Source organism: Flavobacterium psychraquaticum (genome assembly GCF_034497725.1).
Taxonomy (GTDB): domain Bacteria; phylum Bacteroidota; class Bacteroidia; order Flavobacteriales; family Flavobacteriaceae; genus Flavobacterium; species Flavobacterium psychraquaticum.
Map to the genome: position 1 here is coordinate 1 of NZ_JAXKVR010000019.1, position 55,728 is coordinate 55,728.

At 34.1% G+C, this 55,728-nt stretch carries 56 protein-coding genes and 1 tRNA gene; 27 read left to right on the forward strand and 30 right to left on the reverse strand.

Annotated elements, in window-relative coordinates:
• Positions 1-324, forward strand: a 324-nt coding sequence (locus T1L09_RS00990; RefSeq protein ID WP_322548914.1) for an integrase core domain-containing protein, incomplete at its 5' end; no start/stop codon positions are given.
• 28 nt (positions 325-352) lie between these two features.
• On the opposite strand, the gene T1L09_RS00995 is transcribed toward T1L09_RS00990, so the two are convergent.
• From T1L09_RS00995 to T1L09_RS01005, 3 genes are all read right to left on the reverse strand, one after another.
• Complete coding sequence (locus tag T1L09_RS00995) at positions 353-817, reverse strand: hypothetical protein (RefSeq protein ID WP_322549075.1); 465 nt, start codon at positions 815-817, stop codon at positions 353-355.
• A gap of 306 nt (positions 818-1,123) precedes the next feature.
• The gene (locus T1L09_RS01000) at positions 1,124-2,212 is read right to left on the reverse strand and encodes a Fic family protein (RefSeq protein ID WP_322549076.1); all 1,089 of its coding nucleotides are present in this window, start codon (positions 2,210-2,212) and stop codon (positions 1,124-1,126) included.
• A gap of 174 nt (positions 2,213-2,386) precedes the next feature.
• A complete protein-coding gene (locus T1L09_RS01005) occupies positions 2,387-2,605 on the reverse strand; it encodes a tyrosine-type recombinase/integrase (RefSeq protein ID WP_322549077.1) in 219 nt (72 codons plus the stop codon).
• A 347-nt stretch (positions 2,606-2,952) separates the two neighbouring features.
• On the opposite strand from T1L09_RS01005, the gene T1L09_RS01010 reads away from it, so the two are divergent.
• Positions 2,953-3,288: a 7(1) septoil knot domain-containing protein gene (locus T1L09_RS01010; protein WP_322549078.1), complete on the forward strand. Its 336-nt coding sequence runs from the start codon at positions 2,953-2,955 to the stop codon at positions 3,286-3,288.
• 76 nt (positions 3,289-3,364) lie between these two features.
• On the opposite strand, the gene T1L09_RS01015 is transcribed toward T1L09_RS01010, so the two are convergent.
• Positions 3,365-4,801 carry a leucyl aminopeptidase family protein gene (locus T1L09_RS01015; protein WP_322549079.1) on the reverse strand — a complete coding sequence of 479 codons (1,437 nt, stop codon included), beginning with the start codon at positions 4,799-4,801 and terminating at the stop codon, positions 3,365-3,367.
• A 150-nt stretch (positions 4,802-4,951) separates the two neighbouring features.
• Between T1L09_RS01015 and T1L09_RS01020 the strand changes: the two genes are divergently transcribed.
• The 7 genes from T1L09_RS01020 to T1L09_RS01050 all read left to right on the forward strand — a co-directional run bounded on the left by T1L09_RS01020 (position 4,952) and on the right by T1L09_RS01050 (position 9,203).
• Positions 4,952-5,155, forward strand: a complete 204-nt coding sequence (locus tag T1L09_RS01020; protein WP_322549080.1) for a hypothetical protein — start codon at positions 4,952-4,954, stop codon at positions 5,153-5,155.
• 61 nt (positions 5,156-5,216) lie between these two features.
• Positions 5,217-5,633, forward strand: a complete 417-nt coding sequence (locus T1L09_RS01025) for a lipocalin family protein (protein ID WP_322549081.1) — start codon at positions 5,217-5,219, stop codon at positions 5,631-5,633.
• An 89-nt stretch (positions 5,634-5,722) separates the two neighbouring features.
• Entirely contained in the window at positions 5,723-6,439 is a 717-nt protein-coding gene (locus tag T1L09_RS01030; protein WP_322549082.1) for an AAA family ATPase, read from the forward strand.
• A gap of 10 nt (positions 6,440-6,449) precedes the next feature.
• Entirely contained in the window at positions 6,450-6,998 is a 549-nt protein-coding gene (locus T1L09_RS01035) for an alpha/beta hydrolase (protein WP_322549083.1), read from the forward strand.
• 74 nt (positions 6,999-7,072) lie between these two features.
• Positions 7,073-7,324: a type II toxin-antitoxin system ParD family antitoxin gene (locus T1L09_RS01040; RefSeq protein WP_322549084.1), complete on the forward strand. Its 252-nt coding sequence runs from the start codon at positions 7,073-7,075 to the stop codon at positions 7,322-7,324.
• Positions 7,325-7,665: 341 nt separating this feature from the next.
• Positions 7,666-8,136 carry a hypothetical protein gene (locus tag T1L09_RS01045; RefSeq protein WP_322549085.1) on the forward strand — a complete coding sequence of 157 codons (471 nt, stop codon included), beginning with the start codon at positions 7,666-7,668 and terminating at the stop codon, positions 8,134-8,136.
• 35 nt (positions 8,137-8,171) lie between these two features.
• Entirely contained in the window at positions 8,172-9,203 is a 1,032-nt protein-coding gene (locus tag T1L09_RS01050; protein ID WP_322549086.1) for a TQO small subunit DoxD, read from the forward strand.
• A 223-nt stretch (positions 9,204-9,426) separates the two neighbouring features.
• Here the strand turns inward: T1L09_RS01050 and T1L09_RS01055 are convergent, their stop codons facing one another.
• Positions 9,427-10,434, reverse strand: coding sequence for a 3-oxoacyl-ACP synthase III family protein (locus T1L09_RS01055; protein ID WP_322549087.1), 1,008 nt, complete (start codon positions 10,432-10,434; stop codon positions 9,427-9,429).
• Between the two features lie 137 nt (positions 10,435-10,571).
• Positions 10,572-11,006 carry a c-type cytochrome gene (locus tag T1L09_RS01060; RefSeq protein WP_322549088.1) on the reverse strand — a complete coding sequence of 145 codons (435 nt, stop codon included), beginning with the start codon at positions 11,004-11,006 and terminating at the stop codon, positions 10,572-10,574.
• Between the two features lie 221 nt (positions 11,007-11,227).
• Between T1L09_RS01060 and T1L09_RS01065 the strand changes: the two genes are divergently transcribed.
• On the forward strand, positions 11,228-13,642 hold the full coding sequence (locus T1L09_RS01065) for a prolyl oligopeptidase family serine peptidase (protein WP_322549089.1): 2,415 nt from the start codon (positions 11,228-11,230) through the stop codon (positions 13,640-13,642).
• Positions 13,643-13,690: 48 nt separating this feature from the next.
• Here the strand turns inward: T1L09_RS01065 and T1L09_RS01070 are convergent, their stop codons facing one another.
• The 3 genes from T1L09_RS01070 to T1L09_RS01080 are packed head-to-tail and all read right to left on the reverse strand — an operon-like array spanning position 13,691 to position 15,840.
• Positions 13,691-14,611 carry an ABC transporter ATP-binding protein gene (locus T1L09_RS01070; RefSeq protein WP_322549090.1) on the reverse strand — a complete coding sequence of 307 codons (921 nt, stop codon included), beginning with the start codon at positions 14,609-14,611 and terminating at the stop codon, positions 13,691-13,693.
• A 31-nt stretch (positions 14,612-14,642) separates the two neighbouring features.
• On the reverse strand, positions 14,643-15,338 hold the full coding sequence (locus T1L09_RS01075) for a YiaD family glycine zipper/OmpA-like lipoprotein (protein WP_322549091.1): 696 nt from the start codon (positions 15,336-15,338) through the stop codon (positions 14,643-14,645).
• Between the two features lie 28 nt (positions 15,339-15,366).
• Positions 15,367-15,840, reverse strand: a complete 474-nt coding sequence (locus tag T1L09_RS01080) for a lipocalin family protein (protein ID WP_322549092.1) — start codon at positions 15,838-15,840, stop codon at positions 15,367-15,369.
• A gap of 262 nt (positions 15,841-16,102) precedes the next feature.
• On the opposite strand from T1L09_RS01080, the gene T1L09_RS01085 reads away from it, so the two are divergent.
• The 7 genes from T1L09_RS01085 (at position 16,103) to T1L09_RS01115 (ending at position 23,853) form a co-directional block, all read left to right on the forward strand.
• Entirely contained in the window at positions 16,103-16,702 is a 600-nt protein-coding gene (locus T1L09_RS01085) for a hypothetical protein (protein WP_322549093.1), read from the forward strand.
• Positions 16,703-16,841: 139 nt separating this feature from the next.
• Positions 16,842-18,731 (forward strand): molecular chaperone HtpG, encoded by a 1,890-nt coding sequence (gene htpG / locus T1L09_RS01090; protein ID WP_322549094.1) that lies wholly within the window; start codon positions 16,842-16,844, stop codon positions 18,729-18,731.
• 320 nt (positions 18,732-19,051) lie between these two features.
• Entirely contained in the window at positions 19,052-19,957 is a 906-nt protein-coding gene (locus T1L09_RS01095) for a DMT family transporter (RefSeq protein ID WP_322549095.1), read from the forward strand.
• Between the two features lie 37 nt (positions 19,958-19,994).
• Positions 19,995-20,597 carry an alpha-ketoglutarate-dependent dioxygenase AlkB family protein gene (locus T1L09_RS01100; protein ID WP_322549096.1) on the forward strand — a complete coding sequence of 201 codons (603 nt, stop codon included), beginning with the start codon at positions 19,995-19,997 and terminating at the stop codon, positions 20,595-20,597.
• A 136-nt stretch (positions 20,598-20,733) separates the two neighbouring features.
• Positions 20,734-21,015 carry a DUF2805 domain-containing protein gene (locus T1L09_RS01105; RefSeq protein WP_322549097.1) on the forward strand — a complete coding sequence of 94 codons (282 nt, stop codon included), beginning with the start codon at positions 20,734-20,736 and terminating at the stop codon, positions 21,013-21,015.
• Between the two features lie 162 nt (positions 21,016-21,177).
• A complete protein-coding gene (locus T1L09_RS01110; protein WP_322549098.1) occupies positions 21,178-23,043 on the forward strand; it encodes a M61 family metallopeptidase in 1,866 nt (621 codons plus the stop codon).
• A gap of 87 nt (positions 23,044-23,130) precedes the next feature.
• Positions 23,131-23,853, forward strand: coding sequence for a DUF4369 domain-containing protein (locus T1L09_RS01115; protein ID WP_322549099.1), 723 nt, complete (start codon positions 23,131-23,133; stop codon positions 23,851-23,853).
• A 114-nt stretch (positions 23,854-23,967) separates the two neighbouring features.
• Here T1L09_RS01115 and T1L09_RS01120 read toward each other — a convergent pair.
• From T1L09_RS01120 to idi, 6 genes are all read right to left on the reverse strand, one after another.
• Positions 23,968-24,041: transfer RNA gene (locus T1L09_RS01120), tRNA-Thr, on the reverse strand.
• A 77-nt stretch (positions 24,042-24,118) separates the two neighbouring features.
• Complete coding sequence (locus T1L09_RS01125; protein ID WP_322549100.1) at positions 24,119-24,388, reverse strand: hypothetical protein; 270 nt, start codon at positions 24,386-24,388, stop codon at positions 24,119-24,121.
• Between the two features lie 57 nt (positions 24,389-24,445).
• Positions 24,446-25,411, reverse strand: a complete 966-nt coding sequence (locus T1L09_RS01130) for a type I phosphomannose isomerase catalytic subunit (RefSeq protein ID WP_322549101.1) — start codon at positions 25,409-25,411, stop codon at positions 24,446-24,448.
• A gap of 133 nt (positions 25,412-25,544) precedes the next feature.
• Positions 25,545-26,000: a peroxiredoxin gene (locus tag T1L09_RS01135; protein ID WP_322549102.1), complete on the reverse strand. Its 456-nt coding sequence runs from the start codon at positions 25,998-26,000 to the stop codon at positions 25,545-25,547.
• A 2-nt stretch (positions 26,001-26,002) separates the two neighbouring features.
• A complete protein-coding gene (locus T1L09_RS01140; protein WP_322549103.1) occupies positions 26,003-26,413 on the reverse strand; it encodes a 6-pyruvoyl trahydropterin synthase family protein in 411 nt (136 codons plus the stop codon).
• Between the two features lie 63 nt (positions 26,414-26,476).
• Positions 26,477-27,004 (reverse strand): isopentenyl-diphosphate Delta-isomerase, encoded by a 528-nt coding sequence (idi, locus tag T1L09_RS01145; RefSeq protein ID WP_322549104.1) that lies wholly within the window; start codon positions 27,002-27,004, stop codon positions 26,477-26,479.
• 304 nt (positions 27,005-27,308) lie between these two features.
• Between idi and T1L09_RS01150 the strand changes: the two genes are divergently transcribed.
• Together T1L09_RS01150 and T1L09_RS01155 are read left to right on the forward strand one after the other, a co-directional pair.
• Positions 27,309-27,755: a cold-shock protein gene (locus T1L09_RS01150; protein ID WP_322549105.1), complete on the forward strand. Its 447-nt coding sequence runs from the start codon at positions 27,309-27,311 to the stop codon at positions 27,753-27,755.
• A gap of 71 nt (positions 27,756-27,826) precedes the next feature.
• A complete protein-coding gene (locus T1L09_RS01155) occupies positions 27,827-28,717 on the forward strand; it encodes a phospholipase A (protein WP_322549106.1) in 891 nt (296 codons plus the stop codon).
• 1 nt (position 28,718) lies between these two features.
• On the opposite strand, the gene T1L09_RS01160 is transcribed toward T1L09_RS01155, so the two are convergent.
• Entirely contained in the window at positions 28,719-30,281 is a 1,563-nt protein-coding gene (locus tag T1L09_RS01160; RefSeq protein ID WP_322549107.1) for an NAD(P)/FAD-dependent oxidoreductase, read from the reverse strand.
• 102 nt (positions 30,282-30,383) lie between these two features.
• Here T1L09_RS01160 and T1L09_RS01165 point away from each other — a divergent pair, with 102 nt between their 5' ends.
• Positions 30,384-30,620 (forward strand): hypothetical protein, encoded by a 237-nt coding sequence (locus tag T1L09_RS01165; protein WP_322549108.1) that lies wholly within the window; start codon positions 30,384-30,386, stop codon positions 30,618-30,620.
• 473 nt (positions 30,621-31,093) lie between these two features.
• Here T1L09_RS01165 and recQ read toward each other — a convergent pair whose 3' ends face one another.
• Positions 31,094-33,289 carry a DNA helicase RecQ gene (recQ, locus tag T1L09_RS01170; RefSeq protein ID WP_322549109.1) on the reverse strand — a complete coding sequence of 732 codons (2,196 nt, stop codon included), beginning with the start codon at positions 33,287-33,289 and terminating at the stop codon, positions 31,094-31,096.
• An 85-nt stretch (positions 33,290-33,374) separates the two neighbouring features.
• Here recQ and T1L09_RS01175 point away from each other — a divergent pair, with 85 nt between their 5' ends.
• From T1L09_RS01175 to lptB, 4 genes are all read left to right on the forward strand, one after another.
• Positions 33,375-34,340 (forward strand): KpsF/GutQ family sugar-phosphate isomerase, encoded by a 966-nt coding sequence (locus T1L09_RS01175; protein WP_322549110.1) that lies wholly within the window; start codon positions 33,375-33,377, stop codon positions 34,338-34,340.
• Complete coding sequence (tatC, locus tag T1L09_RS01180) at positions 34,340-35,161, forward strand: twin-arginine translocase subunit TatC (RefSeq protein WP_322549111.1); 822 nt, start codon at positions 34,340-34,342, stop codon at positions 35,159-35,161. Before T1L09_RS01175 ends, tatC begins: the two co-directional genes overlap by 1 nt.
• Before the next feature lies 1 nt (position 35,162).
• Positions 35,163-35,513, forward strand: a complete 351-nt coding sequence (locus T1L09_RS01185; RefSeq protein WP_322549112.1) for a carboxymuconolactone decarboxylase family protein — start codon at positions 35,163-35,165, stop codon at positions 35,511-35,513.
• 99 nt (positions 35,514-35,612) lie between these two features.
• A complete protein-coding gene (gene lptB / locus T1L09_RS01190; RefSeq protein WP_322549113.1) occupies positions 35,613-36,380 on the forward strand; it encodes an LPS export ABC transporter ATP-binding protein in 768 nt (255 codons plus the stop codon).
• 98 nt (positions 36,381-36,478) lie between these two features.
• On the opposite strand, the gene T1L09_RS01195 is transcribed toward lptB, so the two are convergent.
• On the reverse strand, positions 36,479-37,327 hold the full coding sequence (locus T1L09_RS01195; protein WP_322549114.1) for a glycoside hydrolase family 25 protein: 849 nt from the start codon (positions 37,325-37,327) through the stop codon (positions 36,479-36,481).
• Positions 37,327-38,070, reverse strand: coding sequence for a CDP-alcohol phosphatidyltransferase family protein (locus tag T1L09_RS01200; protein ID WP_322549115.1), 744 nt, complete (start codon positions 38,068-38,070; stop codon positions 37,327-37,329). The genes T1L09_RS01195 and T1L09_RS01200 overlap by 1 nt, the downstream gene beginning before the upstream one ends.
• Positions 38,071-38,196: 126 nt before the next feature.
• Here T1L09_RS01200 and T1L09_RS01205 point away from each other — a divergent pair, with 126 nt between their 5' ends.
• A complete protein-coding gene (locus T1L09_RS01205) occupies positions 38,197-39,270 on the forward strand; it encodes a putative type IX sorting system protein PorV2 (RefSeq protein ID WP_479691082.1) in 1,074 nt (357 codons plus the stop codon).
• Between the two features lie 37 nt (positions 39,271-39,307).
• Complete coding sequence (locus tag T1L09_RS01210) at positions 39,308-40,426, forward strand: lipoprotein N-acyltransferase Lnb domain-containing protein (RefSeq protein WP_322549116.1); 1,119 nt, start codon at positions 39,308-39,310, stop codon at positions 40,424-40,426.
• A gap of 124 nt (positions 40,427-40,550) precedes the next feature.
• Here T1L09_RS01210 and T1L09_RS01215 read toward each other — a convergent pair whose 3' ends face one another.
• From T1L09_RS01215 to T1L09_RS01245, 7 genes are all read right to left on the reverse strand, one after another.
• Positions 40,551-41,933: an exopolysaccharide biosynthesis polyprenyl glycosylphosphotransferase gene (locus T1L09_RS01215; RefSeq protein WP_322549117.1), complete on the reverse strand. Its 1,383-nt coding sequence runs from the start codon at positions 41,931-41,933 to the stop codon at positions 40,551-40,553.
• A gap of 69 nt (positions 41,934-42,002) precedes the next feature.
• The gene (locus tag T1L09_RS01220; protein ID WP_322549118.1) at positions 42,003-43,016 is read right to left on the reverse strand and encodes a glycosyltransferase family 4 protein; all 1,014 of its coding nucleotides are present in this window, start codon (positions 43,014-43,016) and stop codon (positions 42,003-42,005) included.
• Positions 42,976-44,340, reverse strand: coding sequence for an O-antigen ligase family protein (locus T1L09_RS01225; RefSeq protein ID WP_322549119.1), 1,365 nt, complete (start codon positions 44,338-44,340; stop codon positions 42,976-42,978). Before T1L09_RS01225 ends, T1L09_RS01220 begins: the two co-directional genes overlap by 41 nt.
• A complete protein-coding gene (locus T1L09_RS01230) occupies positions 44,341-45,423 on the reverse strand; it encodes a glycosyltransferase (protein WP_322549120.1) in 1,083 nt (360 codons plus the stop codon). It abuts the gene before it with no gap.
• Between the two features lie 487 nt (positions 45,424-45,910).
• Entirely contained in the window at positions 45,911-47,308 is a 1,398-nt protein-coding gene (locus T1L09_RS01235) for a glycosyltransferase family 4 protein (RefSeq protein WP_322549121.1), read from the reverse strand.
• Between the two features lies 1 nt (position 47,309).
• Complete coding sequence (locus T1L09_RS01240; RefSeq protein WP_322549122.1) at positions 47,310-47,861, reverse strand: serine O-acetyltransferase; 552 nt, start codon at positions 47,859-47,861, stop codon at positions 47,310-47,312.
• Between the two features lie 53 nt (positions 47,862-47,914).
• Complete coding sequence (locus tag T1L09_RS01245; RefSeq protein WP_322549123.1) at positions 47,915-48,121, reverse strand: hypothetical protein; 207 nt, start codon at positions 48,119-48,121, stop codon at positions 47,915-47,917.
• Between the two features lie 1,439 nt (positions 48,122-49,560).
• Between T1L09_RS01245 and T1L09_RS01250 the strand changes: the two genes are divergently transcribed.
• Complete coding sequence (locus T1L09_RS01250; protein ID WP_322549124.1) at positions 49,561-50,310, forward strand: hypothetical protein; 750 nt, start codon at positions 49,561-49,563, stop codon at positions 50,308-50,310.
• An 899-nt stretch (positions 50,311-51,209) separates the two neighbouring features.
• Here T1L09_RS01250 and T1L09_RS01255 read toward each other — a convergent pair.
• From T1L09_RS01255 to neuC, 4 genes are read right to left on the reverse strand one after another with little or no spacing between them, the layout of a single operon-like run.
• Positions 51,210-52,355 (reverse strand): glycosyltransferase family 4 protein, encoded by a 1,146-nt coding sequence (locus T1L09_RS01255; RefSeq protein WP_322549125.1) that lies wholly within the window; start codon positions 52,353-52,355, stop codon positions 51,210-51,212.
• Positions 52,355-52,927 carry a serine acetyltransferase gene (locus T1L09_RS01260; protein ID WP_322549126.1) on the reverse strand — a complete coding sequence of 191 codons (573 nt, stop codon included), beginning with the start codon at positions 52,925-52,927 and terminating at the stop codon, positions 52,355-52,357. Before T1L09_RS01260 ends, T1L09_RS01255 begins: the two co-directional genes overlap by 1 nt.
• Positions 52,924-54,297, reverse strand: coding sequence for a hypothetical protein (locus T1L09_RS01265; RefSeq protein WP_322549127.1), 1,374 nt, complete (start codon positions 54,295-54,297; stop codon positions 52,924-52,926). Before T1L09_RS01265 ends, T1L09_RS01260 begins: the two co-directional genes overlap by 4 nt.
• The gene (neuC, locus tag T1L09_RS01270) at positions 54,297-55,421 is read right to left on the reverse strand and encodes a UDP-N-acetylglucosamine 2-epimerase (RefSeq protein WP_322549128.1); all 1,125 of its coding nucleotides are present in this window, start codon (positions 55,419-55,421) and stop codon (positions 54,297-54,299) included. The genes T1L09_RS01265 and neuC overlap by 1 nt, the downstream gene beginning before the upstream one ends.
• Between the last annotated feature and the right edge of the window lie 307 nt (positions 55,422-55,728).

Sequence of the window (55,728 nt, forward strand, 5' to 3'; positions counted from 1 at the left end):
CATGGCAGACCCAATCATCCGCAAACACAAGGAAAAATTGAACGCTATCACAGAACCATGAAAAATGTTGTGAAACTTGATAATTACTTCGCTCCAGAAGAATTAGAAGCTGCTTTAGAAAAATTTGTATATGGGTATAACAATGAACGCTATCATGAATCATTAAACAACTTAACTCCTGCAGATGTCTATTTTGGGAGAGGTGAATTGATTTTAAAAGAAAGAGAAAAACTAAAGAAAATTACAATTTTAAACCGAAGAAATGAGTACCAAAAATCAAAATTAACAACAAATCAAAAAAATCTTTTATCTTTGAATTATTAACTAAATACTCTCTTAGCAAAAGTCCAATTTAGTTTGAAGACGTACAATCTACATACTTTTTTGTTTCATGGAATGAAAAATGTCTGTCTCCAGCTTCTGCATTTATTAGCCTTTTTGGAGTTGCTTTTTTAGCTGCTTGTACTCTCATAGATTGCACTTCGTCTCTTTTCTTTTCAATGTAATGATGCATTTTATTGAAACGACTTAAACACGTTGCTGAAAGGAATAGGCTTTCATTTAAAGCTAATAGTTTTTCAAATTTATTTAACCATTTTAGATCATCTTGTACAAGGTCTGTCTGATAGTTTATAAATCGAGGTAATTTAGATTGTGGTAAGTCAAAAACTTTATTTAATAAAGCAGAACAATAGTTTTCTACATTAACTTCTTCTTCAATTATAATGTCTAATAATTGATTTTTAGACTGCTCTTTTGTAGTCGTAACGTATTCCTTAAACGGTACTGTTTTAATGTTAGGTAGGTTCGCTTTCAAGTATTTTGACTGGTATTAGTGGTTCGTTTTTAGTATTTCAATTTCCTTATTTATCGCTTACTCTGTTCTAATTTATTGTTTAAAATCTCACGCAATTACCAATCCACTAGATTTTTATTAAATAATGATTATTCTATTTTGCTAATTTAAAACTAAAAAAAAATCCTTCAAGAAAGGACTTTAAATTAATTTATCAACAATTCGCTAATGGAATGACTTTAAATTATTTAACAAGAAAATAACGCAAAGCAATGCAAATTATTGTTTGCATTTTAACATTTGTTTTTGGTCTTATTTTGCTTCTTTTTACTGTTTCAAAATTTCTACTAAACGGTAATTTATGTAGATTTTTTCTTTTCCAACGGTTTCACTTTTTAAGAATCCGTTTCCTTCTAAAGCTATTAGATAATTTCCAATGGTTTTTAGTGATGCTATTCCTTCTGCTTCTAATTGTTGTCTTTTTGTATAGGGTAATCTGAATAGTGCTTCTATTAAATCTTTTGAATATACTTTTGGCAATTTTTCTTGAATTTCAGCTGCCATTATATTCATTAAATTTTCAATTGCTGTGATTTGTGTTCTGCCTTTTAATGCTGTTTCTTCGACCATATCTAACATGTACAGAATCCAATCTTCCCAATTTCCCTCTTCAGTAACTTTTCGTAAATTGTTGTAGTAAGCAGCTTTGTTTTCAATGATGTAATTACTCATATACAAAGCTGGTAAATCTAATAGTCCTGCAATTTTTAAATACAATAATAAAATGATACGTCCGGTTCTACCATTCCCATCAAAAAATGGATGTATAGCTTCAAATTGGTAATGAATGATTGCCATTTTTACTAATGGATCTATTTCATCTTCTGCATGAATGAAGTCTTCTAGGTTTTTTAGTTTTTCAAGTATGGCATTTTCTCCTTCTGGTGGAGTATAAATTGTAGTGCCTGTAGCTGGATTTTTTAATTGTGTTCCTGGTGCATTTCTTATTGAAGCTGTGTTTTCTTTTATGATTTGTGCTAATTTGATAAACAAATTGGTCGTTAAGAATGGTCGTTTTTCGATTTCTTGAAATCCAAACCATAAAGCGTCTTTGTAATGCATTACTTCTTTAGTCGCTGGATTGTCGTATTTTTTTTCGGCTATGGAAGCCATAAACAATTCGTCGTGGGTTGTAAGGATGTTTTCTATTGCTGAACTGGCTTGTGCTTCTTGTAAATTGATGGTATCAATAAACAGCGTTGGGTTGGGCAAATTGGTTATCGCACCTTTTAGTTCGGATAAAGCTCTACTGGAAGTAATTAGTTTTTTTAAAATTACTTTAGATTCTAAATCGGTATTTGGTGGCAGTAACGGTAGTTCGTTATACGGTTTTTCTGGATTATAATTTGCATTCATACTCTTTGTGTTTATGAAAGTCAATTTTAGAATTATTTACCTTCGTTTTGTTTTGGAGAGTAAAAATAGTAAAAAATTACCTTCAAAATGGTTTTCGAGAGTAAAAAAGCGTAAAACTTACCTTCGTATGTGTTTTTGGAAGTAAAATTTACTCTAATTTACCTTCGTTGTTTTTTAATAAATATAATCATCAACTGCTTTGTCTAATTCTTCGCTGATGATTTTTGCATATATCTGCGTTGTACTGATATCATTGTGGTCCATTAATTTACTAACGTGTTCTATTCGCATTCCATTGTTTAAAGCATTGGTTGCAAAACTGTGTCGTGATAAATGGAACGAAAGTGGAAACGGTAATTTCAACATTTTACCAACATACAATAAATTCAACAATCAACTTTATTTTTTCAGTACGAAAGGTTTCTCTATCCTAAAAAATTCGGATTGTACTTTTATAAAAAAACTATATTTAAGTCCTAAATTAACTTGTAAAACACAAAATACAAGGAGCTATTGTATCGATTTATTAGTTACTAAGTTTGAATTTATTAGTGAAAAAGAAATGATATTTCTCACTAAAAATGACGGAATAGGTTACTATAACGGAGAAAATATAAAATATTTTAAATAATAAAATTGATTACTACTTCATTTACATCTTTAATGTAAAAAAAGTTTTAAATAACGAAGAAATAACAACAAATAGTTATAACAATTAATTAAGATCGAAAAGCAAAGGAATGAAACAATTCTTTATAATTACAACACTTTTTTTAACTTTTAGCTACGCTACTGCTCAAAAAGTATATTCTGTTGATTATGCCAATCAAGCTGATGTAAAAGTATTTGTTGTAAAATATGAAAACCAAGCTGATTTAAAAGTTTTTAAAGTAAAATATGAAAATCAGGCAGGAACAAATGATGGTAAATGGTTTTTTACAAAGTATCCAAATCAAACTAAGAAAAAAATATTTTTCGTGGAATATGAAAACCAAGCCGATATAAAAATCTTCTTTGTAGACTACGAAAATCAAGCCGGTTGGAAAAAAGCTTCGAAGAAAAGCCTATTGTATTAAATTTTACATAAACAACAATCAAATAAAAAGCCTCTAAAAAAGAGGCTATTCTATATTAAAATAATTTCTAAAATTATTAAGAACACTTATTTTTAATAAATTCATAAATCAAACGAATGGAAACTCCCGTTCCACCGCTTTGTTTGTATCCTTTTGAATCACTTATAAATGCTGCTCCAGCAATGTCTAAATGCACCCAAGGATAAGCGGTAAAATGTTCCAAGAATTTAGACGAAGTACTCACTCCTCCTGTTGGTCCGCCGATATTTTTCAAATCTGCAATATCCGATTTCAATAAATCTGCAAATTCATTCCATAAAGGCATTTGTAATAATCTTTCGTAAACTACTTCACCAGCATTTTTCAAATCTGCAATAGCTTCATCCGCATTTCCAGCCATTGCTATTCCAAAAGCTCCCGTTATTGCCGCTGAAGCTCCTGTAAGAGTTGCAATGTCAATCACTAATTCTGGATCAAATTGTTTCGCATACGTTAACGCATCACCTAAAACCAAACGTCCTTCAGCATCTGTATTTAAAACTTCCACTGTTGTGCCATCCATCATCGTAATTACATCATCCACCACTAGAGCATTTGATGCAATTTTATTATCGGTTGCCGGAACTAACCCAATAATATGATAAGGTAAATTATTACCAGCAACTGCCGCAAGTAATCCTACAACTGCAGCTCCACCAGCCATATCCGATTTCATTCCTGGCATTGAACCTCCTACTTTTAAAGAATAACCTCCCGTATCAAACATTACGCCCTTTCCTACTAAAACTAATGGTTTTTTATTAATAGCGTTTGCTGGTTTGTAATGAAAAACATTAAATGTTGGAGGTGTATCCGATCCTAAATTCACACTTAGAAGTCCGCCCATTTTTAATTCTTGGATTTTTTCTTTGTGTAAAATTTCCGTTTCAAAACCATATTTTTTTCCCGCTTCCGTTGCCAATTCTGAAAACTTCAAAGCATCTAAATAATTTAAAGGCTCATTCACTAATGACTTAGTCATCGAAACAACTTCCACCAAAGTCTGTAATTCCGACAATTGTTGTGCAGAAAAATCTTTTGAAGCAATATAAATTGTGTAGATATCTTCGTTTTTATCCTTTTTATATTTGTTGAAATCATAACTACTTAAATACAACCCCTCTAAAAAAGCATAGCGCTCTTTTTTAGAAAGTGCTGCTAATCCGTTAATTACTGAACTAAATACTTCTTCTTTCTTTAAAGAAGCAAATAGTGAAGCTCCTGCTAAACGAAGGGTTTCCAATTCAATTTTTGGCGTACTTATGAAAAAATTGCGTTGTTCCCCGTGTGTTAAAACGACCTTAGTTTGATTTTTCGCAAACGCTTTCTCAATGCTTTCACCTGTAGATTTCTGGAAACCAAAACCACTTAGTTGTTCTTTTTTTACAATTAACTCAAGAATATCAGCATTTGCAGGAACTTTTTCTTTATTTTCGAAGGATACGAAATTCACTTTCAAATAATTGTTTACCATTTTTTAAATTATGTTTTATGATTATTTTTTATTTAGCCCAAAGATACAAAATCTGAATCAGATGTGTTTTTTAAAACTATTTTATGTTGGCAAATGCTTTAAAATCGCTTACTTTTGACAAATAATAGGTAACAGTACAATAATAAAAATATGAATAAACTAACTAAATCAGCAATTCTTTCTGGACTAATTTCTGGTGTAATGTTTGCTTTAATTATGGGAGCATTCGATTATTTTGAAGGACTAGCTCTTAATCCTAAGAAAATAATATTTCAAATTGTATTTTTTGGAGTATTTATGGGAATATGGAATTATTTCACCTTAAAAAGAAAAGAAAAAAGGGAGAATCAATAAAATAGCAGTTTGACATTACATTCGAACTTATTTAAAAATGTTATTTATCAAAAAACAACAAATGAAAAACCTAAATATTAAATCCAAATTACTTCAAATTTCATTTTTAACCCTAGCACTATTGGTCTTAAACGCTTGTAAAGATGAGCACAAAAGCATTGAAATTGACGAAGAAACAGTAGAATTAGAAAAACCAACCGCTGCTGAACAATTATTAGTTGGCTCTTGGAAAGATACTTCACCATCCGCTTTGCATTTTACGTTATTTGAAGATGGAACCGCAAAATCGGATAATATGGAGACGCTTCTCTATAAAAGTTGGTCTGTAAAAGACAATAAAATCACTTTCATTGTGGAAAGCATTGGTAATAAAACTACTTCGACGGATACGATTGTGCAAACGATTGAAAAACTAACTAATGATGAACTATTATTAGTTGATGGCGACATTCGTGAAGCCTATAAAAAAGCTAAATAATAAAATGGCTTGTATTAGTCGTAACAGAAAATTAAAGCATTAATTCAGGTTTATTGCTTAAATTCGTGCAAAATTACACAACTACATTAATGGAGCTATATAATTTAATCATTAACGACAAGGAAATTGTTTCTTTAGCTGACGTTTTCCTGAACGAACACAATCAAAAAAGCATTCAACAGCTTATTAAGGAACACAAATATGTAGATCAACTGACCCAATTTGGACTGCCCGTAAACAACAAAATACTGTTGCAAGGAAATTCGGGTTGTGGAAAAACTACTACGGCAAAAGCTATTGCAAATGCTATTGGGAAACCCATTGTAATTCTGAATTTAAGCAATGTGGTAAGTTCTAGAATTGGCGAAACTTCTCAAAATCTAAAACAAGTTTTTGATAAAGCCGGAAGAGAAAAAGCCGTACTTTTTTTAGATGAATTTGATCAAATTGGAAAATCTAGAGGAAGCGATGATAAAGATGTAGGCGAAATGAGAAGATTGGTGAATACGATCATTCAAATGATGGATTATTATCCAAAAAATGCTCTGCTAATTTGTGCCACGAATCATCCGGAAGTAATTGACACAGCTCTAATGAGAAGATTTCAATTGCGTGTAAATTTCGAAATGCCTTCAACCGAAATATTAGACAGTTATTACGATAAATTATTGGCTTCTTTTCCGTCCGAAATGCAAAATATCGATCGTAAATATGGTGTTTCTTATGCCGAAGCTAAAGATTATGCTTTTACTATAGTGAAAGCTACATTAATCGAAAAGTTAGAGAAAGACGAAAAACAAGACTAATTATGTTGTTATGAATGCCAACAAAAAACCGAGACTTTTATTGCTTTCCGATTTGTGGGGAAAAGAAAAATCGGATTGGGTTTGTTTTTATACAGACATCTTAAAAGAACGTTTCGAGTTAAAATATTACGACTGTTGTGAATTGGGAAACGTTGATAAAACCATATATTCGGAAGAAAACTTGCACCAGCAATTTGTAAACGGTGGCATTGAAATAGCTGTTGAAAAGTTATCGCAAGAAGAAACACAAACTGTAACTATTTTAGGTTTTAGTATTGGTGGACTTATTGGATGGAAAGCGACAAATTCGGGTTTAAAAATTGAAAACTTGATCGCCATTTCTTCAACCCGCTTGCGCTATGAAACGCAAAAACCATCCGCAATGATTACCTTATATTTCGGAGAAAATGACAAATTTAAACCAGATGATAACTGGTTCGATAACCTCGATTTAAAAGAAAATCTCTTCCCAAACGAAAATCACGAGTTTTATCAGAAGAAGGAAATTGCAACAATTATTTGCAATCAAATTATTGAGCAGTTGCTATTGAAAAGTTAACAAACATCAAAAAAACAATTTAAGCTTTTGAATAATTACCAAATTTTGGTAACTTTACTGTAAATAATAAAATTATGGGACGAAATACATCAGTATCATTGGGTGATTATTTTGAAAATTTTGTAGACGAAAGCGTTTCCAAAGGCAGATTTAAAAATGCGAGCGAAGTAATTCGTGCTGGCTTACGTTTGTTAGAAATAGAAGAAAGCAGAATAATTGTCTTAAAAAACGCAATAAACGAGGGTATTGAAAGTGGTGTATCGCAACATTTTGATGCGAATAAACATCTTCAATTGTTAAAAGCCAACAAATTAAAGAATGGCTAAATACTTCTTAACCAATAAAGCCATCGCTGATTTATCCGAAATCTGAAATTATACTTATGAGGTGTGGTCGGAAAAGCAAGCTGACCACTATTATTTTCAATTACTTAAAAGTTGTCAAGAACTAGCTAAAACCAGAGAAATGGAAAAAGTTATCCCGAAATAGATAACAGTATTTGTGGTTATAAATCAAATCTTCATATTATTTTTTATAGCATTGTTAACTCCAACGAAATCAAAATAATCAGAATTCTGCATTCGAGGATGGATTTGAAAAATAGAATCGGAGAATAACTATTTATTTGATACAATTGGTAATGAAATCTTAAAGTTTCATAATTAATTTGGTATCCTTACTTCTATTTGATAGTTTTGAAAAAATAATTACAACTTCAATTAAAAACGGAAGTATTTCTGAAAAAATGAACAAAACAGCATTCCATAAAATAAAATCATTCGCCATTCCTTTATTGGCGTTGTTGTTATTGGTGGCACCTTGTTCGGTTCGAAATCAATTAGAAACTTCATTAGGTTTAGCGACTACAAAACCGTTAAATCCACTTAAGACTACGGCTTCACAAAGTAGTTTCTGTGCGATTTGGCAAAATACTTCTGAAAAACAAAACGCTTCTTCCACTAAAAAGCAAGCCGAAATTAAAATTCCTGTTGTAAAAACAGTTGCTTTTTTTAGTACTTCAGAAAATCAAAATCCAAAATTTCTTCTAATTAATAAAGGCTCCAACTGGACACCGCCTTACTATATTTTATATAAAAGATTGAAAATATTTGATTTAAACGCTACTCAAATCGTTTAAAAACAAATTATCTTTTACTTATAAAATATTAAAAAATGCAAAATAAAAACTTATTGCAGTCTTATCATTTGGCTGGACTTTTTACATTGACTTTACGTTTAGTTGTTGGATGGACCTATTTCTCAGCGTTTTGGCGTCGTTTAATTTTAGAAAATAAATTGGATCCGGAAGCTGCGGGTTATATTGGTGAAAAATTCAATCACTTTTTACCAAATGCTTTAGGAATTGGTCCGATGATCGAATATTTGGTCAGTAATCCGGAAGCACTTTGGTGGGCAATGGCAGTTTTCACAATCGTTGAAGGAATTGTAGGTTTGTTACTAATGTTCGGGTTCTTCACGCGTTTAATGAATATTGGAGTTTTCAGTTTGGCTATGGGAATCTTGTTAGGTTCGGGCTGGATTGGAACGACTTGTTTGGACGAATGGCAAATTGGAGTATTAGGAGTTGCCGGAGGATTTACAATGTTTTTATCTGGAAGTGGTAAGTATTCTATCGATTATTTATTACAAAAGAGAAATGCTAAAATCACTAAACATAAACTATTCAATTGGTTTGGTTCTGGGATTTTACCAATAGAATTCAACGTTTTACATAAGGTTGTTTTTGGTGGTGCCATAGCGATTTTAGCATTGACTTTGTTTACCAACCAACATTTTCACGGTGGCGTTTGGGGAACATTACATAATAAATCCGTGAAACCAAAGGTTGAAATTAGCGATGCGAAACTAACAAATGACCAACTGTCCTTTCAGATTTTTAGAGTAGAAGGCGCCGATGTTTACGGTTCGTTCTTAATCGGAATTAAAGTAGTGGACAGCAAAGACAACACGATTTTAGCATTAGATCAAAACGAATTAGCTACTTTTCCTGTTGAAAACATTGCAAATCGTTATGTGGCGAAAATAAAAAGCGGAAAACATAGTTTAATTATTCCGTTAGGTGCAAAAGCTGTTTTAACGATTACCGATGAAAAATTAGCGAATTTACCGGAAGGAACTCACAAAGTAATTTTAACCGATATTAGTGGAACTACTTGGTCTGAGGAAATTCAAATGGTAAAGTAATTAAACAGCAATTGACTACTAAATTAGTATTGAAAACTACAGCCCTAGCCCAGATGGGAATGGCATCCTTTTTTTAGAACGAACAGGTTTCAAAAACCTGTTCGTTCTAAAAAAAGATAGAATGGACAGCTGGAAATAGCTCCAAAAAAAAAGCGCTCTGATTAATTTCAGGACGCTTTTCTGTTTTATTTCTAAATTGAGACTTCTAAATTCTAAATTTGTTTTACCATCTGATGATAACACTTCCCCAAGTAAATCCCGAGCCGAAAGCAGCTAAAACTACTAAATCGCCCGATTTGATTTTGCCTTGTTCCCAAGTTTCGGTTAAAGCAATTGGAATAGAGGCGGCTGTGGTGTTACCGTATTTTTGAATGTTGTTGTATACTTGGTCATCCGTTAATTTAAATTTGCTTTGGATGAATTGCGATATTCTCAAATTTGCCTGATGCGGCACCAACATATTGATGTCTGAAACTTCTAAATTATTAGCTTTCAACCCTTCATTTATTACTTCGCTGAAACGAACTACTGCGTTTTTAAACACAAATTGGCCGTTCATATAAGGGAAATAACTTTCATCGTTTGGATCATTATCTGCAATGATGTCGGTTACCCAACGTTTTCCCATTCCGGGTGCGATTAATGACAATTCTTCTGCGTGTTGCCCTTCTGAATGTAAATGAGTAGATAAAATTCCTTTTGACAAATCTTCTTCTCTTGAAAGCACTGCTGCTCCTGCTCCATCACCAAAAATTACTGAAACGCCTCTTCCACGCGTTGTCATATCTAGTCCTGTAGAATGCACTTCGGAACCAATTACTAGAATGTTTTTATACATTCCGGTTTTGATGTATTGATCGGCAATCGAAATCGCATAGACAAATCCCGAACATTGATTACGAACGTCTAAAGCACCAACAGTTCTTAAACCTAAATCGCGTTGTACTAAAACGCCTGGACCTGGAAAATAATAATCGGGGCTCAACGTGGCAAAAATGATAAAATCGATATCATCTTTCGCAACTCCAGAACGCTCAATGGCAATTTCTGCCGCTTTAACGCCCATTGAAGTCGTTGTGTCTTCACCTCTAATTATGTGACGGCGTTCTTGAATTCCGGTACGTTCCTGAATCCACTCGTCATTTGTTTCCATAATTTCAGCCAAATGATCGTTGGTAACTATATTATCAGGAACATAATACCCTAATCCTGTTATTTTTGAATGGTACATACTGTCAATTTATTAAATTCTGTGTACAAAAATAACAAATTAATAATTTAAGAGGCTAATTTTTTAAAAATTAGCATTTAATTATTAATTTGTTAAAAAAGTAGCACTTTAACACTATGCAATAATCGCACAAATAATTACTTTTTTGTGCGTTGTTTTTTAACCATTTCGGGTGTGATTTTGGTTTTATTATTTCCCCAACTTCCATATACATAAGTTAAGATATCTGCGATATCTTTGTCTGATAAATCTTTATGAGGAATCATATAATTTTCATAAGGTTTGCCGTTTACAACGATTGGTTCATACAAACCATATAGCACTATACGAATCGCTCGTTCAGGATCAGCGTTTAAATAATCTGATTTTGCTAAGGGTGGAAAACTCTTGGCCGCTCCTTCCCCATTTTCTTTATGACACATTAGGCAATGTCTTTCATATTGAATTTTGCCATTGGTAAGATCTTGAAAGAAAACGCGATTTTCGTATGCTGTATACTCCTTTTTAGAAAAGGAAGATAGAACAAAAGTGGAAAGCAATAAAAATGCAACGAAATAGGTTAAGTTTTTCATTTTTGTTATTTTATTTTTTGAAGAGCAAAAGTACAATACACTAAAAAAGCATCGCCTGACAATTATCATTTTAAATTATAAAAAACAGCCTAAGAGATGAATTGTATTACTATCACTATGTTCTAACTTGGTTTATTTTACGAAATAATTAACACTAAAGCATTTTTTGGATGACGATATTAAATGTAATTTAGTTGCTTTAATTTTATGAACTATAACTTATGATCAAAAAACAAACATTTCTAATTCTTTTGTTATTCGGAGGCTTTTCTTTCGCACAAGAAAACGTAACCTATCAAAAGCCATCATCGGAAATATTAGCTTTAGCCGATTTCGAGAGAGCGCCATCGGTTAGCATGGATTCTAAAAAAGAATTTATGCTATTAAGCTACCGAAATACCTACAAAACATTAGAAGACTTGAGTCAAGATGAAATGCGTTTAGGTGGTCTACGTATTAATCCAATTACTAATATTTCTAGCACGGTAACCTATATCAATAATTTAAAAATTAGAAAAATTAAAGATAAAGAACCCGTTCAAGTTATAGGTTTACCGACTAATGCATTAATTACAAATGTTTCTTGGTCGCCAAACGAAAAGAAAATCGCTTTTACAAACACTACCTTAAAAGGTGTGGAATTATGGATTATTGATATAGCAAACTTTTCAGCAAAAAAGATTACAGCTGATAATTTGAATGCAAATTTAGGAAGTCCATATAGTTGGATGAAGGATAATGAAACGCTATTGGTAAAAATTTTACCTGCTAATCGTCCTGCCTTGATTAATCAAAAAACAGACCTACCAAAAGGCCCAATAGTATCCGTAAGTGATGGTTCAAAATCACAAAACAGAACGTATCAAGATTTATTAAAAAACAAATCAGATGAAGCTAATTTTGATGTGATGGTGACTTCCGAATTGCATCAAGTTTCGATTGATGGAATGTCAAAATTATTCAAATCAGCAGACATTTATGCGGGTGAGAGTTTTTCACCAGATGGAAATTATTTGATGATTACTACAATTCAAAAACCTTATTCATACATCGTTCCGCTAAGCCGTTTTCCTCAAAAATCTGTAGTATACGATTTAAATGGAAAAGAAGTAAAAGTAGTAAACGAAGTGCCGTTAACTGAAATTATGCCAAAAGGATTTTCTTCTGTACGAACAGGAAAAAGAAGTATGGGATGGAGAGCTGACAAACCAGCAACTTTATATTTTGTAGCGGCTTTAGATGAAGGTGATCAATCAAAAAAAGTAGCTTTTAGAGATGAAGTATTTTTGTGGGAAGCGCCTTTTTCTGCTAGTCCAACAAGTTTAGTAAAAACGCAACAACGTTATGCCGGAATTATGTGGGCAAACGAAAATATCGCTATTGTATCGGATTCTTGGTATGATACTAGAAATACCAAATCTTATTTATTTAATCCTTCAAATTTAGCAATTGCGCCAAAAATTATTGAAGATAGAAATTCACAAGATATTTATTCAGATCCTGGAAATTTTGAAATGAAAAAAAATCAATATGGTCGTTATGCAATTGCAGTAGAAAATAACAAAGCCTATTTAATAGGTTCTGGATTTACCAAAGAAGGTCAATTCCCGTTTATTGATGAGATGGATTTGAACACGTCTAAAAAAAATCGCTTATATACTTCTAAAATGAAGGATAAAAAAGAAGATTTACTATCAATTGAAGACATCAAAAAAGGAGAAGTTTTGGTGATGATTCAATCTAAAAATGAATATCCAAATTACTTCTTTAGAAACATTAAATCTAAAAACAAACTAACACAAATTACCGATTTCAAAAATCCGTTTGAGAGTTTAAAAAATGTTTACAAAGAAGTAATAAAATACAAACGTAACGACGGTGTTGAACTTTCAGGAACTTTATATTTACCCGAAGGATATGATCGAGTGAAAAAAGATAAAAAATTACCCCTATTAATTTGGGCATATCCTGCGGAATATAAAGACAGAAATTCTGCCGGACAAAGCGACAAAAATTCTAATGAATTTACATTTCCAAGCTATGGATCCTTTATTTACTGGGTAACCAAAGGTTATGCTGTTTTAGACGATGCTGCTTTCCCTATAATTGGGGAAGGAACCACGGAACCAAATGATACTTTTATTCCGCAATTAGTCGCTAATGCGGAAGCTGCGATTGATGCGGTAGACCAATTAGGTTTTATTAATCGTAAAAAAGTAGCTGTAGGAGGACATTCTTATGGTGCATTTATGACGGCAAACTTATTGACACATTCTAATTTATTTGCGTGTGGAATTGCAAGAAGTGGCGCCTATAACAGAACATTGACTCCCTTCGGGTTCCAAAGTGAGCAACGTAATTATTGGGATGTTCCAGGAATTTACAACACTATGTCGCCTTTTATGAATGCAGACAAAATGAAAACACCACTGTTATTAACACACGGTGAAGCGGACAACAACCCAGGAACTTTTACACTTCAGACGGAGCGTTATTTCCAGGCGTTGAAGAATTTAGGCGCACCAGTTAGAATGGTAATTTTGCCTAAAGAATCGCACGGTTATGCGGCGAAAGATAATATCTTACATTTACTTTGGGAACAAGATCAATTCTTAGAAAAATATCTTAAAAATTAAGAATGACACCTTAGAAAGAAATAGCCCTTTAGTTTCAACACTAAAGGGCTATTTTATTTTAAGACAAATTAAACTTCCAATTGGTATTTGATGTTCACTTTCGAAAAATACCTTTTGATTTTCAAATTCAGCTTCCATTAAATAATGACTCCCTCTGAAATAAGAATTCAAGAGCCTAACTTTTAAATCCGACGTTTCCACAACTTTAAATTGATGCGGATAAATTAAGTTTAATTTCCCTTCAAAAACAAATTCATTTACATCACCAAAAAGAGAAGCAATGTATTTATTTTTAGGATGACTATAAATCACTTTAGGTGAACCGCTTTCGATTACGGCGCCGTGTCTTACAATTAAAACTTCATCTGCAAAAGCTAAAACATCAGTACTGTCGTGTGTGGCAACGATGCAAGTAATATTTTGCTTCTTCAAATAAGCAAACAAATTTCTACGAAGGCTATTTTTTCTAAAATTATCAATATGACTAAAAGGTTCGTCTAGCAATAAAATCTCAGGTTCTAAAGCTAAAACTCTGGCTAAAGCTACTCTTTGCATTTGCCCACCGCTAAGCAATTTGGCTTTTACGTTGGCATATTCTGTCATTTCAACTAGCGCAAGTAATTCTTCAATTCTTTCCTGTTTTGCTTTTGGGAAAAAGTTAGAAAGATATTTACCAACATTTTCTGCAACTGTTATAAATGGCATTAAATCAAAATCTTGTGCCAAATATTTAATAAAGGGCATACCTGGAACTAAATTGTATTTTGGTCCTAAAACCTCAATATCGTTCCAAAAGATATGCCCTTCATTTAAGTCATACAAACCATAAATAAGCTTTAACAAAGTACTTTTTCCGCAACCACTTTCACCAATTATTGCTAAATGTTTCGACTTCTCCAAAGAAAAATTGAGGTTTTCAATAATTTTCTTTTCTTGATAGCAGAAATTTATGTTTTGTAGTTGTAACATTACTTATATCAAATCTATAACGAAAAGCTATTTATTTCCCTGCTTCTTTTTCTGCATCTTGAACCATTTTTTCATTGGCAACAATAGCAAACTCAACTCTTCTGTTTTGAGCTCTTCCTGCTTCTGTATCATTTGTAGCAAGTGGTTCAGCTTCACCTAATCCTACAACAGAGAATCTTCCAGTAACTAATCCTTTTGTCGCTAAATAATTTTTAACTGCTGCTGCTCTTTGGGTCGATAAATTTAGATTATAATCATCTGCACCTTTACTATCTGTAAAACCATAAATTTTTATATCTGTATCTGCGTAACTTTTCAAAACTGGAACCAATTTATCTAAATTTTGTTTTGCTTTCGACGTTAAATTAGCTTTGTTAAAATCAAAATTTACAGAATTTTCACCCAAAACTAAACGGATACCTTCTCCTACTCTTTCTACTTCTGCACCTGGCAAAGCTTCTTTTATCTCACGAGCTTGTTTGTCCATCTTGTTTCCAATTACACCACCAGCAACTCCACCAACTACTGTTCCTAAAACTGCTCCTAAAGCGCCATTGCCACCTTTACCTAAATTATTCCCAAGAACAGCACCTAAAATACCACCGCCGACAGCACCTATAGCGGCACCTCTTTGTGTTTTATTTGTATTTTTAACCGCTTGACAACCAGTTAAGATTGAACTTGAAGTAAAAATTATCGCTACTAAATAAATTGCTATCTTTTTCATATTGCTTCTATTAAATTATTTTGTTAAACTATTTTTTATTGAATTGGTAAACAACATCGACCATTTTATTACCCACGTTTATTTTATCAACTAGCTGAAACTGTTCTTTTGACTGCACATTTACATTCAAAATATATCCTGAAGTGTTATGTTTCGCTTTCACGCCTTCAGTTAAAAACTTCATTACGAAATTTCCTTCTTTATTAATATACCAAGTGATATCACTTCCATAAGTAGAACAATTTGCACTGTTTAAAGCCATTTTACCTTTGTTGTTGTTCGCAACAAAACTCCAATCACTTCCTTCAAAACATTTTGAATCTGCTATGTTAAACGATGTCACTTTAATGTATTCAGAACCTTCATAAGCAACTGACGACAAAACCCAATTCCCTTTGATTGCGATTTCAGTTGATCGGTCTAATTTAGTACCAACCACTTTCTCCTTAGATTTGCAACCCACTGCAAAAATCACTAAGACAACTAAAATTATTTTTTTCATAGTATTCATTTAATTAGTTACTAATTTAAGTACAAATATACTACTAAAGAATGTAAATTTTAAGCTAGATGTGAATGTTGTAATAATAAATATAAATGTTATAATTTAACATTATTTGAAGGGTTAAATAGAGAACTTTAATCCATACAATTAGACACTTAAAAGAATATCAGACAATAAGCTGCGAAATGTTAGTCTTTTTATTTAAAAATTAATTAAAAAAATATATCTTGCACTTACAAACAAAAAATAGAACTTACTAATGATAAAAAGATCAGTATTTTTCGCACTATTCATTACAACATTATTGTACACGAATACTTCTAACGGACAATATAGTATTGAAGCAAATTATGGATTATCGGGTGTTTTTGAACCAAGTAGCAATGAGTTCACCCATTTTGGCGCTGGAGTTTCTTACGATTTTGATGAAGTTTACGGTATTAAATTAGATTTTGGTTCGGATAAATTTAGAGTAAACGATGTGGTCCTTGGAAAAAGTGGCATTAATGTATCTAGAATTTCTTTGCAAGGAACTTTAAATATTTCTACTGCAATAGACAGAATAAATTCGGATAAAACTTTTAATCTAATTGCACATGCTGGCGCAGGGATTTCAACAATTAAACCTTTTAATAAAAACGGAGGAAATGATAATGCTATGAATGTCATTTTAGGATTAACTCCTCGTTTTAAAATTGCAAAGGGATTATATTTTGCACTTGATACCGCTTTAGTTTTTAATATTTCACAACACTATAATTTTGATGGAAGTCTTGCATACGAGAATAAGCCAAACTCATTTACAGGAATTACCTATAACGTTACGGGAGGAATTATATACCAAATAAGAAATTATTAAAAAAAATAATCTTTTTTTAAAAACCCTAACTCACTTCTGTGAATTAGGGTTTTTACTTATGTCAATTTGTCATCTAATATAGTTTGGTCTCTATTTTGAAGTTAAGAATATTCAAATTGTTTAATTTAAATTTAAAAATATGGCATCAGGAAAAATTAACGTTTCTGTAGAAAACATCTTCCCTTTAATTAAAAAGTTCTTGTATAGCGACCACGAAATTTTTCTACGTGAATTAGTTTCCAACGCAACAGACGCTACTTTAAAATTAAAACATTTAACAACTATTGGCGAAACCGATGCAGTTTATGGCAATCCAGTAATCGAAGTTAAAATTGACAAAGAAGGCAAAAAACTGCACATTATTGATCAAGGTTTGGGAATGTCTGCAGAAGAAGTAGAAAAATACATCAACCAAATTGCATTTTCAGGAGCAGAAGAGTTCTTAGAAAAATACAAAGATTCTGCCAAAGATTCTGGTGTAATTGGTCATTTTGGATTAGGTTTCTATTCAGCGTTTATGGTGGCTTCGAAAGTAGAAATCATAACAAAATCATACAAAGACGAACCAGCAGCGCACTGGACATGCGACGGAAGTCCGGAATTTACATTAATTCCTAGCGACAAAACAGATAGAGGTTCAGAAGTAATTTTACACATTGCTGAAGATTCACTAGAATTTTTAGAAGAAAGTAGAATCAAGGAATTGTTAACAAAATATAATAAATTTATGCCGATTCCAATTAAATTTGGAACGAAAAAAGAAGCACTACCAAAACCAGAAGATGCACCCGAAGACTATAAAACAGAATTTGTAGAAGTTGATAATATTATCAACAATCCAAATCCAGCTTGGACCAAACTTCCAGTAGATTTAAAGGATGAAGATTATAAAACGTTCTACCACGAATTGTATCCAATGCAATTTGAAGAACCGCTTTTCAACATTCACCTAAATGTAGATTATCCATTTAATTTGACAGGAATTTTATATTTCCCGAAAATAACGGCTGATTTACAAATGCAAAAAGACAAAATCCAATTGTATCAAAATCAAGTATATGTAACGGATAATGTAGAAGGAATTGTTCCTGAATTTTTAGGAATGCTTAAAGGAGTAATTGATTCTCCTGATATTCCATTAAACGTATCGCGTTCCTATTTGCAAGCGGATGGAAATGTAAAGAAAATTTCAAATTACATCACTAGAAAAGTAGCTGATAAATTAAAAGCATTAATAAACGAAAATCGCGAAGATTTCGAAAAGAAATGGAATGACATCAAAATCGTTTTGGAATATGGAATGCTATCAGAACCAAAATTCTATGAAAAATCAGGGGATTTTGTATTATATCCAACAACCGATAATAAATATTATACGTTAGCCGAATTAAAAGAAACATTGGCTCCTAATCAAACCGATAAAGACGGAAAATTAGTAGTTTTATATGCGTCTAACAAAGAGGCACAACACAGTTATATTGAAATAGCAAAAGAAAAAGGTTATCAAGTAATTTTATTAGATTCTCCAATTATTTCACATTTAGTACAGAAATTAGAATCGGATAATGAAAACTTAACTTTTGCTCGTGTCGATGCCGATTTTATTGACAAGTTAATTCAGAAGGAGGAAGAAACGAGTTCAAAATTATCAGACGAAGAAAAAGAAAAATTAAAAACGGTTTTAGAAGCGTTAGTCCCAAAAGAAAAGTATACGGTTCAGCTAGAAAACTTAGACAGCAAAGCAGCTCCTTTTATGATCACTCAACCTGAATTTATGAGAAGAATGAAGGAAATGAGTGCTTCTGGCGGGGGCGGCGGAATGTTTGGCATGGGCAATTTCCCCGATATGTATAACTTAGTTGTCAATACAAATTCAGAAATTGCAACTACAATATTGGCAACCGAAAACGAAGAAGCGAAAACCAAATTGGTAAAACAAGCGTTGGATTTAGCAAAACTTTCACAAGGTTTACTAAAAGGGGAAGAATTAACAGCTTTTGTTAAACGTAGTTTTGAAAGTATAAAATAACTTTTCGGATCATTAGATCTTAGATTTTTAGAAACCTGTGAGTGCAAACTTGCAGGTTTTTTTTATCAAAATCAGTATGCAATTAAACGCTCTTCGAAGTCGCTCTTCGAAGTCGCTCTTCGAAGTCTCCTGACTTCGAATCAAAACTTCAAAAAAACGTCGCTCTTCGAAGCCTCCCGACTTCGAAACAAAACTTACAAAAAAACATCGCTCTTCGAAGTCTCCCGACTTCGAAACAAAACTTCAAAAAAACCTATTCCCAACCATTGCACTAATTCCAATCAAATTCCCTATATTTGCGCCCCTTAAAAATTTAGATTATGTCAAACAATAATATCTTCAAAGGTGTATTTTTAGTAGCATTGGGCGCCACCAGCTACGGAATGTTAGCCACTTTTGTAAAACTAGCTTATCAAGAAGAATTCACCACAGCTGAAGTAACGACTTCGCAATTCATCTATGGAATCATTGGAATTTTACTAATTAATTTATTCCAGAAAATAAAAAATAAAAATACGGCTCTTAAGGCCAGTTCAAAAAACATTTTTCAATTGATGTTGGCCGGGACTTCGCTAGGAATGACGAGTTTATTTTATTATTTAGCCGTAAAATACATTCCCGTATCTATCGGAATTGTCATGTTAATGCAAACCGTTTGGATGGGCGTCTTATTAGAATGGTTTTTAGATAAAAAAGCGCCTTCACAACAAAAAATAATTTCAGTAATTATTGTCTTGATTGGAACTGCTTTAGCCATCAACATCTTTGAAATCAACTTTAATGACACAACCAACAACTGGCCATTAGGGCTAATGTTTGGTTTGCTTGCAGCAACTTCCTTTACGACAACCATGTTCACTGCGAACAAAGTTGCTTTAGAAATTTCATCGGCACAACGAAGTTTGTACATGCTTTTGGGCGGTGCGGTAATCGTTTTTACGTTTGGAATGATCACACAAGTTACACCGTTTAATTTCGAAATTTTCGCTAAATGGGGAATTATATTAGCGCTTTTTGGTACAATTATTCCACCGATGTTATTAAATGCAGGGTTTCCTCAAACCGGAATTGGGCTGGGAAGCATCGTTTCATCTTTAGAATTACCAGTATCTGTAATGATGGCTTATGTGCTTTTAAAAGAACCGGTGCTATTTATTCAATGGTTTGGAATTGTCTTAATCATTTTAGCGATAGTCATCATGAATATCAATCTTAAAAAGAAATAAAAGTAGTAAATTAGCGGTGTATAACATCGCTTTTTTTATGCTTAATTTATTCCCCAAAGAAAAAATAACGCTCCCCTTATCGGATGCCGTTTTTGAATTTTATCCCAATTTTTTTTCGAAAAAAGAAGCCGATTTCTTATTTGAAAAATTAAAAACCGAAACGCCTTGGCAACATGATGAAATTACGTTATTTGGCAAGAAAATATTCCAACCTCGATTAACGTGTCTATTTGGAAACGAAGGAAAACCATACTCCTATTCAGGCATAACAATGCATCCAAATCCATGGAATCATACAATAATGCACATTAAAAACGAAGTAGAAAAATCTATAAATCAAAATTTCACAACAGTCTTAGCCAACCTATACAGAAACGAAAAAGACAGCAACGGATGGCACGCTGATAATGAAAAAGAATTAGGGAAAAATCCCATAATCGCATCCGTTAGTTTTGGTGAAGATCGTATCTTTCAAATAAAACACCTAAGCGATAAAAATCAAAAAATAGCATTAAATTTAAACCATGGAAGCTTAATAGTGATGAAAGAAGGCAGTCAAATCCATTACAAGCACCAAATTCCTAAAGCTACAAAACCTAAAAAAAGTCGCATAAATTTAACGTTTAGAACAATTTTATAATAATTTTTTAAAAAAAACCAATTATAATTCGTTTTTTTAAAATATTGAAAAAAAACAATAAAAATGTTTTTTGAAGCAATTTTTTCTGTAATATTGATGCATAAAACCTTTAAAAAAAAGAAATAGAATTCATCTGATGAAAAACAAGAAAATTTCAGAATTAGACAACCAAACAATTGAACGAGTTGTAGTTATGGCGCAAAAGGAAAAAAAACCTTTTGAAGTATTGAAAAATGAGTTTGGATTAACCGAGCACGACATTACTGACTTAATGTACAAACGATTATCCGAAAAAGAATTTGAAATTTGGAAGAAAAAAGCAATTTCGAGTAAACCCAAACCCAAACCCATCAAGTACAGCAAATTGGAAGACGATGATTTAGATAGCAAATATTACTTTAAAGATAAATTTGAATAAAAAAATAACTCTTGTTTCGCAAGAGTTATTTTTTTATTCAAATTTTTAACTCCAAAAAGGACGCTTTCAATATGATTCCAAATCGAATTATTGTAGTCGCTAAAATTTGACTGTAACAAACAGTTCTATTTTTCTACTAATAATTAATTCAATTTATATATAATGAGAAAAATAATTCTTTCCCTTGCGGTAGCGGGGATTTTGTGGAGTTGTAATTCAACTCAAAATGCAGTTGCAACTGTAATAAAAGATGTTGATGTAACAATCGATTTAATTAATGTAAAAGAGGATAAAGTAGTCGTAACTATTCTTACGCCTTCTTTTACATCAGAAACAGCGACATTTCACATCCCAAAAACAGTTCCTGGAACCTATTCTGAGGATAATTATGGGCGTTTTGTTGAAAATGTAAAAGCTTTTGACAGTAAAGGAGGAAATTTAAAAATAGCAAAAACTGATGAAAATACGTATGTTATTTATGATGCTAAAAAACTAACCAAAGTTACTTATTTAGTAAATGATACATTTGATACTGAAACTGGTGCCGGGTTTGGCGAAAGCGAAGACGTATTTTCTCCTGCAGGAACAAATATCAATGAAGGCGTAAATTTCGTATTAAACACACACGGATTTATAGGTTATTTCAAAGGAAAAGAAGCTACACCATACAAATTAACGGTGAAACATCCGGCTAATTTATTAGGCGTTTCTGCAATGACAGATGCCGATAAAAGCGATACTTCTGATGTTTTTATTATGCCTAAATATGCTAGCTTAGTTGAAATGCCAATTATGTATTCAAAACCTGATTTCACTTCATTTATGGTAGATGATATGGAAATCATTATTAGTGTTTATTCGCCAACCGGAAAATATACGGCAAAACAGATTACACCAAACATGGAAACGATGATGAAAGCTCAAAAACGTTTCTTAGGGCCCATAAATGCGACGAAAAAATATGCAATTTTATTGTATTTATCTGATATGAAAACTAACGATGCTAAAGGATTCGGCGCGTTAGAACATCCAACATCAACTACGGTAGTAATGCCAGAAGCAATGAATTTAGAAATGTTACAAGAACAATTAAAAGATGTCGTTTCACACGAATTTTTTCATATTGTTACGCCATTAACGGTTCATTCTAACGAAATTCAGGATTTCGATTTCAATAATCCACAAATGTCAGAACATTTATGGATGTATGAAGGTGTTACTGAATATTTCGCAAATTTATTCCAAGTAAATCAAGGATTAATTGATGAAAATGATTTTTTTGAAAGAATGGCAGGGAAAATTGCGCAAGCTCGCCAATTGAATGATAACATGAGTTTTACTAAAATGAGTAAAAACGTTTTTGATGCACCGTACAAAGATCAATATTTGAATGTTTATCAAAAAGGTGCTTTAATTGCTATGTGTATTGATATTCAAATGCGTGAAAGTAGTAATGGAAAAAGAGGAATCTTAAATTTAATGCAAGATTTATCAAAGGAATACGGAGCTAACAAAGCATTTAAAGACAACGAATTATTTGCTAAAATTACAGAATTAACCTACCCGGAAATTGGTCTATTTTTAAACAAGCACGTTTCAGGCGAAACCCCGATTCCGTATGAATTCTATTTTAATAAAATGGGCGTAACAGAAACTACAATTGAAATCACTGGAAATCCATTTTTAAAAGATCAAACGCAACCTTACATTACAGTAAATCCTAATACTAAAGAAATAGTTATTCTGCCAGAAATTGACTTAAACGTTTTTATGACTACATTAGGCATTAAGAATAATGATATAATTTTAGCTATTAATGACAAAAATTACAATTTAGACAACATTTACGACATGATTTTGTCTAGTATGAATTGGAAAGATGGTGAAGCGATTACCGTAAAAATTAAACGAGACGGCAAAGAACAAATTTTAAAAGGTAAAGTTATGATGCCAAAAGAAAAACAAGAGGGCTATCAAGCTACAGACAACGCCAAAAAAGCAGTGCGAGAAGCTTGGTTAAGAGGTTAATCTTATTAAAATAGTTATTAGAATCCTCAAAGTACTTAGTATTTTGAGGATTTTTTATTTACTTTGCGCACTCAAAACAAATAACCAATGAAAAAAATAGCTTTAGCACTACTTGCACTAGTAGTATTAGCTTCTTGCGAAAAGAAAGAAACCGTTGCAGATGCAAATGTTCACATCACCGGCGACGTAAAAGGATTAAGTCAAGGTAAACTATATCTTCAAAAAATCGAAGATACTACAGTAATTGTAATTGACAGCATTATTATTAGTGGCGTTTCTAAATTTGAAAGTCATATTAAATTAAATAGTCCAGAAATTTTATATTTGTCTTTAGATCGTGGACAAACTAATTCTATCGATAACAGTTTGCCGTTTTTTGCGGAACCAGGGAATATTACAATTGAAACTACTTTAAAACAATTCTTTGCAGATGCTAAAGTGACAGGTTCAAAAAATCACGATTTGTGGATGGAATACAAAGAAATAGGCAATCGTTTTAATGATGAAAACTTAATTTTAATAGAAAAACGTTTAAAGAATGAATTAAAACCGAACGCAACCGCAACAGACAGCATTGAAACGGCCTATCAAAGACTTTTAAAGAGAAAATACAGATACACTGCCCATTTTGCCGCCACGCACGGAGATTTTGCCTTAGCGCCTTATTTAGCGCTTTCTGAAATTGCAGATATTAACATAAGCTACTTAGACACTATTCAAAAAAGTATGAAGCCCAATGTAGCTAAATCTAAATATGGGAAAATATTTACTGATTTTTTAAAAGAAAGAAAAGCAACAGAAAAGAAATAACAAAAAACCTATCTTTAAAAACTACAGCCAAAAGTTGTAGTTTTTTTTGTGCCAAATTTTAAAAATTGATGCAAACGAAAAAACCACCACTGTTAAGTGATGGTTTTACATTTGAGCCGGCGGAGGGACTCGAACCCACGACCTGCTGATTACAAATCAGCTGCTCTAGCCAGCTGAGCTACGCTGGCAACTCAAATTCCGAGTGCAAATATAAGACTGAAATTCTAATTTCCAAACATTATTTGCACTTTTTTCAAACTTTTTTCTAGTTTAATTCGTTTATTTTCGCAACAAATTGATTAGCAGCTTCTTCGTATTCTTTACGAATTTGTTTAAAATGTGCTTTTTTATTTTCAACATCTTTTTGATTAGCTCTTGTCATTAAAGAATCAAAAGTTTCGTAAATGTTGTCAACTAAAATATCAGATGTCTCTGTAGGTTTTCCTCCATTAGTCATTTCCCAGATGTAAACGATGTTTACAATATCACCTAAAACGTAGTTGATTTCTTTTTTCAAGTTTTTAACGCTTGCCATTTCTTTATATTTTAAAATTCTGTGCAAAATTACACAATATATTTTGTACTTAGCAAATTATATCGAAATTTCTAACAAGGTGGCTTTCCCTTTTAGTATAAATCCAGTGATACAAGCCGGAATTAATATCGTATCGCCCATTCTGTAGCAATTTATTTCGCCATTTAAAATTAATTCAAACTGTCCATTGGTACACATTAAAACCGTAAAAGCATCTTTTGTGCGCTTCCACGCATAATTTTCGTGCACTGCAATAATAGCAGTAGAAAAATAAGGACAATTGACAAGGTTTACAGAATTATCCGCTTTTTCTTTATACACAATCTTCGAATCGGTTGGCTTATAATTGATAGCCTCTAGCGCAAGATCGGTATGTAATTCTCGTTTTTTACCCGAAGCATCCACACGATCCCAATCATAAATACGATAAGTGATATCACTAGTTTGTTGAATTTCTGCCAAAACTACTCCTGCTCCAATGGCGTGAATGGTTCCCGTTTCTAAAAAAAAGACATCTCCTTTATGAACGGAATATTCGTCTAATAGAGCAAGTATTTTATTGTTTTCTAAATAATGCAAATAATCGGACTGTGTGACTTCATTTTTCATCCCCACGATTAAACGGGAAGCCTCATCCGCTTGCATCACATACCACATTTCGGTTTTCCCGAAGGAATTATGACGCTTCTTTGCTAGTTCGTCATTAGGATGCAATTGAATCGATAAATCTTCTTTGGCATCAATAAACTTAAACAATAATGGAAATTCGTTTCCAAAACGCTCGATTACTGATTTTCCTAAAATTTCTTGCGGAAATAAAGCAATAATTTCGTTAATGTTTTTACCTTCTAAAACACCGTTATTAACAACACTTATATCTCCGGGAACGGTTGAAATCTCCCAACTTTCGCCCGTAGTTTCAGAAACTATAGGTTTGTTTAGATAAGTTTTCAATTTGGTTCCGCCCCAAATGCGGTCTTTTAATATTGGTGTAAAAGTTAATGGATAAAACTTCATTTTCATTTAAATAAGAATACAAATATGCGAAAAAAAAAGCTAACTACCCCTGATGGGAGTCAATAGCTCCCGATTTTTTTTCGGGACTATGACGGACAGCAGGAATAAGGAAACCAAATAATGCCCGAACCATTCGGTCCTAAGCAACGCTCTTTTTTAGTACTTGTAATGCTTTTGTAATGTGATTTTTGGCACTAATGCTGTCGAAAATATAGATACATTTACCCGAAGCATCAAAAACATAAGTAACACGACCCGGAACTAATCCAAAGAGCGCCGTGGGAACTCCGAATAATTTACGCAACTTTCGATCGGAATCTGAAAGTAAAATAAAAGGTAAATTGTGCTTTTTCTGAAAATCTTGATGCGAACTTGCAGAGTCGCCACTTATGCCAATTACTTCGGCTCCTAAATCTTGAAAATCTTGGTATGCATCTCTAAAACTGCAAGCTTGCGTGGTGCAACCTGGTGTAAAATCTTTTGGGTAAAAGTAAATTACTACTGGTTTTTGTTGAATTAACACGGTATCAAAAGCATTTCCATCTTGTTGGATCGCTTTAAAATGCGGTAGCTGATCGCCTATTTGAATTGCCATAATTATTCGCCTTTATAGGTTACAAAATTACGTGCCGTTTCATATAACGTAATTTCTAAATCAATTGAAACATCAATTAAAACACGAAGTTTATGCCAAATAATATAAGCAATATGCTCGGCTGTAGGATTCAAATCTTTAAATTCAGGAACATCTTCGTTCAAGTTTTTATGATCAAAAGCTTCCTCAATATGTTCTTTGATTAAGTCGGACAACACTTTAGTATCCATAACATAACCCGTTTCTTTATCGACTTCACCCGTTACAGAAACAGTTAAATCATAATTATGGCCGTGAAAATTAGGGTTGTTGCATTTACCAAAAATGGCTTGGTTTTTTTCCATAGACCAATCTTTGCGATATAAGCGATGTGCAGCATTGAAATGTGCTTTTCTTGAAACGGTAACTCTCATTTTGAATTTAGATTTTAGAAGTTTGAATTTAGAACTTAAGGTATTATATCCACAAAACTTATTTTATAGTTTATGGTCTTCCAAATAGTGATAAAATTTGTCGAAAATTATTTTAAACCAAACCGTATATAATTCGGGATGAAGTGCCATATCTTCCTTGATAGCCTCGATGGTCATCCACTTCCAACTTTCTACCTCGTCTGGATTTATTACTGGCGTTTCATTAGAATATCCAATCATTACGTGATCCAATTCATGTTCCGTTAAACCGTTATCAAAAGGAGCTTTGTAGATAAAATGAAATAATTCTTTCAATTCTACAACAAAACCCATTTCTTCAAACAACCTACGTTTACCCGCTTCAATATTAGTTTCGCCAGCCCGTTGATGACTGCAACATGTATTTGTCCACAATAAAGGAGAATGATATTTATGATGCGCACGTTGTTGCAGCATTACTTCGTTTTTATCATTTAAAACAAAAACAGAAAAGGCACGATGCAAGACCGCTTTTTCGTGTGCTTCCATTTTATTCATAACACCTATTGGTTCGTCTTGTTCGTTTACCAATATTACTTGTTCTTCTTTCATAACTTTTTATATACACGTCAAAAATACGAAAAAAGAAAGGATAAAGAAACTGTTTTAGCGTTTGTGAAAAGTTTAACTTATGTTGAATTTAGATGAAATAATGTAGAAAAAAGTGGCACTAAAAAGTAAATGCCAAATTTAAAACAAGTAAGCAAAATTTAAACTATCTTTGCAATGTAGGTAATAATCATACTTTGTGTTGCAATACTTTGAATTAAAGAGTTTTATACTTCTAATTTATGTTGCAATTTATTTATTGTGCTACTTTAAAAACATTTATTAATTTTAATTACGTTTATATTTAATGGCTAGACCGCAAGAAACTTTTAACAAAAAAGAACAAGAAAAACTTAGAGCTAAAAAGAAAAAAGAGAAACTAGAAAAAAAGGAAGCTAGAAAGGCTAATCCTAAGTTATCTGGTGAAGACATCTATGTGTATGTAGATGAAAATGGTCATTTGACAAATACACCACCAGATCCATCTAAAAAGATTATTGTTGATGTGGAAAGCATTGAAATCAATGTTTCAAGAAGAACAGAATCAGATGAAGCTCCAACAGAAAGAAGAGGAACAATCGACTTTTTTAATGACTCTAAAGGTTTTGGTTTTATAAAAGAAGTGGAAACGGGAGAGAAATACTTCGTACATATCAGTGGTTTAATTGATGATGTAAAGGAAGGGAATTTAGTTACCTATGATTTAGAAAGAGGAGCTAAAGGAATGAATGCCGTGAACGTTAAGAAAATATAATTTCATAACATATTTATTAAATCGCAGTTTTTATAAGCTGCGATTTTTTTTACTTTTGACACTAAGATTTTATGCAGAAAATTATAATAGTTCTTTTTTTATGTGTTTTTACGCTTCAAAATGTGATGGCTCAAAGTGTAAATAAAGACACTTTAGACATTATAAAAAAAACCTACACCCAAAACTGGGAACTTGATACGTTACACAGAAAAGGCACATTTAGGTTAGTTTCTTACAAACCTATTTATGTTACTGCAGGAAGAGTTACTTCTAAAGCAAACGAAAGACCCTTTAGTGAAAATCCAGCTTACGAAGTTCCTGAAGGTGAAGATTATAATCCGATTGAAGCTAAATTTCAGCTAAGTTTCAAAGTAAAAGTTTTCCAAGGGCTATTAAAAGGAAAAGGTGATGTTTGGGTAGGTTATACTCAAAAAGCACATTGGCAAGTTTATAACAAACAAACATCAAGAGCTTTTAGGGAAATTAATTATGAACCCGAAATTATCTTGAGATATCCAGTGAAATTACGAATATTTGGAGGTGAATTCAAATCGGTTGGAATGGCTCTAAACCACCAGTCTAACGGGCGTGATGTGCCACTATCTAGAAGCTGGAACCGCATTATTTTTCACGTAGGTTATCAAATCGATGACTGGATTATCACTTTAAACCCATGGATTAGAAGTGCTGACGACGACGATGAAAATCCTAATATCACGAAGTATGTTGGAAATGGTGAAGTAAACATCAATTACAGCTACAATCGTAGCGAGTTTTACGCCATTGCCACCCATCCTTTCAATCAACTTGAAGGTGGAAGTATCCAATTGAACTATGTCTTCCCGATAAAAGGACATCTAAGAGGTCATGTTCAATTTTTTAGCGGTTATGGCGAAACAATGATCGATTATAATCATCAGCAAACAACTATTGGATTAGGCGTTTCTTTTGCAAATTGGTAACTTATTTATTTAGAATTTCTGCAATTTTGATAGCACACTTTTCACCATCAATAGCCGCTGAAATAATTCCACCAGCATAACCTGCTCCTTCTGCACACGGATACAACCCTTTTATTTGAACATGTTCTAATGAAATAGCATCTCTTGGAATTCTAACTGGAGACGAAGTTCTACTTTCTGGCGCGTGTAAAATTGCTTCATTAGTTAAATAACCACGCATTGATTTTCCAAATTCAGTAAAACCTTCTCGTAAAATTTGGCTGATGAAACCCGGAAAAACCTCACCCATTTCTATAGAAGTGGTTCCTGGTACATAAGACGTTTTTGGAATACTTTGGGACACTTTGTTTTGGGTAAAATCTATCATTCTTTGCGCGGGAGCTTTTTGAGTTTCTCCTGCTAAATGCCAAGCCTTTTGCTCAATACTTTTCTGAAATTCCATTCCGGCTAACGGTCCAAATTTTTCAAAAGGTTTAAAATCTTCTAGTTTTAATTCCACCACAATTCCTGAATTTGCAGTGGGTTGATCTCTTTTTGAAGGCGACCAACCATTTGTTACTACTTCCCCCGGACTCGTAGCGCAAGGTGCAATTACTCCTCCCGGACACATGCAAAACGAATACATGCCGCGTCCGTTAACTTGTTTTACTATTGAATAAGGAGCTGGTGGTAAAAACTGTCCTCTATAATCGCACGAATACTGAATTTGGTCAATTAATTCTTGTGGATGTTCTGCTCGAACTCCTAATGCAAAGGGCTTTGCTTCAATCTGCACTCCTTTTCTGTGCAATAATTCATAAATATCACGAGCTGAATGTCCCGTGGCTAAAATAACTTTAGTTGCTGAAATTATAGCGCCGTTTCTAAGCACAACGCCCTGCATTTCATTATTTTTAATTACGAAATCCGTAACGCGCGTTTCAAACATAACAATCCCACCACAAGAAATAATTTTCTCGCGCATATCTTGCATAATTTGAGGTAATTTATTAGTTCCAATGTGCGGATGTGCTTCTACCATAATATCCGGATTAGCGCCAAAACCAACCAAAATTTCTAAAATTCGATCAATATCACCTCGTTTTTTAGAACGCGTATATAGTTTTCCATCCGAATAGGTTCCTGCTCCTCCTTCACCAAAACAATAATTTGAATCTTCATTTACTATTCCGTCAACGTTAATTGCTTTTAAATCACGACGACGGCCGCGTACATCTTTACCTCTCTCAATAAGAATCGGTTTTAATCCCAATTCAATTAATTGCAAAGCAGCAAATAATCCGGCCGGACCTGCTCCTACAACAATAACTTCTTGCTTATTGCTTACATTTGGATAATCAGGTAATTCAATAATTGAAGGCGTATAAGGTTCGCCTATTAAAAAAACTTTTGCTTTAATATTGACTTTCACCGATTTTTGACGGGCATCGATTGAACGTTTTAACACCACTACTTTCTGAATTTCTTTGGCGCTTACCTGAATTAATTTTGCTGCTTGTTGGCTCAACATAATTTCGTTGGCAGCAACTTCGGGCGATACTTGAAATAAAAGTTCTTTTGGCATTTTCTACGATATTCGGATTATTGGGTATTTTAAAAAAAATATTTTACAAAAATAGTAATTTGAACCTTGACTTTGTAACTTTGGCTGTTTGAAAAATGAAATATGCGTAAAATAAAATTAATTTGGGATTTTAGGGGTGAAGCTGCCGCTAAAACAGCCGAACATCACGATATACATCTGAATGAATATTTAGAGGAAGAAAAAATCACTTTAGAAAAAACGGGTTTTGAAATCATAAATGAGATGCACGCCATCGCTTTCATAGTAGTAGAAGAAAAAGATATGATTAGGTTTCGTGATATCTTAAAACCTCATCGCGGCGAAGTTTATGAAATTTAATTAGTTAAAATATGCACCACTTTAGGAATAAAAAAAGCAACTTGACATACTTTCTATTACTTAACTTTCAAAATATTTTATAATTTAGAAAAAGAATATTACCATCAAAGTTATCAATACCACTAACAATGCAGTAAAAAGATAGTTCAGTTTTTTACTACTAAAACGGCGCCAAATCAGTTCAAAGCTTATCGCGATAAGCCAAAATAAAGCTATTGCGACGCTATAAATAACAAAACCAAACATCGGTCCCATTGTATGGTGATGCTCATCTCCATAACATCGTTCGTGAGGATTATAATTGTAAACCACTAAGAAATACAAAGCTAATATGGGTACAATTAAAAAAACCAGCCGAATTAATACTTGAATATAAATCGGATGTTTTTTCTTTACCATTGCCATATTTATGATTATTATCGCTACAGATTTGTAAGCCTTCTAATAGCTTACTATTAAAAAAAATTTATGATCTAATTCGCTACTTCACTAATAAACTTAATTCGCATTAAGCGTAATTCTTCTGTATCGAAGTCACCATCAAATTCTTTTAATGCTGATTCTATTTTATCAGACTGAGACTCCATAAAATAATCGTGAATTTCACCTTGTTGTTCTTCATCTAAAATATCATCGACCCAGTATTTGATGTTTAATTTAGTTCCTGAATAAACGATTTGTTCCATTTCTTTCAACAAATCATCCATTGATAATCCTTTTGCTTTTGCAATATCGTCTAAAGCTAACTTTCTATCAACATTTTGAATGATATACAATTTCAAACCTGAATTGGCCCCAGTAGATTTCACTACTAAATCATCAGGACGGATGATATCATTTTCTTCGACATAACGAACGACTAAATCAATAAAAGGCTTACCATATTTTTTTGCTTTCCCTTCTCCTACGCCGTGAACATTGCTCAATTCATCAATAGAAACAGGATATTTCAACGCCATATCTTCTAAAGACGGATCTTGAAAAATTACGAAAGGAGGAACGCCTAATTTCTTAGCTTCTTTTTTACGCAAGTCTTTCAACATTACCATTAAAGCTTCGTCTGCAGTTCCTGATGTTTTTGCAGCGGTTACGATTGCTTCATCACCTTCTTCATTGTATTCGTGATCTTCCGACATCATAAAAGAAGACGGATTCTCAATAAATGCTTCTCCTTTTTTCGAAAGTTTTAAAACACCATAAGTTTCGATATCTTTAGTCATTAAGCCATCTACTAAAGCCTGACGGGTTAAAGCCATCCAGTATTTTTCATCAAAACCGGCACCACTTCCAAAATAAGGTTGGGTATCAATTTTTTGTGCTTTAATAATGGCATTTACTTTACCGACTAAAGCCAAGATAACTTCTTTAGATTTAAATAACTGTTTGGTTCCTTTCACCACTTTCAACAAAGCAACAACTTGGTCTTGTGCTTCTACTTTGGTTTTCGGATTGCGAACATTATCATCCATATCCGCTCCGTCTCCAGTTACATCGTCAAATTCTTCTCCAAAATAGTGTAATAAGAATTTACGGCGCGACATAGAAGTTTCTGCATACGCTACGACTTCTTGCAACAATGCAAAGCCAATTTCTTGTTCGGCAATTGGTTTGCCAGCAAGGAATTTTTCTAATTTTTCAATATCTTTATAGGAATAGTAAGCAAGACAGTGTCCTTCGCCACCATCTCTACCGGCACGACCCGTTTCTTGGTAATAACTTTCTAATGATTTTGGAATATCGTGATGGATTACAAAACGAACATCTGGTTTATCGATTCCCATTCCGAAGGCAATAGTAGCCACAACGACTTCTACATCTTCCATCAAAAACATATCTTGATGTCTAGCTCGGGTTTTTGCATCTAAACCAGCGTGATAGGGAACAGCACTCACACCATTTACCTGTAAAACGTGTGCAATTTCTTCCACTTTTTTACGACTTAAACAGTAAATTACACCTGATTTCCCTTTATGTTGTTTTATGAATCGAATAATATCCGATTCTATATTTTTTGTTTTGGTACGTACTTCATAATATAAATTTGGACGGTTGAATGACGCTTTAAACGTATTCGCATTAGGCATGTCCAAATTCTTCAAAATATCTTCTTGCACTTTTGGCGTAGCTGTTGCAGTCAATCCAATCATTGGAACATCACCTAATTGACGCACGATATTGCGCAAATTTCGATATTCGGGTCTAAAATCGTGTCCCCATTCGGAGATACAATGCGCTTCATCAATCGCTACAAAAGAAATGGGCACTTCATTTAGAAATTGCAAATATTCTTCTTTGGTTAAAGACTCGGGCGCAACATATAATAGCTTAGTAATTCCGGAGGTGATATCTTTTTTTACTTGATTTACCTCTGTTTTATTTAACGAAGAATTTAATACGTGAGCGATTCCATATTCCGAACTCAAGCTTCGAATAGCGTCAACTTGATTTTTCATCAACGCAATAAGGGGCGAAACCACAATAGCAGTACCGCCTAAAACCAAGGCTGGCAACTGATAACACAATGATTTCCCACCGCCAGTAGGCATAATAACGAAGGTGTTGTTCCCCGTAATTATACTTTTAACTACTTGTTCTTGAAGTCCTTTAAATTGGTCAAAGCCAAAATATTTTTTTAATTCTTTATGTAAATCAATTTCGTGTGGATTCATTCTGTATTAATATGATTTTACCTAAATTTGCAATTATAAAGATACAATTTTCTTTTACACATACAAATATTTTAATTATTCTATTTTGAGTACAACTGAAACAATTTTAGCCACCGCAAAAAGAACACTTTTATCAGAAAGCAAAAGCATTGAAAATCTAGTAAATTACTTAGATGAAGATTTTGCCAAAAGTGTAACTGCGATATACAACACCAAAGGAAGATTAGTAGTAACTGGAATTGGAAAAAGCGCTTTAATCGCGCAGAAAATTGTGGCCACTTTAAATTCTACCGGAACACCTTCAATGTTTCTTCACGCAGCAGAAGCCGTTCACGGCGATTTAGGAATGGTGCAACCCGAAGACATTATCATTTGCATTTCGAAAAGTGGCAACAGTCCCGAAATTAAAGTGTTGGCGCCGTTATTAAAACGTTTTGGAAACATCTTAATAGGAATGACCGCAGATAAAAATTCATTCTTAGGAAAAGAATCGCATCACATCTTACACGCTTATGTGGAAGCTGAAGCTTGTCCCAATAATTTAGCACCTACCAATAGTACAACTGCTCAATTAGTTCTTGGTGACGCTGTTGCCGTATGTTTGATGGAAATGAGAAACTTCAAAACGGAAGATTTTGCCATCTATCATCCTGGTGGCGCTTTAGGTAAAAAATTGTTGCTTCGTGTAAAAGACATGTTGGACACAACGCACAAACCAATGGTTACGCCAGATGCATCAATCAAAAAGGTGATTATGGAAATTTCTGAAAAAAGATTGGGAGTTACAGCAGTTATCGAAAATAATATAGTAATTGGAATAGTTACGGATGGTGATATTCGAAGAATGTTGAACGATCGTGATACTTTTTCGGATTTAACAGCCAAAGACATAATGACTAAGCATCCAAAAAATATCAATTCAAATATTTTAGTTGCGGAAGCTTTAAGTGTTTTGGAAAACAATTCAATTACACAATTGGTCGTAATTGACAAGGACGAATACAAAGGAATTTTACATTTACACGATATTTTAAAAGAAGGAATTGTATAATGGCAAAAAAGAAAAGTAAAGGTGAAATGTCCTTTTTAGAACATCTCGAAGAATTGCGTTGGTTGTTAGTACGAAGTATCACTGTGATTTTAGTATTGGCAGGAGTTGCTTTTTTCTTTAGTGATTTTATTTATAATGAGATTTTATTTGGACCAAAGAATCCTGACTTCATCACTTATAAATTCTTTTGCCAAGTAACCCAATATTTCAATTTTGAAGATCAGGCGATTTGTAATGCCGAAATGCCTTTCAAAATTCAGAATACCAATATGAGTGGCCAAGTTACCTTTATGATTTGGACGTGTTTCACTGCTGGATTTATTGTAGGATTTCCTTTTGTATTGTGGCAAATTTGGAACTTTATTAGTCCGGCTTTGTATCCTAATGAGAAAAAAAACGCGGCAGCATTTATAATCGTTTCTTCTTTGTTATTCTTTATAGGCGTTTTGTTTGGTTACTATGTAATTGTTCCGCTTTCGGTTTATTTCTTCGGAACCTTCTCGGTGAGTAATGATATTGTCAACGAATTCAATTTAGAAAGCTATACGGGAATGATCAAAACATCCGTAATCGCTTGTGGTTTAATTTTCGAATTGCCGATTATCATTTATTTCTTATCGAAAATTGGCTTAGTTACGCCCCAATTTTTAAGAAAATACAGAAAATACGCTTTGGTTATCGTGTTGATTATTGCGGCTATTATTACACCACCTGATGTAGTAAGTCAAATCATCGTAACGATTCCAATTATGATTTTATATGAAATCAGTATCTTTATTAGTGCTTATGTTGTGAAAAATAATGAAAAATTAAATAAATAAAATGGCAGATTTAGTAAAAGAATTCAACGACTACCGTTCAAAAATGAACGAAAAATTACTGGCTGATAACAATAAAGTAATTAAAAGAATTTTCAACGTAGACACCAACGCTTATATGGAAGGCGCTTTGGATGTAAAAACAAAAGAACTTTTAGGCTTAGTAGCTTCGGCAGTTTTACGCTGTGACGATTGCATCAAATACCATTTAGAAACGGCTCACAAAATAGGCGTTACTAAAGAAGAAATGATGGAATCAATGGGAATTGCTACCTTAGTGGGCGGAACCATTGTAATTCCACATTTAAGAAGAGCTTACGAATTCTGGGAAGCGCTTGAGGAAAGTGGTCAGTAATCCGTTTGCAGTGAAATAAAATATTGTTAATTTGTTCAACTCTTTAAACGTTTATTTGTTTATTTGCAAACGAATGGCTTTTAAACCTATAATCACATTATGAAACTTAGAGCAGAAAATCTAGTTAAAACGTACAAAAAAAGAAGCGTTGTCAAAGGCATTTCGGTAGAAGTGAATCAAGGGGAAATCGTTGGTTTATTAGGTCCGAATGGTGCTGGGAAAACGACTTCGTTCTATATGATTGTAGGATTAGTGAAGCCTAATAGTGGAAATATCTATTTAGACGATATGAACATTACAAATTTCCCGATGTACAAACGTGCGCAAAACGGCATTGGCTATCTGGCGCAAGAAGCTTCTGTATTTAGAAAATTAAGCATTGAAGACAATATTTTAAGTGTTTTGCAATTGACTACACTTTCAAAAGAAGCACAAGTTGCAAAAATGGAAGAATTAATTCACGAATTTTCATTGGAACACATTCGTACGAACCGTGGTGATTTACTTTCGGGAGGAGAACGTCGTCGTACGGAAATTGCTCGCGCTTTGGCAACCGATCCAAAATTCATTTTGTTGGACGAACCTTTTGCAGGAGTTGACCCTGTTGCGGTGGAAGACATTCAAAGAATTGTAGCACAATTGAAAAATAAAAATATCGGGATTCTAATTACCGACCACAACGTACAAGAAACTTTAGCGATTACGGATAAAACCTACTTAATGTTCGAAGGTGGAATTTTAAAAGCGGGTAAACCGGAAGAATTAGTAGAAGATGAAATGGTGAGAAGAGTCTATTTAGGACAGAACTTCGAACTGCGAAAAACTAAGATTGATTTTAATGCGCCGAAAGCGGATGTAGAACTTTAAAGTTTGCAGCTGCTGAAACGAGTTCGGCACGACAAAATTATCATATTAAACTTAAAAAACGCTGCCAAACTAAAATTTGACAGCGTTTTCTCTTTTAACTATTGAATGCATTTTAACAGCAACTTATTCTTATCACCATTAAAAATATTCACATCAACCATTCCTGGGATTCCAGCGATTTTAGCTTTTTCAGTGAATTGCCAAAACAGCCAATCTTTTTCTAAATCGTTGCGCCAAAAGTTATAATTTGCAATCCAAAGGGGATATTCTTTAAATTCCTTTTTCAAAAAGTCGGTATAATAACTTTCTCCAGAATAGATGATTGGCTTTACTTTATAATGCGCTTCCACCCGTTTTAACCAACGACGTAAACCAACTTTTAAACTATCAATCGATTGTGTTTTAGGCAATTTTTCTATATCTAAAACAGGTGGTAAATCGCCTTTCTTAAGTTGTACATTTTTTATAAAATTATCAGCTTGCGCGATGGAATTTTCGTTCGGACGGTAATAATGATACGCGCCACGAATCAATTGGCGATCTTCAGCTCCTTTCCAATTATCTTTAAATCTTCGGTCTAGCTTATTAATTCCGGCTGTAGCACGAATGAAGACGAACGATAATTCAAAAGATTCATCAATACTATAGGTTTCTTCCCAATTGATGGTGCTTTGATATTCAGACACATCAAAACCAATAGCTTTTTCATCGTGTTTGTGAAGCACTTCATAAATTCGGATGTCGGCTAATTTTCGCTCCTCAGCCGATAATTCTACTGCATTGTCCGTTGTAAAGCCTAAGTAATACAATAAACCATCACGAAATTTAAAAAGACCAATTGCGACAACGAAAAAAAGAAATAACGAAAGTAACAACCAAAAATTTTTACCAGTGCATCTAGTTTTAGCCTTTTTAATAGGACGTTTTCTTTTAAGGGGTGGCGCCATTATTTTGCAGCCAAAAACTTATTATTAACTACCGATAAAAGCACATAAAATAAGATAATAACAGGTAAAGCTGTAAACGACAAAAAGAATAGAAATACAATGGAAATTCCTAAGAAGAATACTTGAATTTTATTGGTTGCCCAACTAATATTTTTAACTTTTAAAGAAAATAATGGAATTTCAGCATTTAACATGTACGCGCTCAAAATAGCAATTCCTAATAAAACAAAAGGATTATACAAAGCTTCTACCAACCATTCATAAGTTCCTGTATATTCAATCATGGGTATACTCATAATAAATAAAGCATTTGCAGGCGTTGGCAATCCAATAAAAGATTCCGTCTGTCGGGTATCAATATTAAACTTTGCCAAGCGATAAGCAGAGGCTAAAGTAACTATAAAACCTAGGTAAGGTACAAAACCCATATACCAAGTTTCCTCGGTTAAAAAATAAGGAGATGTGCTGTCCATTTGAAGGTTTTCGAACAATTTAAAAAGCATTAAACCAGGCACTACCCCACTAGTAACCATATCTGCCAGGGAATCTAGTTGCAAACCTAATGCGCCAGAAACATTAAATTTTCGTGCTAAAAATCCATCCCAAAAGTCTAAAAAGATACCCAAGCAAACGAATATAAAAGCTTCGTCATAGTACCCTTTAAAAATGGCGATTACTGCCAACAAACCACTGGCAAGATTTAATAAAGTAATAATGTTTGGAATGTGTTTTTTAATTTGCATATAAATTACGTTTAAATAATGCCTCGAAGAGCACTCAAATAATTTACAGCAAATGTAATACAATAAGTTAATACTTTTAGAGTTTACTAATTGAGAAATTTATTTCATCTTTGTAAAAAAATAGCCTTGAAAAAAGCAGTCATACTATTTATAATTTGTTTTGCAACACGCACTTATTCACAAACCGTTCGAAAATACTCGAATGAGTTTATGACTATTGGTGTAGATGCTGCGGCTTTAGGAATGTCTAACGCTGTAGTGTCACACTCTGGTGATGTGAATTCCGGCTATTGGAATCCAGCAGGATTGTTGAAATTAGGTGACAAGCAATTTTCTTTAATGCACGCTAATTATTTTGCCAACATTGCACAATATGATTATGCCGGTTTTGCTATGCCAATTGACGATAGAAGTGCAGTTGGAATTTCTTTAATCCGTTTTGGAGTCGATGATATTTTAAATACTACACAATTAATCGACAGTCAAGGAAACATTGACTACAATAGAATCTCTTTATTCTCAACAGCAGATTATGGTCTAACGGTTTCTTATGCAAGAAGCTTACCTATTGAAGGTTTGAATTATGGGATAAATGCGAAAGTAATTCGAAGAATAATTGGTGACTTTGCCAATTCGTGGGGATTTGGATTTGATTTAGGTATCCAATACATTAGCGACGAGGAAGATTGGAAATTTGGCTTGATGGTGCGCGATATTACTACTACTTACAACACTTGGACCATCGACAAGAAAAAATACGAAGAAATTGCTGATGCAATTCCCGGACAAAATCAAGAATTGCCAGAAACTAGTGAAATTACCTTACCGAAAGCCCAATTGGGAATGTCAAAAAAATGGATTATTCGTTACGATTACAGTCTTGTCGCGGCGACTAATTTGAACATGCAATTTACTAGAACCAATGATATTATTTCAACCAACTCAGTAAGTATTGATCCTGCTTTAGGTTTTGAATTTGGCTACGTAGATTTGGTCTATTTACGTGGTGGTGTTGGAAATTTTCAGCAAATAACTCAAATTGACGATTCTAAAAAAGTGAGTTTTCAACCCAATATCGGTATCGGTTTCAAATACAAAGGTATTCAAATTGATTATGCACTAACCGATTTAGGCGATCAAAGTGCGGCTTTATATTCCAATATCTTTTCGCTAAAAGTCGATTGGGAATTGTTTAGATAATTTCTAAGAAAAGAAGAAAGAAATAAGACTTATAAAAATGATAAAAAAACTACTTGCTACTTTATTTATTTTAACATCATTTTTTAGCTTCTCGCAAAATCTGACCCTTTCAAATGAAGCAAAAGTCAGTATTTTAACTTGTGGAACAGGTCCGGAATCTTATGCGATGTATGGCCACACAGGTATTCGAATTCAAGACAAAAGTTCTGGGGTAGATGTAGTTTATAACTACGGTGCTTTTGATTTCAGCACACCAAATTTTATAGGAAAATTTGTAAAAGGAGATTTACAGTACTTTGTTACCAACGGTTCTTTTGCCGATTTTTATTACAACTACCAAGTAGAAAATAGAGAAATAATTGAACAAGAATTGGCCCTAAACCCAACGCAAGTTAACCAATTATTCCAACAACTAAATACTTCTGTGTATAGTGATGCGCGATTTTACACCTACAAATTTATTGATAGAAATTGCACCACTATGGTTGCCGATAAAATCAATACCACACTCGGAAAAGAATATATCAAAGCTACAGACATCAACCAATCCTATCGAGAAATTTTATATCCTTACATGACTGATTTCTACATGAAACTGGGAATTCAATTGATATTTGGTTCGAAAGTTGATCAGCCTGCCGTTCGATTATTTTTACCCTACGAATTCAAAAAATCAATTGCAGCGACAACTGTAAATGGAACAAAATTGGAGCAATCAAACACTACTATTTTAGAAGCGCGAAAAATAGATTTACCTTTCAACTGGTTAAATTCGATTTATTCACTACTGGGCGCTTTAGTGATTCTAGTGATTTTAAATAAAAAAGTGCTTAAAATTTCTTACTTTATCGCCGTTGGCTTATTTGGAATTTTCTTTTCTTTAGTTGGATTTTATTCCCTTCATGAGGAAATTATGTGGAACTATAATATTTTACTTTTCAATCCGCTGTTGTTAGTTTTTGCTTGGTATTATTCCAAAGAAAATACTATAAAAATAATTTTGTGGGGCCAAATTTGCTTGGCGATGTTACTGCTATATTTCGTTTATATGCTAAATAAAATCCACCTCGAAATTGTGTGGCCATTTATAATTTTGAACGGTTTCTGGTTAGGGAAATTGGTTTTGCAGCACAAGAAAAAACATTTAAACAGATAAGTCGCATAAGCTTAAAATCGATCTGATTTCAATAAAATAAAGTTTCACACAATATATTTCAAATTGAAACTTTAAACCTTAAACTTTTACACAATCCACTTCAACTGAAAACTGTCCTACTGTCCTACTGTCCTCTATAAAACAGAATGGTACTCATTGTTTTTACCACTATATTAATATCTAAAAACAAACTACGGTGCTTGATGTAATAGAGGTCATAACGCAATTTCATTAAACTATCTTCAAGATTACTTCCGTAGGAATAATTTACTTGGGCCCATCCGGTAAGTCCGGGTTTGATAACGTGACGTGTTTGGTATAAAGGAATGTTTTTTGCAATTTCGTTCACAAATATTGGTCTTTCTGGCCTCGGACCTATTATTGCCATATCGCCTTTTAGCACATTGATAAATTGAGGCAATTCATCTACTCGTGTTTTTCTTAAAAACTTCCCGAAAGGTGTAATTCGAATATCGTTAGCAGTAGCAAAAACAGCGCCTTCCTTTTCAGCATCTTGCACCATTGTGCGTAGCTTATAAATTGTGAAAGGAATTCCGTTTTTACCAACACGCTCTTGTGTATAAAAAAAAGTTCCCTTGTTGGCAAACAAATTCACCGTCCACAAAACTGGTACCATTAAAAAGAACACAAACAATCCTGTTATGGAAAAAAAGAGATCCATAAACCGGCTGTAATACATATATAACTTATTTTGATTACTTCTGCTGAATGGAAAAAATTTGTAAATTTCCTTGCTTTTGAAATCAATTGGTAAACGATACGTGCTGTGCTCGTAAACTTCCTTGTACTGCCTAATTACCACACCCGCCTCTAAATAGCCCAACAATTCTGTGTAAAGTTCTGCTGAATTTTGCTTGTTTTCGATATGTGTTACTACAATTTCGGAAATATAATTTTTATAAATAAAATCCTCTAAATCTAATTCGTTAACGAGATCAATTTGCGTTGGGTTAGGTTGATCATCCGTAGCGATATAACCCATCACTTTGTAATGAGGATTTACAGAAAACAATTCAGTGACCAGACTATCTATTTCTTTGCTACTGGCAATAAATAATACTTTTTTCACAAAACGTTGCGAAGCTAAAAATATAATATACAAGTTGCGCCACAACAATAAGGCTACCAAAAGTGCACAGAAAAACAATATAATCTGTAAACGATTAGAAGGCAGAACGGGTGTAAAAACTGGCGTTAACAAATACAACAAAGTAGTTAACGACGTTGTTAACAAAATACTTTTTCCTACTTGAAATCGATTACTTGCTATTTGTAAATTATACATTTCAAAAATAGTCCCAAAGAAATTTAGATAAAGGGCTAGTACAATCGTCCAATAATAATTAGTGGATGAAAACTGAAAATAATCAAATTGAAAAAAGTGTCCAATTAAGGTTAATGTAAGAATTACAAATGCTACATCCATAATACGTAATAGTATTTTACGTTCGGATATTTCAAAATGAATTCTTTTGGACTTTCGCATGCTTTAGGACTTGTTTATCTTTGCAAAGTAACAAATAAAAGTAATATTTTAGCAGAAAACGATGGTTATCTAATGTAAAATTTGCATCCATTGCTGTTTTACAAGGTTCCAATCCAATTGTTTTATCCGTACGCTGGCATTTTGGGTTAAAGAAACAGCAACAGCTGGTTTTGTAAGTAATCGGATAATGGACTGCGTCATTTCAAGTGCATCGTTCTCATTAACTAAAAGAGCGTCCACCTCATCCGTTACTAAATAGGGAATTCCGCCCACATTTGTGCTTACAACAGCTAAACCTAAAGCCATCGCCTCCATAACGCTAATGGGTGTATTATCGAAGTGTGTGGTGTTGATAAATATATCGTGCGCCGCCGCCAACTTGCACCAATTTTCCTGTGAAAGCTGTCCTGTGAAAGTAACTTCCACTCCTTTTGAAATAGCGTAATTTTTAGTCGCGTGTAAACTACCGTCTTTATCGGGGCCAACCATTGTTAAACTTGCATTAGGAAAAGATTGTTGTAAAGCTACTAAAACATCTACCGCCATTTTAGGATTATAAATTGTTGCAAAAGCACGCACCCAGAGTAATTTCGGAGCCAATTCTGTTCGGGGCTTAAAAGCGTATTTTTGAATTTCAATCGCATTTGGAACATGAATAACGTTCTTAAAACCTGCTTTCTCAAACTCGTGTTTTAAATAACCGGATGGTGCGACATTTTTGTAGGCGTACTTAAAAAGTAATCGACTTAAAAAAGGATTCCTCTTTAATCGATTCGGTAAATTGCCACCGTGCAAAATAGGAATATACTTCACTTTTAATACATGTGCGAATTGACTTCCGATAAAAGCAAACCAAAATGCTTTTGTACTGTAGGTATCTATTAAAATATAATCAATTTTATTGCTGTAATGAATTATAGCTTTTACCATATCAAGTAGCCGAAAAAGGAACGCTTTCTTGTCTGACCGATAATATACCGTGTAGCCTTCCTCCTCTAGTGCTGGACCTAAAGTTTCTATGGTTGTTTTATTATACCCGTGTTTAGCGAGCTGATTCCCCAGGTAGAGGATTTGAATTTTCATCCGTAAATCTAACTTTTAAAAGTGATAGCGCATAAATAAATGCGGGTGCTGCCAAACGCATTGCAGCGTGATTGATGGTTAATAGCCAAAAAACCAAAAATGAAAGAACAAATATATTTTGTTTGTTATTCACATACAATAACATAGGTGTTAACATCAATATGATTAAACCAAAAAGACCAAACATCCCGTGCTCAGCTAACATTCGGGTAATTTCATTGTGAGAAGCTGCATCTATTCCGGTTGTTTCTAGGCGATACTCTTTATTTTTTCCTACGCCAATACCAAAAATAGGATTGTCTAAAAACATATTGAATTCCGATTCAATTAGTTGTTCTCGACCTGTTAATTTACTTGCTTTTACTCTTCCTCTTGCATCCTCGTTAGCATAGCGTTTGTCTATCAATCCACTTGTTTGTACCGAGCTATAGGTCCAGACACCAACCAAGGCGAAAACTCCCATAAATACAACTAAACTAACCTTTGATTTGGCATACGTTTTCGTGTAAATCAATAACAATACTACCACTAAAATAATCATAATGAAGCCCGCAATTACACCTCCTCTTGAAAAAGTGACAATTCCTCTAAAAGTGATGGCGAGAAAAAAAACAACATTAATCACCATCATTTTAGTACTTTTGGATTGCAATATGATCTTTACGAAAAAGAGAAAAATACCCAACCCTAATATAGTAGATACTTGATTGGGACCGTAACCCCCAGAGGTTTCAAAATTAGATTCGGTATTGGTAACTACATCTTTGATACTGGGCGTATAGGCAAACATATAAACTACCGTGGCCATTAAAGGATACGCCAACATGTCTACTATAGTCAAGACTTGTTTAAAAGTAATTTTCCTTTGATAACAATATATAGCGGAAATCATTAGTGTAATTGGGCCAATGATGTTAAAGGTGATTGCCTTTCTACTATCGGTTTCAAAGTTTAAGGTAAAAAAAGCTAATACAATACCCGGAATCAAGAGAAGACCAAAAACCCAGTAGATCCACGAGTGACGGGAGAAATTCTGGTAAATCATTCCTAAAATTAAGATGCCCATTACGACGTATTTAGCATATTGTTCGAAAAAATTACCCTCGGTCATTCTCAAAAAAACCTCTGCTCCTACAACATAAGCGGCTAAATACAAGGCTTCATTTCCGGCATTTTTAGTGCGGATCACATAGCGAAAACCTACCACAACGATGAGAATTGCATATAACTTCGCCAATAAAGGCAGCACATAAACGCCCGCTCCTATTCCAAGATGGATAAGCACCCATCTAATGTATGTGGAAGTTGTAGTATCCTTTTGCATTTACTTTTTAATAAAATCTATTAATTCTTGTACTACTTTTTCTTTCGCATAATTAGCCCATACAAGTGCCTTCAAATTATTGGCTAAGGTATTGGATTTCTTTGGATCATTGGCCAATTCCTTAAAAGCATTTACCGCACTTTCATTTTCGTTCGACGGAATTAACCAGCCTGTTTGATCGGTCTGAATTAAATGGGAATTATACCCCACATCGGTTGCTATAACAGCTAGATTCGCCAAACCATACTCAAGTAAAACGACAGGGAACCCCTCATAAGTAGAGCCCAATACCCCTGCTTTAGCTTGGCTTAAAATATGAAGCGTATCGGCACAACTGCCATACCGGTAGACAATTGTCTGTAAATCTTTTTCACTACTGTAATTTTCTAGCTGTTGCGAGTAGTCGTCTTTAAAATCTTTTCCTATGAAGTGTAAGGTCCAGCCTTGTTGATGAATGCCACTTTCATAAAAATTTTGCAAGATAAAAATATGATTTTTTGGTGCCTTTAAATTGGCCAAACAAACGATTCGTTTGCCATCGCAACCCTTTAAAAATGTAGTGGCTACTTCTTTTGTAGGTGTTGCAAAATTGGCAATCATTTGAATGTTTTTACACCACAGCTGTTTTTTAGCCCATTGTTCTAATGCCTCATTTACAACCACTACACGCGCTACAAAAAAGGATAACAATTGTATGCTAAAATTCCCTCTCTTGTTAGCGTGTCGATTTCCCAAATGGTCGTGCCAAATAATTTGTACGGATGGACGCGTTACCTTTAACAATACCGCAAAAAACAAAGAAGTGCCATGCGCTTGCAGGTGCGTAACTTTATTCTTTTTTAGATACTTAGCCGCTATCGACCATGCTTTAAAATCTATTAATTTAGTACGATTCAAATACAAATAAGCAACAGTTGATGCAAGTGTTGTTTGCAATGTGCCTTCCGCTCGTGTTGCAATAATTCCAGAGAACCACTCTTTTTCTGCGAAAGCATTGGCCCAATTAACCGCCATTCGTTCAGCACCACCGGGTTCCAAACTGTCAATTAATTGCACTATTCGTATGTTTTCGTTTTTAGGCAAAAGTAAATTGTTTAAGTGGTAAAAGTAGGGAAAAGCATTAGTTAGTACAAATAAATGTGGGGTTGGTTGTTGGTTGTCGGTTGTCGGTTGATGGTTGATGGTTCGAAAACCAAGTCCACAAACTTGTCAATTCCCCTCTTCTAGAGGGGTGCCCGCAGGGCGGGGTGTTATTTTTTTTTAGTACGCAGCCACTCACAGATTTTTTTTAGAACGCAGATGACGCTGATTTTGGGGATTTTCGCTGATTTTTATGAGGTTATTGGTTGTTTGTTGTCTGTTGTTTGTTGTCACTGAATACTGTTGAGGCGTTGTCGGTTCGCAAAACACTTCCACAAACTTGTCATCCTGTAAGGATCCCACGCGAACTATTTTCGCAATTAACTTCCGCAATACTTTCACACAATCTTGTCAATTCCTCCTTTGGGGGTTAGGGGGCTTTCTTTGGGAGTTAGATGGCTTCCCTCGCCAAGTTTTATCTCTTTAAAAATTAGTCTGCTAGTAGCTTTTGAATTTCTTCTTCAAATAATTCGATGGTGTAGTGTTGTGACCATTCTTGAGCAGCTTTACTTTTGCGTTTGTAGTCATCGGGTTGTGCTACTAATTTAATCAAAGCGGCAACATCCTTTCCCATATTTTCAGTTAGCAACAAACCCCTGCTGCCAGCATTAAGCATGTACGAAACACACGAAACAGGAGTTGCTACTGGTACGCACCCCCAAAACATAGCCTCGGCCACTGCTTTAGGCCACCCTTCACTTTTGGAGGGTAAAATTAAAAAATGACTCGTTTGGTAGGCATTCTTTAGCGTTTCTTTGGTTTGATTGCCTTTTAAACTAATATATTCTTGGAGGTTATGCCTGTTTATATAGGTTTCCAAGGCTATTCTTAGCACGCCTTCCCCATACAAATCTAGTGTTGCTTTTATGCCGTTTTGGTGCAGTTGTGCTACCAATTGAATGGCATATAAAGGTTGTTTGCCTTTAGACAAAGTGCCGACGAAAATGAATTTATAATTTTGTCTGCTTCTCGACTCCGCTCGAAGGGTCAATTGTGAAGCAACAACCCGTTTGTCAGACGGAGCGGAGTCGAAGGCATTAGCTGCGCTTCTCGACTCCTCTTGAAGTGACAATTGTGAATCAATAACTATTTTGTCAGACTGAGCGGAGTCGAAGGCATTTGCTGCGCTTCTCGCCTCCTCTTGAAGTGACAATTGTGAAGCAACAACCCGTTTGTCAGACGGAGCGGAGTCGAAGGCATTAGTTGCGCTTCTCGACTCCTCTTGAAGTGACAATTCGTTCGGAAGAGTTGAAGCAGCAGTCTGAATTTCTTTTGCGCTATAAGTAGCGGTAAAAAATGGCCTAATGTTTGAAGTTTGCTTGGGCCACTCGCCATAGACCAAGACTTGCATGTTTTTGGTTAAAAAGGTATTGCTAAGCAACCAACGCTGGACTTTATAAGTAAAAGGTTGTTTGGCTTTAGGGTCCCAATTGCCGGCATATTTGGCTGTTTTTTTCTTTTTTGGAAAGCAAATTTGGACCACAGTAGCTAATAAGCCCATATTCCCTGGGCATCGCAGGTGAATGTGATCGGCTTGTTGCATAATTTTGTAAATACGATAGCTATTCACAAAAACTAATGGTATGGCTTTTAGTGCATTTAAAAAACTGGTACTATCAAATTCTTTAAGCACTACAGGCTCTTCCATTGGAAAAGAAATAGGTTCAATTAATAAATTTCGATCCACTTCCCAAACGGGGCAACAGAATTGAATAGTCTCCGAATGTTTCTCCCACAATTTCATTTCTTTTTCGTAGGGACTGTATAAATGAAAATTCTCATTCTTTAAGACTAAAGGTGCCGCTGAAATGACTACTACTCTTTCCATATTAAATATATCCTTCTGAACCTTTCTCAGAAATTTTTATAGCAGGAACTCCTAACATCACACTATTTGGATTCACATTTGAATTTACTAGACTGCATGCTCCTATTAATGCATGATCTCCTACAATTATATTACCGGCTAAAACTGCATTCGCACCGATATACACATTGTTTCCAATAATGGGAACGCCTCTTTTCTCGGCTATTCCCGAAACACCAATTGTTACTCCTTGTGAAATGTTGCAGTTACTTCCAATACATGTGTTGGCATTTAAAATAATTCCTCCAAAATGACCTATGTAAAACGAAGGTCCAATAGCTACAGAAGCGGGTATTGAAATTCCTGTTGTAATTTCTATCGTCTTCTGCCAGAGCAAGCAAACTACTTGAAGCAGTTGCTTTACAATAGGGATTTGCATTTTGTAAACAGCATATGCAAATCGGTGCTGGAAAATCGCCCAAAATCCTTGTGTAAAAAATATAATAGTAATTGGATTTCCTCCGTATTTTTTATACTTTTTATAATCGGACTGGATTAACTGTAAAAAATTCATTTGCTACTTCAAGGGATTATGAAGTAAATATACAATTTACCCTTATACAAGTGTTATTTTCTGCCGTAAAATTCATTTAATTGCGCTATCACGTCGCTTACTTCCAAACCTTGGTCTAAACAAAATTCTTTTACCGTTATTTTTTGATGCTTCTCTTTGTTGTTTTTTCTTTTGATTTTCCTAACAATTGTTCTGGCATAGCCGGGGCTATATGTCAAAATAATTTCAACGTCCTTTGGTGTGATAATAAATCGTGCCATACTTATTCTTTATTAAAATTTACTACTCTTTTATTTTTATTTCAAATTAAAAGCTTCCTCCTGTGAAAATGTGTCACGTGAAAACTTACCTCTATTTATTTTGTTGAAGCGAAGGTAAAATCTGTTCTTTTATTAAAATACGACCATTTTTTTCGCCGCAGTTTTACCGCTTTTTACTTTGTGTTTTTATCTTTTAAACTGCTGTTTTCTATGAACTTTTCAAAGTAAAAACTATTCCTAATGAAAATGTGTCACGTGAAAACTTACCTTTATTTATTTTGTTGAAGCGAAGGTAAAATCTGTTCTTTTGTTACAATAGGACCATTTTTTTCGCCGCAGTTTTACCGCTTTTTACTTTGTGTTTTTATCTCTTAAACTGCTATTTTCTATGAACTTTTCAAAGTAAAAACTATTCCTAATGAAAATGTGTCACGTGAAAACTTACCTCTATTTATTTTGTTGAAGCGAAGGTAAAATCTGTTCTTTTATTAAAATAGGACAATTTTTTTCGCCGTAGTTTTACTGCTTTTACTTTGTGTATTTATCTTTTAAACTGCTGTTTTCTATGAACTTTTCAAAGTAAAAACTATTCCTAATGAAAATGTGTCACGTGAAAACTTACCTTTATTTATTTTGCTGAAGCGAAGGTAAAATCTGTTCTTTTATTAAAATAGGACAATTTTTTATCTTGTTTTGTTTTGCTAAATTATATGGTTTTCCACCAATAATCAATTGATTTTTAGTTATTTAAAAAAGTTGTTTTGTTAATAACTTAATTTGAATTATCCATCAATTTAACAGGCGACTAAAATCGCCTAAATGATATTTAAATAAAATAAATTTTAATTTCATTTGGTGTTTTTTGGTATTTACACTTGTTTTTTTCTAGCCTGAAAATCGTCTTTTTGTGTTGATAAGTTTTTATTAGGAAGTCGCCATCACCATAAAAAAAATCGAAAAGGATTGTATTATTTTTTTATATGGGTTTACACGGGGTATGTACGGGGTATGTACGGGGTATGTACGGGCGAGGTATGGATTGGGAAGCCCCCTAACCCCCAAGGGGGAATTGACAAGATTGTCGAAGTAGTTTGGGTGGGATCCTTACAGGATGACAAGATTAGGGAAAGCCCCCTAACCCCAAAGGGGGGAATTGACAAGATTGTCGCAGTAGTTTGGGTGAGATCCTTACAGGATGACAAGATTAGGGAAAGCCCGTTAGTCCCCAAAGGGGAATTGACAAGATTGGGGAAGTAGTTTGCGTGGGGTGTGTTTTTTCATTTTTTATGCGGTTGTAATGGATTAAAACGGATTAAAACGGCACTAACGAGCACAAACGGAACCTCTTATTTGTTTGGCAATTAGCGTTATAGTAGTTTTGAAATCGAATTAAGGGCCCAATTCAAAAATATTTTTTTTAATCTTTTATTTTTTTTAAAATGGCAAAACAACAGTCGTTTTTAAAAGTTGCAGGTACCTTAGAGGGCCTGACTTTTTACAAATCGGTAGACGGACATTTGGTTCGTACCAAAGGGGGTGTTTCCAAAAGCAGAATTATGAACGACCCTGCTTTTATTCGTACCCGTGAGAATATTGCGGAATTTGGTTCTACCGCACAGTCGGGTAAATTATTGCGCAATGCCATTGGCACCATGCTGAATCGGGCGAAAGATCCCCGGATGAGTAGTCGAATGATGGGTGTTATGAGCAAGGTGCGCAAACTGGACGGTTCTTCCGCCAGAGGAGAACGTATCGTGGGAGAAGGGCTTTTAAGCGTGGATGGCAAACAATTGTTAAAGGGTTTTGATTTTAACAATCGTGCGGCTTTACAAGCTGTTTTTCATGCCCCTTATAGTTTAAATACGGCTACAGGTGTTGTAAGTATTGTCGATTTTGTGCCTTTGGACCAATTAAATGTTCCTGAGGGTGCAACACATGTTTCGTTTAGAAGCGCTTTCATTAATTTGGATTTTGTTACTGGTGCATTTGATACGCAGTATAGTCCTGTTGTGAATACATTATTGGATATGACTGCCGCTACTATCACATTGACTCCGGCTGCGGTACCATTGGGTAGTGGTTCACAAATGTACTTGTTGCTGATTGAATTTTTTCAGGAAGTGAATGGCGTGCAATATCCGCTTCGGAACGGAGCTTTTAACGTCCTCAATTTATTGGATGTTGTTTAATTTTATGAAGACGCTCTGAAAGGAGCGTTTTTTTTTTGGTTATATGTTGTGGGTTGTCTGTTTTCTGTTTTCTGTTTTCTGTTTTCTGTTGTAGGTTGTACGTTGTACGTTGTGGGTTGTGGGTTGTATGAGTTCCTGCTGAATGACAAGTTTGGGCACTTCGACTTCGCTCAGTGTGACAACAACGTTTTAGGTGGGATTAGTGGGTTGTCTGTTTTCTGTTGTGGGTTGTAGGTTGTCCGTTGTGGGTCGATTGAGTTCCTGCTAAATGACAAGTTTGGGCACTTCGACTTCGCCCAGTGTGCCAAGAACGTTTTAGGTGGGATTAGTGGGTTGTCTGTTTTCTGTTGTCCGTTGTGGGTTGTCTGTTTTCTGTTGTGGGTCGATTGAGTTCCTGCTGAATGACAGGTTTGGGCACTTCCACTTCGCTCAGTGTGACAAGAACGTTTTAGGTGGGATTAGTGGGTTGTCTGTTTTCTGTTGTGGGTTGTAGGTTGTCCGTTGTGGGTCGATTGAGTTCCTGCTGAATGACAGGTTTGGGCACTTCGACTTCGCTCAGTGTGACAAGAACGTTTTAGGTGGGATTAGTGGGTTGTCTGTTGTGGGTTGTGTGTTTTAACGCAAAGTGCGCAAAGGAGGAAGCGCAAAGAGGCAAAGGGTTTGGGAGTTAAGAACGTATTGCTTTTTAAAAAACACAATTCCTCTTTTGTCACCCTGAACTCGTTTCAGGGTATTGATCCTTGAATTTTGAAAGGAAAACTACTAAAATCCTTTTGTTTGGAATGACTGAACCTTATGAGTTTTGCGCTGTGGGTTTTGAAAACCATAAGAAAAACCAGCCCACTACGCTTCCCATTGTTTCGGCGAAGGCTTCTTTTCTTTTGGAGGTAGTGCGTATATTAGTAGCTTATTTTAGTGTAAAAATCTATGTTTTCTTGTACAATTTTGCTTATTTCAAATTTTTCTAAAACACTGATTCTTGCTTTAACTCCTATATCAGTTGCTTTTTCTGGATTTTGCAATACTAGCACTATCATTTCGGCAATGTCTTTCGGCTGGTGTGGGTTGCAAAGATATCCCGTCTCGCCGTGTGTGATGACTTCTGGGCCAGGACCTAATTTTGTAAAAACCACTGCTTTTCCCATAGCCATAGCTTCCGGTGCTACTAAGCCTAAGGTTTCCATGTGGGAAGGAAATACGCAAACGGCTGCTTTTGCATATACTGCAGGAATTTCTTGTAAAGAAACAGCTCCGTGAAAAATAATGTCTTGTGCCATAGCACCTAGTTTCGGTAATTCGGTTTCTTGTAGCATTTTCATATAAGAGCCGCCGTCTGGAAACAACCAATCTCTTCCGTACAAATTCAAAATAGCCTTTGGAAATTTTTCTTTTACGAATGGAAAAGCTTGAATCAACTGACGTACCCCTTTCTTTTCACAAATAGTCCCAGCAAAGGTGATATTATTTGTTTCAAGGACTATTTCCTGAGGGTAAAACAATTGACTATTAATGGGATTAAAAATAACCTCAACGGGATTATTCCTATAACTTAAATAGTTAGCCGTATGACTTTTCACATATTTAGAAACTGCAATAAAAGCGTCTGCCTTTTTAAAGGAGCGTTTTTCTTGAAATCCTTTCCAACTGTTAATTCCTCTGTTCTCTGCTTCAGCAAAAAAATGATGGCCACCGTGCAAGCGAATCACATATTTTAGACCTTTTATTTTAGGCAAAAAGGCAAATGATAATTCGGACCCTTCTATAATTTGAATAGGATTTTTTTTATGGATTGTCGCAGTAGTTTTTGCGATGTTTTTTGAATTAAAATACCACGCTAAGCCTTTTACCGTGCTTTTTTGAATTCGAATAATTGTTACACCATTTACATTTTCGGTTTCATTAGAGGGCGTGTAATTCAATCCTATCACAGAAACCCGAATGCCTTTTTCAACTAAGGCCTCCGCCATAGTTTTCACAAAACTACCCAGACCTCCATGGGGGAAACCAGATTTAGGATATTCGTTAGTTAGGAAACAGATGTGCATTAATTCTGATTATTTTTTACAGTTACTACAGTATTATCGGGGATATCTTTAGTTACCAAAACATGAGCACCAATCACTACATTACTACCAATATTTAATTCACCAATAATAGATGAGTTTGCGTAAATCGTCACATGATTACCAATACTAGTCCCTGCACCACTACCATTTTTCTTATGTCCAATGGTACAGCCCTGATGAATAATAAAACCTTCGCCGATAGTATTTCTACTCCCAATAACCGTTCCTTGACCATGAACAACATAAAACCCTTCCCCAATTTCATTATTAAAATAAATCTCACAAGAACAATATTGTTTCAATAACCAATGAATTTGGGGTTCTAGGTCTTCTAAATTATTCTCGTGGCAAAGTTGACCCAAACGAAATAAAAAAACTGCTAACTCATTACTATTATTTTCAATCCTTTTTTGAACTTCTTCAGTTGTTAAATTACGATAGTGAAATTTTACATCTTTAAATGTTTTATTAAGTGCAAGTGCAATTAAACTTGAATCTATTGGTTTAGACTTATAAACACTTTTTAAGAGAAACTCTACAAATTTTTTCATAATTCTAAAACTAATTTCACTTTATCTGATGATTTTCTATAATCTGACAATACTAAATCTTTCCAATTTTCTATAGAATTTGAAATTTGATTAAAAATAATTTTTTCCTTGATTTCTTCTTTATTGTTGATCCATAGTACAGCATTCTTATCTTTCATACTTCTAAAATGTTGTAATTTATAAATCCATAGCACCGACCAATTTGGATTTACCTTGTTAGCTTGGTCATAATTAATATAAACACAAGGTTTTTGAAACATGCCAAAATCAAACGCCATCGTGGAACCTAAATTTACCACTATAGCACTATAATAAACCGTAGCTACCAATAATTGTACATCTTCCCGCAAGGGATAAATGGTCGTCCAACTACTATTGGGTTCAAAGTTCCATAGTGGTGGGGCTTGCTTTATTAGATTGGGATATTTTGAAATAATTTTATCAAATCGTCCTGAAATATCTACTGGACATCTTCGTAACAAAATTTGATAATCCTCATCTAAATTGTTTTTAAGTAACTCATCAGCCAAATCATCTAAATATTGCGGATCATCAGGGCAAGTCAACACATCATCCCCTGAATAGCAAATTATTTTTTTAGTAGGATCTAAATTATATCTTTCATAAAAAACATCTTTTGGAATAATGTTCTCTGGCTGGTGATAACATTCAAACTGGGGAGTACCCGTAACAAAAATTTGTTGCTGTTTAATTTCAGGATAATACATTTTCAATTCTTGCTGCATATAATCAGACCAAACCAAATATTTATCCGCTCGAAGTGCCATTCTTGCTTTGGGTAAATTGTCCCAAGAATAAATCACGGTAATCGTTTCAATGCCTAAATCATGTGCGGCCGCAAAAATCGAAGCACACGACACGCCTCTTTGATGCGAACAAAACAATTTTTCAGGTGCTACAGCCATCAGTATATTTTTTACTTCCACATAAAAAACGGTATTTCTAATCGCTTTTTGATACCGTTTTTCAAGTGTTAAAATACGGTCATATCTCGAATATCCAAAAGAGGCTATTTCAATGCATTTATAAAAAATCTTTTTAAAAAGTCCTTTGTGCTCCCTCTTCCAATTGGTTAGGATTAATGGATTATCTACTAATTTAGCATTGTATTTTAAACGTGACAGACAAATTAATTCTCTAAGAAACTTTTCCGTTAAAGATTCTGTATATTTAGGAATGCTTAACGCATTTTGAATCGCTGTACTATCTTTAACTGCTTGTTCGGTTTTGGCATCAAAAGCATGGAACAATACCAGCTCCTTTTCCATTCCTTTAAAAACATCGGAATATAAATAGTTTCGGATGCCTACCCCGTCAGGAAAAAGTAAAAGTATTTTTTTGTTTTTCATTAGATATCTCTAAATTGTTTTTGGTGGTTGAACTGCCAAATATTGTCCTTTACAAGGGATTCTAAAAATAACACGGCACTATTCCCATCTCCAAAAGAAGCTGTTTTTTGTCGCGTTTTTATATAAGTTATATTTTGTAAGGCTTCAAAAATGGCCTGTTGTGAATAGGCTGTGTTTATGATGGTCGTATCTAAAGCCCTGTTCTTCTGCCGGGTACCAATGTTAATAATTGGAATACCGTAATAAGGTGCTTCTCGAATGCCTGCACTACTATTACCAATAATAAACTGGGATTTTTTTAATAAGGTTAAAAAATATTCAAAGCGCAAGGATGGGAAAATTTTAAAACGAGGATTGTCTTTTAATTTATCATACGTTTTCAAAATCGCTTGGCTTCCTAAATCGTTATTGGGAAAAACGACCACATAATTATGGTGGTCTGCCATTAATGCGGCTACAAAATTTTCCGCATATTGCTGCATGAATTTTGCTTCTGTTGTTACGGGATGAAACATGGCGACCGCGTACTTTTCAAATGCAATTTCATAGTATTGCTTGGCTGTTTCTAAATCAGGCAATGTATTGGAAAACATAATATCAACATCGGGTGAACCAATTACAAAAATTGCTTCACTGCTTTCGCCCATTTGCACCAATCGTTTGCGAGCCGCTTCGTTCGATACAAAATGTATGTGACTCATTTTACTGGTAGAATGCCGTATTAATTCATCAATAGTTCCTGAGACTTCGCCTCCTTCAATATGGGCTACTAAAATATTATTCAAACTTCCTACAATGGCTCCTGCTAAGGCCTCTACTCTATCGCCATGAATCACAATCATATCGGGGGCACACGATTTCACATAAGCTGAAAGTCCTTCTATGGTTTTTGCTAAAGTCAAATCCATAGTGGTTTCATGGGTATAATTTTCAAATGTATGAATATGAGTAAAACCACAGCGTTCTACTTCTAATAAGGTATAACCGTATTCCTTTTGCAAGTGCATACCCGTTACAAAAACTAGCGGTTCAAATTCGGGATGTGCTTCCAAGATTTGAATCAACGATTTAATTTTGCCAAAATCGGCACGAGTACCCGTAAGGAATAGTATTTTTTTGGACATTTTATAAAGGGCTATAGCATTGCAAATATAGGGTTTTTGGTTAATGATTTAAAATGTGTTTTTTAATACATTTTGTTTGTCATATCGAGTAGCCTGTCTTGAGCCACGTCGAAAGGGAGTCGAGATGGATTTGAGAAGTCTCGACTCCGCTCGACCTGACAAAATCTAGCTTTAAATAATAATAATAATAGTGAAATTACATAGCATAAAAACTACTTCTCTGTCATATCGAGTAGCCTGTCTTGAGCCACGTCGAAAGGGAGTCGAGATGGATTAAAAAAGTCTCGATACTTCGACAAAGCTCAGC

What these genes read in the sequence shown, in the direction of transcription:
- T1L09_RS01000 (WP_322549076.1), bottom strand. Translation starts at nt 2,212, where the DNA reads ATGAATGCAAATTATAATCCAGAAAAACCGTATAACGAACTACCGTTA.
- T1L09_RS01010 (WP_322549078.1), top strand. Translation starts at nt 2,953, where the DNA reads ATGAAACAATTCTTTATAATTACAACACTTTTTTTAACTTTTAGCTAC.
- T1L09_RS01015 (WP_322549079.1), bottom strand. Translation starts at nt 4,801, where the DNA reads ATGGTAAACAATTATTTGAAAGTGAATTTCGTATCCTTCGAAAATAAA.
- T1L09_RS01020 (WP_322549080.1), top strand. Translation starts at nt 4,952, where the DNA reads ATGAATAAACTAACTAAATCAGCAATTCTTTCTGGACTAATTTCTGGT.
- T1L09_RS01025 (WP_322549081.1), top strand. Translation starts at nt 5,217, where the DNA reads ATGAAAAACCTAAATATTAAATCCAAATTACTTCAAATTTCATTTTTA.
- T1L09_RS01030 (WP_322549082.1), top strand. Translation starts at nt 5,723, where the DNA reads ATGGAGCTATATAATTTAATCATTAACGACAAGGAAATTGTTTCTTTA.
- T1L09_RS01035 (WP_322549083.1), top strand. Translation starts at nt 6,450, where the DNA reads ATGAATGCCAACAAAAAACCGAGACTTTTATTGCTTTCCGATTTGTGG.
- T1L09_RS01040 (WP_322549084.1), top strand. Translation starts at nt 7,073, where the DNA reads ATGGGACGAAATACATCAGTATCATTGGGTGATTATTTTGAAAATTTT.
- T1L09_RS01050 (WP_322549086.1), top strand. Translation starts at nt 8,172, where the DNA reads ATGCAAAATAAAAACTTATTGCAGTCTTATCATTTGGCTGGACTTTTT.
- T1L09_RS01055 (WP_322549087.1), bottom strand. Translation starts at nt 10,434, where the DNA reads ATGTACCATTCAAAAATAACAGGATTAGGGTATTATGTTCCTGATAAT.
- T1L09_RS01060 (WP_322549088.1), bottom strand. Translation starts at nt 11,006, where the DNA reads ATGAAAAACTTAACCTATTTCGTTGCATTTTTATTGCTTTCCACTTTT.
- T1L09_RS01065 (WP_322549089.1), top strand. Translation starts at nt 11,228, where the DNA reads ATGATCAAAAAACAAACATTTCTAATTCTTTTGTTATTCGGAGGCTTT.
- T1L09_RS01070 (WP_322549090.1), bottom strand. Translation starts at nt 14,611, where the DNA reads ATGTTACAACTACAAAACATAAATTTCTGCTATCAAGAAAAGAAAATT.
- T1L09_RS01075 (WP_322549091.1), bottom strand. Translation starts at nt 15,338, where the DNA reads ATGAAAAAGATAGCAATTTATTTAGTAGCGATAATTTTTACTTCAAGT.
- T1L09_RS01080 (WP_322549092.1), bottom strand. Translation starts at nt 15,840, where the DNA reads ATGAAAAAAATAATTTTAGTTGTCTTAGTGATTTTTGCAGTGGGTTGC.
- T1L09_RS01085 (WP_322549093.1), top strand. Translation starts at nt 16,103, where the DNA reads ATGATAAAAAGATCAGTATTTTTCGCACTATTCATTACAACATTATTG.
- htpG (WP_322549094.1), top strand. Translation starts at nt 16,842, where the DNA reads ATGGCATCAGGAAAAATTAACGTTTCTGTAGAAAACATCTTCCCTTTA.
- T1L09_RS01095 (WP_322549095.1), top strand. Translation starts at nt 19,052, where the DNA reads ATGTCAAACAATAATATCTTCAAAGGTGTATTTTTAGTAGCATTGGGC.
- T1L09_RS01100 (WP_322549096.1), top strand. Translation starts at nt 19,995, where the DNA reads ATGCTTAATTTATTCCCCAAAGAAAAAATAACGCTCCCCTTATCGGAT.
- T1L09_RS01105 (WP_322549097.1), top strand. Translation starts at nt 20,734, where the DNA reads ATGAAAAACAAGAAAATTTCAGAATTAGACAACCAAACAATTGAACGA.
- T1L09_RS01110 (WP_322549098.1), top strand. Translation starts at nt 21,178, where the DNA reads ATGAGAAAAATAATTCTTTCCCTTGCGGTAGCGGGGATTTTGTGGAGT.
- T1L09_RS01115 (WP_322549099.1), top strand. Translation starts at nt 23,131, where the DNA reads ATGAAAAAAATAGCTTTAGCACTACTTGCACTAGTAGTATTAGCTTCT.
- T1L09_RS01125 (WP_322549100.1), bottom strand. Translation starts at nt 24,388, where the DNA reads ATGGCAAGCGTTAAAAACTTGAAAAAAGAAATCAACTACGTTTTAGGT.
- T1L09_RS01130 (WP_322549101.1), bottom strand. Translation starts at nt 25,411, where the DNA reads ATGAAAATGAAGTTTTATCCATTAACTTTTACACCAATATTAAAAGAC.
- T1L09_RS01135 (WP_322549102.1), bottom strand. Translation starts at nt 26,000, where the DNA reads ATGGCAATTCAAATAGGCGATCAGCTACCGCATTTTAAAGCGATCCAA.
- T1L09_RS01140 (WP_322549103.1), bottom strand. Translation starts at nt 26,413, where the DNA reads ATGAGAGTTACCGTTTCAAGAAAAGCACATTTCAATGCTGCACATCGC.
- idi (WP_322549104.1), bottom strand. Translation starts at nt 27,004, where the DNA reads ATGAAAGAAGAACAAGTAATATTGGTAAACGAACAAGACGAACCAATA.
- T1L09_RS01150 (WP_322549105.1), top strand. Translation starts at nt 27,309, where the DNA reads ATGGCTAGACCGCAAGAAACTTTTAACAAAAAAGAACAAGAAAAACTT.
- T1L09_RS01155 (WP_322549106.1), top strand. Translation starts at nt 27,827, where the DNA reads ATGCAGAAAATTATAATAGTTCTTTTTTTATGTGTTTTTACGCTTCAA.
- T1L09_RS01160 (WP_322549107.1), bottom strand. Translation starts at nt 30,281, where the DNA reads ATGCCAAAAGAACTTTTATTTCAAGTATCGCCCGAAGTTGCTGCCAAC.
- T1L09_RS01165 (WP_322549108.1), top strand. Translation starts at nt 30,384, where the DNA reads ATGCGTAAAATAAAATTAATTTGGGATTTTAGGGGTGAAGCTGCCGCT.
- recQ (WP_322549109.1), bottom strand. Translation starts at nt 33,289, where the DNA reads ATGAATCCACACGAAATTGATTTACATAAAGAATTAAAAAAATATTTT.
- tatC (WP_322549111.1), top strand. Translation starts at nt 34,340, where the DNA reads ATGGCAAAAAAGAAAAGTAAAGGTGAAATGTCCTTTTTAGAACATCTC.
- T1L09_RS01185 (WP_322549112.1), top strand. Translation starts at nt 35,163, where the DNA reads ATGGCAGATTTAGTAAAAGAATTCAACGACTACCGTTCAAAAATGAAC.
- lptB (WP_322549113.1), top strand. Translation starts at nt 35,613, where the DNA reads ATGAAACTTAGAGCAGAAAATCTAGTTAAAACGTACAAAAAAAGAAGC.
- T1L09_RS01195 (WP_322549114.1), bottom strand. Translation starts at nt 37,327, where the DNA reads ATGGCGCCACCCCTTAAAAGAAAACGTCCTATTAAAAAGGCTAAAACT.
- T1L09_RS01200 (WP_322549115.1), bottom strand. Translation starts at nt 38,070, where the DNA reads ATGCAAATTAAAAAACACATTCCAAACATTATTACTTTATTAAATCTT.
- T1L09_RS01210 (WP_322549116.1), top strand. Translation starts at nt 39,308, where the DNA reads ATGATAAAAAAACTACTTGCTACTTTATTTATTTTAACATCATTTTTT.
- T1L09_RS01215 (WP_322549117.1), bottom strand. Translation starts at nt 41,933, where the DNA reads ATGCGAAAGTCCAAAAGAATTCATTTTGAAATATCCGAACGTAAAATA.
- T1L09_RS01220 (WP_322549118.1), bottom strand. Translation starts at nt 43,016, where the DNA reads ATGAAAATTCAAATCCTCTACCTGGGGAATCAGCTCGCTAAACACGGG.
- T1L09_RS01225 (WP_322549119.1), bottom strand. Translation starts at nt 44,340, where the DNA reads ATGCAAAAGGATACTACAACTTCCACATACATTAGATGGGTGCTTATC.
- T1L09_RS01235 (WP_322549121.1), bottom strand. Translation starts at nt 47,308, where the DNA reads ATGGAAAGAGTAGTAGTCATTTCAGCGGCACCTTTAGTCTTAAAGAAT.
- T1L09_RS01240 (WP_322549122.1), bottom strand. Translation starts at nt 47,861, where the DNA reads ATGAATTTTTTACAGTTAATCCAGTCCGATTATAAAAAGTATAAAAAA.
- T1L09_RS01245 (WP_322549123.1), bottom strand. Translation starts at nt 48,121, where the DNA reads ATGGCACGATTTATTATCACACCAAAGGACGTTGAAATTATTTTGACA.
- T1L09_RS01250 (WP_322549124.1), top strand. Translation starts at nt 49,561, where the DNA reads ATGGCAAAACAACAGTCGTTTTTAAAAGTTGCAGGTACCTTAGAGGGC.
- T1L09_RS01255 (WP_322549125.1), bottom strand. Translation starts at nt 52,355, where the DNA reads ATGCACATCTGTTTCCTAACTAACGAATATCCTAAATCTGGTTTCCCC.
- T1L09_RS01260 (WP_322549126.1), bottom strand. Translation starts at nt 52,927, where the DNA reads ATGAAAAAATTTGTAGAGTTTCTCTTAAAAAGTGTTTATAAGTCTAAA.
- T1L09_RS01265 (WP_322549127.1), bottom strand. Translation starts at nt 54,297, where the DNA reads ATGAAAAACAAAAAAATACTTTTACTTTTTCCTGACGGGGTAGGCATC.
- neuC (WP_322549128.1), bottom strand. Translation starts at nt 55,421, where the DNA reads ATGTCCAAAAAAATACTATTCCTTACGGGTACTCGTGCCGATTTTGGC.